47 protein-coding genes, 1 tRNA gene and 2 riboswitches (2 of these 50 cut by a window edge) are annotated in these 57,671 nt (G+C 63.6%); of the genes, 12 read left to right on the top strand and 36 right to left on the bottom strand.

Features of this window, described 5'->3' with window-relative positions; translation table 11 throughout:
• On the top strand, positions 1-137 hold the 3' end of the coding sequence (locus tag F3J17_RS22305) for a DegT/DnrJ/EryC1/StrS family aminotransferase (RefSeq protein ID WP_167063821.1). It extends 1,015 nt beyond the left edge of the window; the window shows 137 of its 1,152 coding nt (coding positions 1,016-1,152); the start codon falls outside the window, past its left edge; it ends in the stop codon at positions 135-137.
• Positions 138-231: 94 nt separating this feature from the next.
• Here F3J17_RS22305 and F3J17_RS22300 read toward each other — a convergent pair whose 3' ends face one another.
• From F3J17_RS22300 to F3J17_RS22245, 12 genes are all read right to left on the bottom strand, one after another.
• Positions 232-1,209, bottom strand: coding sequence for a transketolase C-terminal domain-containing protein (locus F3J17_RS22300; protein WP_167063818.1), 978 nt, complete (start codon positions 1,207-1,209; stop codon positions 232-234).
• A gap of 13 nt (positions 1,210-1,222) precedes the next feature.
• Positions 1,223-2,047, bottom strand: a complete 825-nt coding sequence (locus F3J17_RS22295) for a transketolase (RefSeq protein WP_240161110.1) — start codon at positions 2,045-2,047, stop codon at positions 1,223-1,225.
• A 14-nt stretch (positions 2,048-2,061) separates the two neighbouring features.
• On the bottom strand, positions 2,062-2,808 hold the full coding sequence (locus F3J17_RS22290; protein ID WP_167063815.1) for a glucose 1-dehydrogenase: 747 nt from the start codon (positions 2,806-2,808) through the stop codon (positions 2,062-2,064).
• Positions 2,809-2,843: 35 nt separating this feature from the next.
• On the bottom strand, positions 2,844-3,266 hold the full coding sequence (locus F3J17_RS22285; protein WP_167063812.1) for a gluconate 2-dehydrogenase subunit 3 family protein: 423 nt from the start codon (positions 3,264-3,266) through the stop codon (positions 2,844-2,846).
• Positions 3,263-4,876 (bottom strand): GMC family oxidoreductase, encoded by a 1,614-nt coding sequence (locus F3J17_RS22280; protein WP_167063809.1) that lies wholly within the window; start codon positions 4,874-4,876, stop codon positions 3,263-3,265. Before F3J17_RS22280 ends, F3J17_RS22285 begins: the two co-directional genes overlap by 4 nt.
• The gene (gene fabZ / locus F3J17_RS22275) at positions 4,873-5,346 is read right to left on the bottom strand and encodes a 3-hydroxyacyl-ACP dehydratase FabZ (RefSeq protein ID WP_167063806.1); all 474 of its coding nucleotides are present in this window, start codon (positions 5,344-5,346) and stop codon (positions 4,873-4,875) included. Before fabZ ends, F3J17_RS22280 begins: the two co-directional genes overlap by 4 nt.
• Before the next feature lie 23 nt (positions 5,347-5,369).
• Positions 5,370-6,596 carry an acyl-CoA reductase gene (locus tag F3J17_RS22270; RefSeq protein WP_167063803.1) on the bottom strand — a complete coding sequence of 409 codons (1,227 nt, stop codon included), beginning with the start codon at positions 6,594-6,596 and terminating at the stop codon, positions 5,370-5,372.
• The gene (locus F3J17_RS22265; RefSeq protein ID WP_167063800.1) at positions 6,577-7,659 is read right to left on the bottom strand and encodes an acyl-protein synthetase; all 1,083 of its coding nucleotides are present in this window, start codon (positions 7,657-7,659) and stop codon (positions 6,577-6,579) included. Before F3J17_RS22265 ends, F3J17_RS22270 begins: the two co-directional genes overlap by 20 nt.
• The gene (locus F3J17_RS22260; protein ID WP_167063797.1) at positions 7,638-9,056 is read right to left on the bottom strand and encodes an AMP-binding protein; all 1,419 of its coding nucleotides are present in this window, start codon (positions 9,054-9,056) and stop codon (positions 7,638-7,640) included. The genes F3J17_RS22265 and F3J17_RS22260 overlap by 22 nt, the downstream gene beginning before the upstream one ends.
• Entirely contained in the window at positions 9,053-9,292 is a 240-nt protein-coding gene (locus tag F3J17_RS22255) for an acyl carrier protein (protein ID WP_167063794.1), read from the bottom strand. The genes F3J17_RS22260 and F3J17_RS22255 overlap by 4 nt, the downstream gene beginning before the upstream one ends.
• Positions 9,293-9,306: 14 nt before the next feature.
• Positions 9,307-10,119, bottom strand: a complete 813-nt coding sequence (locus F3J17_RS22250) for an acetyltransferase (RefSeq protein WP_345891230.1) — start codon at positions 10,117-10,119, stop codon at positions 9,307-9,309.
• A 245-nt stretch (positions 10,120-10,364) separates the two neighbouring features.
• Positions 10,365-10,440 (bottom strand) — tRNA-Arg (locus F3J17_RS22245).
• A gap of 308 nt (positions 10,441-10,748) precedes the next feature.
• Between F3J17_RS22245 and F3J17_RS22240 the strand changes: the two genes are divergently transcribed.
• Entirely contained in the window at positions 10,749-11,660 is a 912-nt protein-coding gene (locus tag F3J17_RS22240; RefSeq protein WP_167063792.1) for a c-type cytochrome, read from the top strand.
• Between the two features lie 104 nt (positions 11,661-11,764).
• Here the strand turns inward: F3J17_RS22240 and F3J17_RS22235 are convergent, their stop codons facing one another.
• Positions 11,765-13,855, bottom strand: a complete 2,091-nt coding sequence (locus F3J17_RS22235; RefSeq protein ID WP_167063789.1) for a UvrD-helicase domain-containing protein — start codon at positions 13,853-13,855, stop codon at positions 11,765-11,767.
• Between the two features lie 367 nt (positions 13,856-14,222).
• Here F3J17_RS22235 and F3J17_RS22230 point away from each other — a divergent pair, with 367 nt between their 5' ends.
• From F3J17_RS22230 to F3J17_RS22195, 8 genes are all read left to right on the top strand, one after another.
• Positions 14,223-15,272 carry an oxidoreductase gene (locus F3J17_RS22230; RefSeq protein ID WP_167063786.1) on the top strand — a complete coding sequence of 350 codons (1,050 nt, stop codon included), beginning with the start codon at positions 14,223-14,225 and terminating at the stop codon, positions 15,270-15,272.
• Positions 15,273-15,442: 170 nt separating this feature from the next.
• Positions 15,443-15,811 (top strand): hypothetical protein, encoded by a 369-nt coding sequence (locus tag F3J17_RS22225; protein WP_167063783.1) that lies wholly within the window; start codon positions 15,443-15,445, stop codon positions 15,809-15,811.
• A 242-nt stretch (positions 15,812-16,053) separates the two neighbouring features.
• Positions 16,054-16,153, top strand: a riboswitch (glycine riboswitch).
• Between the two features lie 34 nt (positions 16,154-16,187).
• A riboswitch (glycine riboswitch) is annotated at positions 16,188-16,315 on the top strand.
• Positions 16,316-16,391: 76 nt separating this feature from the next.
• Positions 16,392-17,510 carry a glycine cleavage system aminomethyltransferase GcvT gene (gene gcvT / locus F3J17_RS22220; protein WP_167063780.1) on the top strand — a complete coding sequence of 373 codons (1,119 nt, stop codon included), beginning with the start codon at positions 16,392-16,394 and terminating at the stop codon, positions 17,508-17,510.
• A gap of 81 nt (positions 17,511-17,591) precedes the next feature.
• Entirely contained in the window at positions 17,592-17,972 is a 381-nt protein-coding gene (gene gcvH, locus F3J17_RS22215) for a glycine cleavage system protein GcvH (RefSeq protein WP_167063777.1), read from the top strand.
• Positions 17,973-18,041: 69 nt separating this feature from the next.
• Complete coding sequence (gcvP, locus tag F3J17_RS22210; RefSeq protein WP_167063774.1) at positions 18,042-21,011, top strand: aminomethyl-transferring glycine dehydrogenase; 2,970 nt, start codon at positions 18,042-18,044, stop codon at positions 21,009-21,011.
• Between the two features lie 182 nt (positions 21,012-21,193).
• Positions 21,194-22,354 (top strand): alginate lyase family protein, encoded by a 1,161-nt coding sequence (locus F3J17_RS22205; RefSeq protein ID WP_205194904.1) that lies wholly within the window; start codon positions 21,194-21,196, stop codon positions 22,352-22,354.
• Positions 22,355-22,458: 104 nt separating this feature from the next.
• Positions 22,459-23,847: an L-serine ammonia-lyase gene (locus F3J17_RS22200; RefSeq protein ID WP_167063769.1), complete on the top strand. Its 1,389-nt coding sequence runs from the start codon at positions 22,459-22,461 to the stop codon at positions 23,845-23,847.
• A gap of 77 nt (positions 23,848-23,924) precedes the next feature.
• Entirely contained in the window at positions 23,925-25,664 is a 1,740-nt protein-coding gene (locus F3J17_RS22195; protein WP_167063766.1) for a thiamine pyrophosphate-binding protein, read from the top strand.
• A 122-nt stretch (positions 25,665-25,786) separates the two neighbouring features.
• Here the strand turns inward: F3J17_RS22195 and F3J17_RS22190 are convergent, their stop codons facing one another.
• Together F3J17_RS22190 and putA are read right to left on the bottom strand one after the other, a co-directional pair.
• Positions 25,787-26,935, bottom strand: a complete 1,149-nt coding sequence (locus F3J17_RS22190) for a branched-chain amino acid ABC transporter substrate-binding protein (RefSeq protein ID WP_167063763.1) — start codon at positions 26,933-26,935, stop codon at positions 25,787-25,789.
• A gap of 93 nt (positions 26,936-27,028) precedes the next feature.
• Positions 27,029-30,964: a trifunctional transcriptional regulator/proline dehydrogenase/L-glutamate gamma-semialdehyde dehydrogenase gene (gene putA / locus F3J17_RS22185; RefSeq protein WP_167063760.1), complete on the bottom strand. Its 3,936-nt coding sequence runs from the start codon at positions 30,962-30,964 to the stop codon at positions 27,029-27,031.
• A 286-nt stretch (positions 30,965-31,250) separates the two neighbouring features.
• Here putA and F3J17_RS22180 point away from each other — a divergent pair, with 286 nt between their 5' ends.
• Positions 31,251-31,400: a hypothetical protein gene (locus F3J17_RS22180; RefSeq protein WP_167063743.1), complete on the top strand. Its 150-nt coding sequence runs from the start codon at positions 31,251-31,253 to the stop codon at positions 31,398-31,400.
• 122 nt (positions 31,401-31,522) lie between these two features.
• Here the strand turns inward: F3J17_RS22180 and F3J17_RS22175 are convergent, their stop codons facing one another.
• Together F3J17_RS22175 and hemE are read right to left on the bottom strand one after the other, a co-directional pair.
• Positions 31,523-33,790 (bottom strand): primosomal protein N', encoded by a 2,268-nt coding sequence (locus F3J17_RS22175; protein ID WP_167063740.1) that lies wholly within the window; start codon positions 33,788-33,790, stop codon positions 31,523-31,525.
• 438 nt (positions 33,791-34,228) lie between these two features.
• Positions 34,229-35,317: a uroporphyrinogen decarboxylase gene (gene hemE, locus F3J17_RS22170; RefSeq protein WP_167063737.1), complete on the bottom strand. Its 1,089-nt coding sequence runs from the start codon at positions 35,315-35,317 to the stop codon at positions 34,229-34,231.
• Between the two features lie 222 nt (positions 35,318-35,539).
• On the opposite strand from hemE, the gene F3J17_RS22165 reads away from it, so the two are divergent.
• Positions 35,540-36,364, top strand: a complete 825-nt coding sequence (locus F3J17_RS22165) for a transporter substrate-binding domain-containing protein (RefSeq protein WP_167063734.1) — start codon at positions 35,540-35,542, stop codon at positions 36,362-36,364.
• 802 nt (positions 36,365-37,166) lie between these two features.
• On the opposite strand, the gene F3J17_RS22160 is transcribed toward F3J17_RS22165, so the two are convergent.
• From F3J17_RS22160 to F3J17_RS22070, 19 genes are all read right to left on the bottom strand, one after another.
• Complete coding sequence (locus tag F3J17_RS22160) at positions 37,167-38,909, bottom strand: AMP-binding protein (RefSeq protein ID WP_167063731.1); 1,743 nt, start codon at positions 38,907-38,909, stop codon at positions 37,167-37,169.
• A 289-nt stretch (positions 38,910-39,198) separates the two neighbouring features.
• The gene (locus F3J17_RS22155) at positions 39,199-39,624 is read right to left on the bottom strand and encodes a F0F1 ATP synthase subunit epsilon (RefSeq protein WP_042296371.1); all 426 of its coding nucleotides are present in this window, start codon (positions 39,622-39,624) and stop codon (positions 39,199-39,201) included.
• Between the two features lie 79 nt (positions 39,625-39,703).
• Positions 39,704-41,098: a F0F1 ATP synthase subunit beta gene (gene atpD / locus F3J17_RS22150; protein ID WP_167063730.1), complete on the bottom strand. Its 1,395-nt coding sequence runs from the start codon at positions 41,096-41,098 to the stop codon at positions 39,704-39,706.
• 86 nt (positions 41,099-41,184) lie between these two features.
• The gene (atpG, locus tag F3J17_RS22145; RefSeq protein WP_167063727.1) at positions 41,185-42,069 is read right to left on the bottom strand and encodes a F0F1 ATP synthase subunit gamma; all 885 of its coding nucleotides are present in this window, start codon (positions 42,067-42,069) and stop codon (positions 41,185-41,187) included.
• 83 nt (positions 42,070-42,152) lie between these two features.
• Positions 42,153-43,694, bottom strand: a complete 1,542-nt coding sequence (gene atpA / locus F3J17_RS22140; protein ID WP_167063725.1) for a F0F1 ATP synthase subunit alpha — start codon at positions 43,692-43,694, stop codon at positions 42,153-42,155.
• A gap of 67 nt (positions 43,695-43,761) precedes the next feature.
• On the bottom strand, positions 43,762-44,301 hold the full coding sequence (locus tag F3J17_RS22135) for a F0F1 ATP synthase subunit delta (protein WP_167063722.1): 540 nt from the start codon (positions 44,299-44,301) through the stop codon (positions 43,762-43,764).
• 2 nt (positions 44,302-44,303) lie between these two features.
• The gene (locus F3J17_RS22130) at positions 44,304-44,774 is read right to left on the bottom strand and encodes a F0F1 ATP synthase subunit B (protein ID WP_167063719.1); all 471 of its coding nucleotides are present in this window, start codon (positions 44,772-44,774) and stop codon (positions 44,304-44,306) included.
• A gap of 136 nt (positions 44,775-44,910) precedes the next feature.
• A complete protein-coding gene (gene atpE / locus F3J17_RS22125) occupies positions 44,911-45,189 on the bottom strand; it encodes a F0F1 ATP synthase subunit C (protein WP_027815999.1) in 279 nt (92 codons plus the stop codon).
• Positions 45,190-45,263: 74 nt separating this feature from the next.
• Positions 45,264-46,115 (bottom strand): F0F1 ATP synthase subunit A, encoded by an 852-nt coding sequence (gene atpB, locus F3J17_RS22120; RefSeq protein ID WP_167063717.1) that lies wholly within the window; start codon positions 46,113-46,115, stop codon positions 45,264-45,266.
• Between the two features lie 198 nt (positions 46,116-46,313).
• Positions 46,314-46,853, bottom strand: coding sequence for an ATP synthase subunit I (locus F3J17_RS22115; RefSeq protein ID WP_167063714.1), 540 nt, complete (start codon positions 46,851-46,853; stop codon positions 46,314-46,316).
• Positions 46,854-47,212: 359 nt separating this feature from the next.
• On the bottom strand, positions 47,213-48,340 hold the full coding sequence (locus tag F3J17_RS22110) for an SLC13 family permease (protein WP_167063888.1): 1,128 nt from the start codon (positions 48,338-48,340) through the stop codon (positions 47,213-47,215).
• A 50-nt stretch (positions 48,341-48,390) separates the two neighbouring features.
• Positions 48,391-49,278 (bottom strand): ParB/RepB/Spo0J family partition protein, encoded by an 888-nt coding sequence (locus tag F3J17_RS22105; RefSeq protein WP_167063711.1) that lies wholly within the window; start codon positions 49,276-49,278, stop codon positions 48,391-48,393.
• A gap of 19 nt (positions 49,279-49,297) precedes the next feature.
• The gene (locus F3J17_RS22100; RefSeq protein ID WP_167063708.1) at positions 49,298-50,068 is read right to left on the bottom strand and encodes a ParA family protein; all 771 of its coding nucleotides are present in this window, start codon (positions 50,066-50,068) and stop codon (positions 49,298-49,300) included.
• A gap of 117 nt (positions 50,069-50,185) precedes the next feature.
• The gene (rsmG, locus tag F3J17_RS22095; RefSeq protein WP_167063705.1) at positions 50,186-50,884 is read right to left on the bottom strand and encodes a 16S rRNA (guanine(527)-N(7))-methyltransferase RsmG; all 699 of its coding nucleotides are present in this window, start codon (positions 50,882-50,884) and stop codon (positions 50,186-50,188) included.
• Positions 50,881-52,854: a tRNA uridine-5-carboxymethylaminomethyl(34) synthesis enzyme MnmG gene (gene mnmG / locus F3J17_RS22090; RefSeq protein ID WP_167063702.1), complete on the bottom strand. Its 1,974-nt coding sequence runs from the start codon at positions 52,852-52,854 to the stop codon at positions 50,881-50,883. Before mnmG ends, rsmG begins: the two co-directional genes overlap by 4 nt.
• A gap of 186 nt (positions 52,855-53,040) precedes the next feature.
• Entirely contained in the window at positions 53,041-53,802 is a 762-nt protein-coding gene (locus F3J17_RS22085; protein ID WP_167063699.1) for an ABC transporter ATP-binding protein, read from the bottom strand.
• Positions 53,799-55,586, bottom strand: coding sequence for a branched-chain amino acid ABC transporter ATP-binding protein/permease (locus F3J17_RS22080; protein WP_167063696.1), 1,788 nt, complete (start codon positions 55,584-55,586; stop codon positions 53,799-53,801). Before F3J17_RS22080 ends, F3J17_RS22085 begins: the two co-directional genes overlap by 4 nt.
• Before the next feature lie 4 nt (positions 55,587-55,590).
• Complete coding sequence (locus F3J17_RS22075) at positions 55,591-56,646, bottom strand: branched-chain amino acid ABC transporter permease (RefSeq protein ID WP_167063693.1); 1,056 nt, start codon at positions 56,644-56,646, stop codon at positions 55,591-55,593.
• Between the two features lie 161 nt (positions 56,647-56,807).
• Positions 56,808-57,671: the 3' portion of an ABC transporter substrate-binding protein gene (locus F3J17_RS22070; protein ID WP_240161114.1), read on the bottom strand. 300 nt of this gene lie beyond the right edge of the window; 864 of the gene's 1,164 nt are visible here — the last part of the coding sequence; its start codon lies off the right edge, out of view — the gene reads right to left on this strand; the stop codon is at positions 56,808-56,810.

Genomic DNA, 57,671 nt, shown 5'->3' with positions numbered 1-57,671 from the left:
TGCCCTCTGCGCAGCGCGCGAATTTGCCGGTCGCCGCCGAAGCTGCACGCAAGGTGCTGTGCCTGCCGATTTTTCCCGCACTGACGCTTGAACAGCAGGACCGCATCGTCGATCTCATCGCGACGCACGCGCAATAGTTGACGCCCGCAGACGCATCCGCTTTCACCCGCTTGCGGGCATAAAAAAGCCCGCTTTCGACGAAGCGGGCTTTTTCTTTTCGGACGCGAGTTCTCAGTCGCTTTCCGCCATCGCCGCACGAATGCGTCCGGCGATCTTTTCCGCCACGAGACCGTGCTTCTCCAGCAGATAGCGGTATTCGCCCGCCTTGTCGAAACGGTCGGGCAGGCCGATCAACACCTGCGGGGGCGCGTTGCGCTTCGTCGCCTTATATTCGGCAACCGCACTGCCCAGACCGCCAATGACCGAATGTTCCTCCACCGTCGCAAGCAGCTTCGAGTGCGCCATGGCGGCATCGATGGCAGCCGTGTCGATCGGCTTGAGCGTGTGCATGTTGACGACGCCCACGGAGAGCCCTTCGGCCTCCAGCAGCTTTGCGGCGCCGAGCGATTCGTAGACCATCGTGCCATTCGCGACGATGGTCACATCCGAGCCTTCGCGCAGCGTATGTGCGCGGCCGATCTGGAAATCGTAGTCTTCGGTATAGACGGGCGGATTATTGACCGCGCCGGTGAGGCGGATGTACATCGGCCCTTCGAATGTCGCAGCCGCCTCGACCACCTTGAAGATCTCGGCGCAATCCGCCGGGCACACCACAGTCATATTGGGAATGGCGCGCATGACCGCCGCGTCTTCAATGCCGTAGTGCGAGTTGCCGAGAAACGCCATCGACACGCCGCTGCCAATCGCCACGGCCTTCACGTTCATCTCCATATAGCCGAGATTCATGCGGATCTGCTCAGCCGCTCGCATGGAGATGAACGGAGCGAACGAGGTCGCGAACACGTTGTAGCCTTCCTTCGCGAGACCCGCAGCCACTCCGATCATGTTCTGTTCAGCAATGCCGACGTTCAGGAAGCGCTCCGGAAAGGCCTTCTTGAAACGGTCGAGCCCCGACGAATTGCCGAGATCAGCCGACATCACCATCAGGTCCGGATGCTGTTCGGCGATCGACAGCACAGCCTGACCGAACACGCCGCGCGAACCGAGCCGCGACCATTGGCGCGCATTGCTCGCGTTGATTTCCACCATCTTCAGATCTCCCTTACTCCACCAGCGCGCCGAGTTCGGCAAGCGCGAGCTCGTAGTTCGCGCGCGTGAGCCGGTTGTGATGCCATTCGTTGTTGTTTTCCATGAAGGAAACGCCCTTGCCCTTGACCGTATGCGCGACGACCGCGAGCGGCATGCCCGTCGCCGGAGCAGTCTCGAAGGCAGGCACGATCTGGTCGACATTGTGACCGTCCACTTCGCGCACGTCCCACCCGAAGGCGCGCAGGCGCGCAGCGAGATCGCCGAAATCGATGATCTGCGTCGAGTCGCCATCGCTTTGCAGCTTGTTGTAGTCGATGACGACGGCAAGGTTGTCGAGCCGCAGTTGCGCCGCTGCCATGAATGCCTCCCACACCGAGCCTTCGTTGCATTCGCCGTCGCCCAGCAGCACGAATGCGCGGAACGACTCGCGCTTCTTCTTCGCTGCAAGCGCAATGCCGACCGCCATCGAAAGGCCCTGGCCTAGACTGCCGTTCGACGACTCGATGCCGAGGTCGAGGTTCATCACCGGATGGGCGATCAGGTCGCTCTCGTTAGTCTTGAACGTGTTGAAGGTCGCCTCGTCAATGAGGCCGGCCGCCAGCAGCGCCGGGAAATAGCCGAGCACGCCGTGGCCTTTGCTCAGAATGAAACGGTCGCGCTGGGCCCAGTGCGGGTCGTTACGGTCGTAGCGCAGCACGCGCGCGTAGAGCGTCGCCATGATTTCGACCATCGACAGACCGCCGCCCAAATGGGCGCTCTGGTTGCAATGATGGGCGATGTCGAGAATCTTGTGGCGCATGACGAGCGCCATGCGGTCGATATCGGGGTAGGCACTCATGAGAAGTCCTTGGATCAAACGATGCCGCCGTCCACGCGCAGAATCTGCCCGGTGACGAACGATGAGAGGTCGGACGCAAGGAACAGCGCCACGTTTGCCACGTCCTGCGGTTCGGCCGCGCGCTTGAGCGCGGAAGCCGCGACGAGTTGTTCGCGCGCGGCCTCGGCCATCTGCTCGAACATTTCCGTGCGCGTGGGACCCGGCGCGATGGCATTCACGCGGATACCGCTTGCGCCCAACTCGGTCGCCATACTCTGCGTGGCGCGCGCAAACGCCGCCTTGCTGGCGCCATAGGCGAGCGTACCGGGGTCGGCGATCATTGCAGCCGTGGAAGCAAGGTTGATGATCGAGCCTGACCTGTTGCGCGCCATCAGCCGAGCAAGCCCCTGGCTCAGCAGGATCTGGCTGAAGACGTTGATCTCGAAGAGACGGCGCAGCTCGGTCATTGACGTCATCTGCATGATCGCGCCGCTCGCCACGCCCGCGTTGTTGACGAGCACATCGATGCGTGGCGACACGGCCATGATCGATTTGATCGCAGCCTTGATCGAGGCCTCGTCGGCTAGATCGAGCGCGATGGTCTGCACGCGAGCGAAGTGCTCGGCCTCAAGCGTCGCGAGCCATTGCATCACCGCCGGTGCGGCGGGGTCGCGCACGCACGCGAGCACGCGCGCGCCATTGGCGAGAAAGGTTCGCGTGATCGCTTCGCCGATTCCGCGATTTGCGCCGGTAACGACGGCCACTTTGTTATTGAGCAACATCGGAGTGTCCTGAGGGTTCATGGGGGCACCCACGCCTAAGCCGGGCCGGCCGGACGCCAGATTGGACCACGCTCGTACACTGGCTCAAGAATCGTCCAGTCGTCGGCGGGAAGCTCAGCGCCCGTGGGAAACGGTGGCACCGGGCCCGCTGAAATGGCGTGCAGCACATTGCGGTCCGTGTAATACGCGCGCATGGCGTGCGTAACGAACGCGGAGAACACCCGTACGTCAGCGAGCTTGCAGGCGTTGATCGCGGCCAGACGCCCCGTGGCGTCGAGCGCTTCGAACGGTTGCTGGTAGCGCTCAAGCGCCACACGCGCAAGCATGTCGAGAAAGGCGTCAACCTGCTGCGTCAGGCAATGACGCAGCTGATAACCCTCGAAATCGATGGCCGATGCGCCAGGCACACCGAGCACAGGGTCGCCGGGCAGCATCGCGTCCAGTACCAGTTCGATCATCGTCCGCTCTCCATCAGCGTGTGCAGGTTGCGCTGCAGGTGGTCGCATGCCATCAGCGTCAGTGCCTGCGCCGTCGCGACGGGATTCACCGCGCCAGCCGTCACGAAGATACTGCTGTCCACAACGAAAAGGTTTTTCACCGCATGCGCCTGGCCATAGCGATTCACGACGGAAGTCGCGGGATCATCGCCCATGCGCGCAGTGCCCATCAAATGCCAGCCGGTGTGGCGCACCGGCGCAAACGACGACACAACTTTTGCGCCTGCCGCAGCGAACACAGCCTTGCTCGCGTCGATACCATGTTTGAGCATGCGCTTCGTGTTCTCGCCGAGGCGATACGTGATTTTCACGCCCGGCATGCCGCTCGAATCGCAATGCGCGTAGTCGAGTTCGACGCGATTTTCCAGCTCCGGCAGATCTTCGCTGATCACCGCGATGCCGACCGTGCGGTTGTAAAGCTGCGCGAAGCGTTTGTGATGATCGGGGCCGAGCGGTACCTGCCGCATGAAGTACCCAGACACCGCCGTTTCCGCAGGCGGCGCGCCACGCAGCACCTGCATGGTGTAGCCACGCACGAAGTCACGTTCGGGCGAGGTTTCGTAGAACTGCTGGCTGAGCATGCACGCGCCATGCGGCCCGAAGCTCGATTGCAGATCGTCTTCGAACACGCCCTCCGTATAGGCGAGTGGATGCAGCATGAGATTGCGGCCCACGAGACCATTGTCGTTGAGCAGGCCGTCCGGAAACGCGCTCGACTTCGAGTTGAGCAGGAGACGCGGCGTGCCGACGCCGCTGCATGCCACCACCACCACGCGCGCGTCGAGCCGCTGCTCGGCGCCCGTCTCATCGGTGTAGAGCACGCCATTGGCGAGCCCGCGCGCATCGAGCGTGATCTCGCGCACGCGGCATTGCGTGCGCACCTCCACGCCCTGGCGCTGCGCCTCGGGCCAGTACGTGACATCCACACTCGCTTTCGCACCTTGCGCGCAGCCGGTGTTGCACGGCCCCAGATTAATGCAGGCGCCGCGATTGCCGTGTCGATGTGTGTTAATCGCCGCATACGAAGGCCACCAGTGCCAGCCAAGCGCGTTGAACGCACCTGCCATCGCACGACCTGCCGACCCAAGCGGCACAGGCGGGAGCAACGATTCGTAGTCCGGATTGGCTGGATCGCCGACCAGCCCCGCCACGCCCATCATGCGTTCGTTTTCGGCGAAGAAAGGCTGGAGTGCTTCGTAGTCGAGGGGCCAGTCGTCGCCGACGCCGTCGAGGCTGCGCGTGCGGAAGTCCGACGGATGAAAACGCGGGAAATGCGCGGAATAGAGGATCGTGCTGCCGCCGAAGCCGTTGAAGTTCGCAATCGAAATCGGCGAGGCTGTGTCGTCGATCGGATAGTCGGCTGAGTTCTGGCGCACGGCCGGATTCGAGCTGTACGCACCGGCGCGCGCGAGCTCCCAGTCGATTTTCGTCGACGGATACTCAGACGGCTGCGTGCGCGCGCCCTGCTCAAGGCAAACGATGCGCAGGCCGCGCGAGCGCGAAAGCGCCCAGGCGGCGGCGGCGCCGCTCGCGCCCGAACCGACGATCACGATGTCCGCGACATCGCTCATGCCGATGCGGCCTTCGCTGGAAGGAACTGCTCGAGGATCTCGGGAATCGTGATCAGCATGTCGGCTTCGCAGGCGATCTCGCCGTCCACGCGCGCGATGCCGCGCCCCTTGCAGATGCCGCGCCGCCACGACAGCACTTCGGTCTCGATCTCGAACTTCTTGCCCGGCAGCACCTCCTTGCGATAGCGCACCGTGTGCTGGAGCGCGTGCGTGACCTTGCCCTTGAGGCCCGGCAGCGTCGTGATCGCGACGGTCAGCATCTGCGCGAGCGCTTCAAGCTGCAACGCGCCCGGCATATTGGGGCCGCCCGGAAAGTGCACCGGGAAGTACCACTCGTTCATCGTCAGGTTCTTGTAGCCGCGCGCGTACTTGCCCGGCAGGACCTCGTCAACGTGGTCGATCATCAGGAAGGGATAGCGATTCGGCTGGTAGGCCTGAAGTTCGATGCAATTGAGGCTGAAGCTTTCCATCTGTATCTCCGGTGCAGCGCGGGTCATTGAATGTCGACCACGCGCGAGAGACTGGCGACGATGTCGTAGCCGTCCCACACGATATTCATGTCTAGTGCCCGACCCACCGGAACTACACGGTCAACACCGCGCAGACGCCGCGCGATGATGAAGTCTCGCAGCGCAGTGGGCTCAAGGCCAAAGTAAGTCAGGGTCTGGTAGCGCTCGTTGATGACCGGCGCAAGCTCATCGAGCGACGCGAGCGTCACCTCGTGGATCGTGCCGAAATAGCCGCGATAGCTGTCCTGCTCTTGCACGAGTTCCGAAAGTCCGATCCGGTAAAGCACGTTGCCGTGCTGCTCGACTGCAAGCGCCCGCTCGTTACCCATCGCATGGCGGCATGCATCGACGTACTTGTCCATCATCTGCACCGCGCTCGCCGCGTAGCGAGAGCGCGCGTATTGCGCGAACATCGGCCACAGGCGCGCCTGTGCAGTAGCGACATCTTGCGCGGCACCGATCCACGCGACGAGCTGTGGCGACGAGCACGCCGCCTGGTCCATCAGATACAGGTCGTTGTAGAGACGCCCGCACAGCGCAAGCATATCCGCATGATCTAACGCGAGCACCGCGCGCGGATCCATTGCGCAAAACGAGTAGCGATCGGGGAAGGCCACTTCCCGCGAGCGCGCCCGGCAAGGCAGGCTACGCATATGCTCGACGGTGGCGTCGCCACCCCACACCACGCGAGCATCAGCAGCGGCGAGCCAGAAGCGGTTCACATCGTCGTCGTGCTCGAAACGCGTAACGAGCAGCCCTTGAGCCAGCTCCCGATACTTTTGTTCACCGAGCAATTGCGTGAGCGCGCCTACGATTCGCCCGGTCGTTTCCGCGGGCTTCGACGACAGCCGCAGTACGCAGGTGTTGCCCGATAGCAGCCCGAACGCGAGTGAGAACGCGAAGTTCACCGGCACGTTCGACGGACAGATGTGAAACGAGAGACCGAGACCGAGCCGCACCGTATTCGGCAATTCGCCCGCGGCATACTTGTTTGCGAGTTGCGCGAGATTCGCGCGGCGGCACCAGTAGGCAAATGTGACGACGTCTGGCAGCGCGCGCGCCTGCGGATGCGCGAGCAGCACGCGCGAAAGGTCTGCGAGAAAGTCGAGCCGCAGCGGATCGAACACCGGCGCGGGCGCGCAGGACACCTGCTGCGGATCGCCGACAACGATGTCGAGCTTCGCGCGAATATCAGCGGGAATACGTATCACTGCAGCCCCTCGTTTCGGCGTTCTGGATGCGGCCATGCACCTTGAAATACGTGCCTTTACGTCCGCACGGGCAGTCGTCTACGCCTACGATCTCGCCCTCGTCCTCGCTCAGCAGCGAATGGCCCGGATAGCTGTGCGGAATAACGGAAAGCAACTGGATCAGCCCGCGTTGGCCGGCCGGCAGCACGCCAAAATCGACGGGATCGCGCACGATCACGTCCGACCACGATGAAGCATGTTGATGACCATGCTCGCATTCGACGAATATCGAGCCGGTCTGCTCGACCATGCCATAGTAGTTGTGCACACGCGTGAGTCCGGCGACTGCGCCGATGCGCTGGCGAAACGCCTCGGCACTGACCGCCTGCGACTGCAACTGCTTCCAGCCACCACCGTGGATCAGGATGCCCTGCTGGAGCGGTAGGGTTTCGCCACTGGCTTCGAGCGCCAGCACGAGATGCAACCACACCACGAAGGTGAAACCGAACATCAGGATCGGCTGGTCGGGGTATTTCGCGAGGAAGGCGCGCACGCGTTCGATGTTGAGCGACATGTCGTCGTCGAGCGCAAATTCGACATCGCGGCCGAACATCGAAAAACCCTGGATGCCCGCCGTGCGCGCGGAAAAACGATAACGGTTTGCTACCGTCGCACGGCAGTCGATCACGAGCATCGGCAGGCGTTTCGGGCCAATCAGGTCGCCAACGATGCGCGCCAGCACTTTCACCTGCAGCGCGGCGGTCTGCCTGTCGAGAAAAATCTGAGAGACGCTTTGGCCGCTTGTGCCCGACGAGGTCATGGTCTTGACGACCTCGGTTTGCGGCACGCTCAGCAGCGTTTCATGCTTGAAGAGCCGCACCGGCAGGAACGGCAGCGCAGCAAGCGATGTTGCGGCACGCGCGTGACCGAACTTGTCGAGGATCGCGCGATACCCCGCACATCCTTCGTAGTGCAGACCGGTCAGGCGGTGCAGTTCGCGCAGCAGGCTTTCATCCTTTTCCGACTTCGCCACGCCATACACTGGCCACTGCAGGACGTCGTTCAGGACAACTGGCTCAGACATGGGTAGTCCACCTTTCCTGTTGGCAGGCGCGGTAGTTCGGTCAACGTGTTCACGGCAATCGCCGACGGATGCACGCCGATGCGCTGCGCGAGATCGGCGCGCAAGGTCGGCGCGCTCCATTGCGGAGCCTGCTCGGCATGAATCACGAGCTTGTCGTCCGCACCGTGCGCCGCACACACCACGCCCATGTCAGCGACGATCCGCTCCACTGCGTCGAGCGAGACGCGCACGCCGAAAATTTTCAGAAAGCGCCGACGTCGGCCTTCGATGTAGAAGCAGTTGTCTTCGTCGGCGCGCGCGAGGTCGCCCGTGCGCAGCACTCCATGATTGACATCGCCGAGCGCGAGGTCATCGGCGCAACCGGCGTAGCCCATCGAGACATTCGGGCCCGCGTAGATCAGCTCGCCGACCTCTCCTCTTGCGTCGAGCACGCGACCTTCATCGTTTTCCAGCCACAGGCGGCCGCCGGGGATCGCGCGGCCGATACTTCCTGGCTTGCGTTCAATGTCCTCGGGCGCGAGATACGCGATGCGCGCAGTCGCCTCGGTCTGCCCGTACATCGGAAAGAAACGGATATTCCTGGCGCGGCAGATTTCGGCAACCTGAGCGAGCTTCGCCGCGTCGAGGCGCCCGCCCGCCTGCGTAAGCATGCGCACGGACGGCATCTCGATGCGCGCGAGCCGCAGTTTAAGCAGGATGTCATAGCTGAACGGCACGCCCGCGAAGCTCGTCACGCGCTGCTCGTTGACCTGACGCCAGAACGCGCCGTCCATCAGCGAGCGTCTCGACAGCACGATGGACGCACCCACACGCAGGTGACTGTTGATGACGGAGAGGCCGTATGAATAGTTCATCGGCAACGAAGTGATCGCGCGTTCATCGCAGGTAATACCGAGGTACTGCGCGATCGAGTCCGCGTTCGCCGCGAGATTGGCCATCGTCAGTCGCACGAGCCTGGGCGAGCCCGTCGAGCCGGAGGTCGCAAGCAGCAATGCGAGATCGGCATGGAGTTCAGGGCTGGGTGCAACCGTGCCCGGCAAGCGATAGAGCCCATAATCGCCTTCCTCGCGCACAAGCGCGGCGCCGTCCGGCAAGGTCGCGCTCACCGGCATGAAAACGAGCGACGGCCGATAGACGCCCATCAGCCGCGCGAGCTGCGCTTCGTGAATATTGCGAGCGAGCAGGAGCGCAACCGCTCCGCCGCACTGCGCGCCGAGATAGCAGAGCATCGTCGGCAGGTCGTTATCGCCCACGACAAACACCAACTCGCCGGCGGCCAGATCTGCCGCCCAATCTTCGATGGCCTCGTGCAGCCCGGCATAGCTCAGCGCGCGCCCGTCCTCTTCGATGAAGGCGGGGCGCTGCAGATGCTCGCGGCTGATGAGGCTCACTCTCATACTTCGACGCCGTACTTCTTGAGTTTGTCGATGCCGATGGTGTATGAGCCGAATTCAATGATGTCCTCGGTCTCCATCATGATGCCGAAAGCGTCTTCGAGCGCCGCAATCATGCCCATGTGGCCGACCGAATCCCACGCTGGCACGCACTGATAGACGAATTGATCGTTCAGTGCGTCCTGCGGGACCGCGAAGCAGTCCATAAACACCTTGTCGTACGTTGCCTTGTTAGTCATGTTGGTTACCAATTTCACTTGAAGACCTTGCGGTCGGTGTTGGGACGTGCCACGCGCGCGGGATTACCGAGCGCGATCACGTCGTCTGGAATGTCGCCGTACACGACCGAGCCCATGCCAATAATCGTATTCGAGCCGATGCGCACGCCTTCCTTGATGAGCGCGCCCATACCGATGTAACTGCCACTGCCGATCACGCTCGCGCCACCCAGATTTACCATCGACGAGATCACGGTGTATTCGCCGACCTGCACATCGTGGCCGACGATCGCCATCGTGTTCACACAGGTATGGTCACCGAGCACGGCATCGCTGGAAATCGAGCAAAACGGCGTGACGATCACGCCCTCACCGATTTGCGCGCTGTCGGCGACAATCGAGCTGGTGTCAATGACACGCCCAAGACGGGCACCATGCTCGCGCAGTTTGGCGGCCAGCTTTTCGCGCCCGGCAGGTTCGCCAACCGCGATCACGAAGTCACACTGATCCAGTTGTTCAGCGACCTCGTCAAAGCGCAGCACACTCGCGCCGTGACGCACGCGCTCCGCGCAAATATCATCGACGAAGCAGATGTCCGTCCAAGCCTTCGTGGCGGTGTTCTGTCGCCGGGCGACGTCCATGACTTCCTTGCCGAAGCCGCCAGCACCGTATATGAAAAGTTTGCGTGTCACGTTAGAAACCCGGGGAAAGGACGAGACACGCGTAACGTGTCTGGCGCCGTTAAGGCTGCGGCAAGGTGGCCGTAGGCCCAGATGGCGCAAGAATTCCGTGGGAGGATTATGCAGGCAGGCGCTTTGGATCGAATCGCAGAGATGGCGCGAAAACACCCTCCAATTTGCTGCTTGCGGCCATGCTGCCCGGGCGCAACTGCACGTCGGGCGGACGTTTGGCGGAGTACGGGGGCTTGAGCTTGCGGATACTTAGACGGCGGAAAGAAGCGCTTTCTGTCTTCTATCCCGGCAGGGGGCCATGCTCAGTCTAAAGATTGACGCAGCAATGCTGGAGCCGCATGAGCGCGCGTGGACTTTTGAGTCCGCGTCGAAAATCACTGGGGAAAAGTTGATGCAGATCTTGGCGCGCCCGGCTGGGATCGAACCAGCAACCCCTGCCTTCGGAGGGCAGTACTCTATCCATTGAGCTACGGGCGCGTTGCCATTTGAGCGCTGCGACCAAACCGAAGAATACGGGCGGACAGCAGCGTCGAAGAGACCGAGAGAATACCCGGTTTCAGTTAAACCGTCCACCGCACGGGGCCTGGCGGGAAACGCGCCGCACAAACGGGGCCGGACTGCGCATATAACCCGCTGGCTCCGGGTAAACGCCCGCTGAACACCCCACCCTCACCACAACCGGCCGCGAAACCTTGCGTCTATAATCGTCCCTGTTTGCTCAATCGCAAGGCTAATGCCGTCCTGCTGTACCGCTCACCAAAAAACCAACGGGAGACGAGACAAGCATGAGCGAAGCACCCCACGGAGCCCCGATCAAAACCCCCGGCCAGCTGATCGCCGCTGTCGTTGCCGGGTTTGCCGTCCCCATCGTCATCATCATTCTGCTCGCCTACTACGTCGACAACACGACGCGGACCGGTGCGGGCACGGACGAGCTTTCCACCCAGCAGATCACCGAACGCATCGCGCCAATCGCGCAGGTGTCGATTCGCGACGCCAACGCGCCGCGCGTCTACAAGACCGGCGAGCAGGTCTACCAGGCGGTCTGCTCGGCGTGTCACGCGAGCGGCGCGGCTGGCGCGCCGAAGTTCGGCAATGCGGGCGACTGGGCGCCGCGCATCGCCCAGGGCTACGACACGCTCTGGCACACGGCCCTGTCCGGCAAGGGCGCGATGCCCGCGCGCGGTGGCACGAGTCCCGACGATTACTCCGACTACGAAATCGGCCTCGCCGTCGCCTATATGGCGAACCACGGCGGCGCGAACTTCCAGGATCCGCCCAAGCCTGCGCCGGGCGCGGCCAATGCCGCCTCAGGTGCGGCGGCCGCAGCACCCGCCTCAGGCGCTTCGGGTGCCGATGCCAACGCAGCCCAGGCAACCGCCGCAGCAGCAGCCATCGCCGCGATCCCGCAAGCCGGCTCGGCTCCGGCTGGCGGCGCCGATCAAAGCGCGGACGCCTCGCAGGCCGGCAAGGCGCTCTACACGCAGGTCTGCCAGGCGTGCCACGCGGCGGGTGTGCTGGGCGCGCCGAAGTTCGGCAACAAGGCCGACTGGGCGCCGCGCCTGAAGGATCCGATGGACACGATCTACAACTACGCGCTCCACGGCAAGGGCCAGATGCCCGCGAAGGGCGGCTCCAATGCCTCCGACGCCGACGTCAAAGCCGCCGTCGACTACATGGTGAGCGCAGCGAAGTAGCCCGCCAGCCGTCCTGCCAAAACAAAGGGCCGCATCGATCAACCGATGCGGCCCTTCTCATTTCATACGCGAACATAGCAAGCGCACGCAGTCGAGCGTAACCCTCAACCCTTCTGCAACAGCGCCTTCAAGCTCGCGAGCCGATCTTTCGGCGACATCGGCGCTTCTTCAGGCGTGGGCGGCGGCGCTTCGTCCAACTCCATCTCAGGAATGAAGCGCGACGCCTCGCACACCACCGTCTCGCGCGCCCGCTTGCGCTTCTTGCACCAGTTCAGATGCAGGCTGCGTTGCGCGCGCGTGATCGCCACGTACATCAGGCGGCGCTCTTCCTCGATGCGCGAGTCGTCGATGACATCGTCTTCCGAGCCGCCGCGGTGCGGCATGATGCCTTCCTCGACGCCCACCAGGAACACGTGCGGATACTCCAGCCCCTTCGACGCGTGCACCGTTGAAAGCCGCACCGCATCCGGATCCTCTTCCTTGCCTTCGAGCATCGACATCAGCGCGACCGTCTGGATCAAGCCCATCAGGTTCTTGCCGGTATCGGCGAGACCGTCGGTGTTGTCGTAACCCGTGGCCTCGCTGTCTTCGCCGATTTCCTGTTCCGGCTTGGTGCCCTTGCGCTTGAGCCACTCCAGGAATTCCAGCACGTTCTGCCATTTCGACTGCGCCTGGCGCTCGTCGAAGGCGTCGTACAGATATGCCTCGTAGTGGATCGCGTCCATCAGGTCGTCGAGCACCACCGTCGCCGGTTCCTTGAGCGCGCGCTCGGCCAGACGCTGCATGAAGTCGCAGAACACGCGCATCGGCTCGACCTGGCGCGCCGAGAGCCGCGCCTCGATGCCGCCCATATACACCGCCTCGAACAGCGACACCTTGGCCTGGCCCGCGAACGAACCCAGCGCTTCGAGCGTCGTGTTACCCACGCCACGGCGCGGCGTGGTGATCGCGCGGATGAACGCGGGATCGTCGTCGTGGTTGGCGATCAGGCGCAGATACGCACAGATATCCTTAATTTCGGCTTTATCGAAGAACGACTGGCCGCCCGACAGCACATAGGGAATGCGCTCGCGGCGCAGCACCTGTTCGAAGATGCGCGCCTGGAAGTTGCCGCGATACAGAATTGCGTAGTCGCGAAACTGCGCGCGGCGCTCGAACTTGTGCGCCGACAGGCGAAACACCACCGATTCGGCTTCGTGCTCTTCGTCGTTGCAGGGCGTGACGGTGATGGTGTCGCCCATGCCGTGCTCGGACCAGAGCTTCTTCTCGAACAGCTTCGGGTTATTGGCGATCACATTGTTCGCCGCCGTCAGAATGCGCACTGTCGAGCGGTAGTTCTGCTCCAGCTTGATGACGTGCAGCTTCGGGTAGTCCTTGCCGAGCTGCGCCAGGTTCTCGATGGTCGCGCCGCGCCAGCCGTAGATCGCCTGGTCGTCGTCGCCCACCGCCGTGAACGCCGCGCGCGGGCCCGCCAGCAGCTTGAGCAGCTCGTACTGGCAGGTGTTGGTGTCCTGGTATTCGTCCACCAGCAGGTAGCGCAGCTTGTTCTGCCAGCGCTCGCGCACCTGTTCGTTCTTCGCGAACAGCTCGGCGGGCAGGCGGATCAGATCGTCGAAATCCACCGCCTGGTAGGCGTGCAGCGTCGCCATGTAGTTGCGGTAGACGATGGCGGCCTGGTGCTCGTCCTCGTTCGAGGCCGTGGCCAGCGCCTCTTCCGGCATCACCAGGCCGTTCTTCCACAGCGAAATAATCGACTGGATCTTGCGGATAAAGCCCTTGTCCGTCGATCCCACCTGCTCCTGGATCATGGAGAAGCAGTCGTCCGAATCCATAATCGAGAACTGGGGCTTGAGTCCCAGATGCTCGGCTTCCTGACGCAGGATCTGCACGCCCAGCGAGTGGAACGTACAGACCGTGAGCTGGTGCGCGGGCACCTTGCGGCCTTCCTTGCCAGGCGTTGTAAGCGTCTTGCCTTCGAGCAGCTTGCCCACGCGCTCGCGCATTTCGGCGGCGGCCTTGTTGGTGAAGGTGACGGCCGCGATATGGCGCGGCTCGAAGCCTTTCGCTTCGATCAGGTGGGCGATCTTCTGCGTGATAACGCGCGTCTTGCCGCTGCCCGCGCCTGCGAGCACGAGACAGGGACCGTCGAGATAGCGCACCGCTTCGTTTTGGGCGGGATTCAGACCTGCGGACATCGTTGCCTGGATGTGGAAAAACGGGTGATACGGCTGGGAGGCGCGAGCTTGCGTGACACGCGCTCCGAGCCGCTGGACGGCGAAGCGCGGCGAGCCGCGCGGGCGAGAGTCAGGCGCTGCCTGTAGAACATAGATGGCGCGCACGCGCCTCTCGCGCGAGAGGTGCGATGTTAACACGCTGCGCCGTCTTGCCGATGTCGCCCCGCTAACGGTCAACTCCCCACCGCGCTCACCTCGCATCTGTCCCTCGCGCCCTGCCACGCGGGGCGTCGTGCGTGCCAAAATAGCCAGTTCCCTCCCCTGCGGCGTCGCTACCCGCGCCGTCGCCGGACATGCTGCATAACCTGCTGGAAAGAGGACGCGCTTCATGACTGCACCGCTGCAAATCGGCCTGATGGGCTACGGCTTCGCCGGCCAGACCTTCCACGCACCCGTGATCGCCCACAGCGGCGCAGCCACGCTTGCCGCCATCGCCACGAGCCAGGCCGAACGCGCGCAGGCCGATTACCCCGACGCCGCGATCGTCCCCGATATCGACGCCCTGCTCGCGCTCGACGCCATCGAATGCGTCGTGATCGCCACGCCCAACGACACGCACTACGAACTCGCGCGCCGCACGCTGGAGCGCGGCAAGCACGTACTGGTCGACAAGCCGGTCACGCTCACCGCCGAGGAGGCGCGCACGCTCGCGGCCATCGCGAAGCAGCGCGGCCTGGTGTTCGCGCCCTTCCACAACCGCCGCTGGGATGGCGACTTCCTCACCGTCAAGCAACTGATCGCCGATGGTGCGCTCGGACGCGTGACGCACTACGAATCGCATTTCGACCGCTTCCGTCCGCTGGTGCGCCAGCGCTGGCGCGAGGACGCCACGCGCGGCGGCGGCCTGCTCTACGATCTCGGGCCGCATCTGATCGACCAGACGCTCGCGCTGTTCGGCGCGCCGCAATCGGTGACGGCGTTCGTGCACACGCGCCGCGACAATGCCAGCGCGCCCGATTACGCGCATATCGTGCTGCGCTACGAGGGTCTCGACGCGGTGCTGCACGCGAGCGCACTGGCCGCCTACGCGCCGCGCTTTGCGATTCACGGCACGCGCGGCAGCTATCTGAAGAACGGTCTGGATACGCAGGAAGACCAGTTGAAGGCGGGCCTGCGCCCCGGCCAGCCCGGTTTCGGCGATGGCAACGAGGCCGGTCGCCTGCACGCAGTGCTCGAAAACGGCCAGGAAGCCGAGCGCGAAGTCCTCAACGCCGCCGGCAATTACGCCGATCTCTATCGCGCGCTGGCGGCGGCGATCCGCGAGGGCCAGTCGTTCCCGGTCAGCCCGCAGGACGCCATCGACGTGATGACGATCGTCGAACTGGCGATGCAAAGCGCCGAAGAAGGCCGCACGATTCCTTTCTCGCGCGCGGCCTGATCGCCTTTAAAAGCGCGACACGTTCCTTGCATTCGCCCGACGCGGCTGAAAGGTGCATACAAACGGTTACATCTGCGAGGCGATGCGCGGTCATCGCCTCGCGAGCGCGGGACGTTTGCCGACATACAACGTCAAAAAGAGCAACAACGACCATAAAGAGGATCGCCGCAATGACCCGTTTTAACCGTGATGTCCGCCGGATTGCGCAGCTTGTCGCCGCTGGCGCGCTCGTCTCGACGCTCGCCGCCTGCGTCGTCAACCAGCCCGCTCCGCCCGCCGGCCCGAATCCGCACCAGGTGGCCGTGGACCGCCTGCATCAGATCGATGCGCGCATCGACAATCTGAGCCGCCGCATCGACGCGCGCGTGAATCAGGGCTACTACCCGCCGCCCCAAGGCGGCGCGCTGCATCACCGCCTCGACACGATCCGCGGCGAAGCGCACGACATGGCTGCCCAGCATGGCGGCGGCATTTCCGGCGACGAGCAGCACGTGCTGAATCAGGAACTCGATACGGCTGCACGCGCCATCGGCGAGTAAGCTTTTTTTCGTCGAGTGAAGAACGGGTCGCCTTGCGCGGCCCGTTTTTTTTGCTTCCGCCAAACGCATAACGGGTCATATCGCAAGATCGCGCAAGACCGATTTCGCCCAGCCGGGCGAGCCATCCGCCAGCCGCGCAAGCCTTGCCACACGGGCCTCACGCCACGGCGCGCAAGCCTCGCGCCTCGACCGGCGCCTAATTTTTCCGAATTGACATAGCCCCGAGGCGTCCCGCACAATCGCTGCGCGCGTCGGGAGAGCGTGTCGTCGATGCTTAACACATCAACGGCGCCGCCGAAGGGGCAACCCACAAACTCTCAGGCAAAAGGACCGTGCGCGCCGGACCGCTGGATCGCCGCAGGCGAGAAAGCAATCAGTCCGTAACTCTGGAGAGCGGCAGTAGAACAGCGGCGGATCGTAACGCCCGACGTTCAGGCTGCCCACCGAAGGGGCGCGCGTCTTACCGGACGCAATCTCTCAGGTATCGAGGACAGAGGGGCCATGCAGGAAACGACCACGGGCATTGTGCCGGCGGCGTTTCCTGCATGGCCTTTTTCGTTTTCGTGACGCCTGAGGCCCCATGACCGAACTCAAACGCACCCCGCTGAACGACACGCACCGCGCGCTCAATGCCCGCATGGTCGATTTCGGCGGCTGGGACATGCCCGTCAACTACGGCTCGCAGATCGACGAGCATCGCGCCGTGCGCACCGACGCCGGCATGTTCGACGTCTCGCACATGTGCGTGGTCGACTTTTCGGGCGCGAAGGCGCGCGAGTTCTTCTCCCGCGCGCTCGCCAACAACGTCGCCAAGCTGACCACGCCGGGCAAGGCGCTCTACAGCTGCATGCTCAACCCGGAAGGCGGCGTGATCGACGATCTGATCGTCTATTACTTCGCCGACGACACCTTCCGCACCGTCGTCAACGCGGGCACGGCCGAAAAAGACATCGCCTGGTTCGAGAAGCTCAACGCCGAAGGCGGCTTCGGCCTCACCATCACGCCGCGCCGCGATCTGGCGATCGTCGCCGTGCAAGGCCCGAACGCGCGCGAAAAAGTCTGGGCCGTCGCGCCCTCGTCGCGCAGCGCCACGGAAATCCTCAAGCCCTTCAACGCCGCGAAGATCGAAGCCACGCCGTTTGGCGAGCTGATGATCGCGCGCACCGGCTACACCGGCGAAGACGGTTTTGAGATCGTCGTGCCGGCCGCCGCCGTCTGCGAACTCTGGGATGCGCTCAAGCGCCAGGGTGTGACGCCCTGCGGTCTGGGCGCGCGCGATACGCTGCGCCTCGAAGCGGGCATGAATCTGTACGGCCAGGACATGGACGAAGCCGTCTCGCCGCTCGACGCGGGCCTCGCCTGGACCGTCGACATGAAAGAGCCGCGCGACTTCACTGGCCGCGCCGTGCTCGAAGCCAACGGTGCGCGCTCGACCTTTGTCGGCTTGATCCTGCAGAAGGAAAACGGCAAGGCCGGCGGCGTGCTGCGCGCCCATCAGAAAGTGCTGACTCCGCACGGCGAAGGCGAGATCACCAGCGGCACGTTCTCGCCGACGATGCAGGAATCCATCGCCTTCGCGCGCGTGCCCGTGGGCGTGCAACCGGGCGATCTGGTGCAGGTGCAAATCCGTGACAAGGCCCTTCCCGCAAGCGTGGTAAAACTGCCGTTCGTGCGCAATGGCAAGGTGCTGGTCGCCTGATTTTGCAGGCGTCCAGCGCCGTCGCGCCGCGCACGCCTCCCTCTTTTCTAGCCCTATAAGCAACCACGCACTGGAGCAACCATGAGCATCCCGGCCGATCTGAAATACACCGAATCGCACGAGTGGGTCCGCACCGAAGCCGACGGCACCCTGACCGTCGGCATCACCGACCACGCGCAACAGGCGCTGGGCGACATCGTCTTCCTGGAACTGCCGGAAGCGGGCCGCAAGGTCAACGCCGGCGACGCGATCGCCGTGATCGAATCGGTCAAGGCCGCATCGGACATCTACGCGCCGGTTTCGGGCGAGATCGTCGCGTCGAACGCCGACCTCGTCGACGCCCCGGACGAAGTCAACAGCGAGCCGTATGAATCGTGGCTCTTCAAGATCAAGCCCGCCGCCGACGCAAAGCTCGACGGGCTGATCGACGCCGCCGCCTACGAAAAGGCAATCGGCGCTTAACCCCAACCGTCACGGCGCGGCGGCGTCAGGCTCCTGGCAGCCAGACGCCGCGCGCCGGCAGGAAACTTCATGAAGCTCGAACACCCGGATCGTCTGATGAACACCTCGCCTTCGGCCATTTCGCTCGCGGCGCTCGAAGCCCACGACGCCTTCGCCGCCCGTCACATCGGCCCCGACTCGGCCGACCAGCAGGCGATGCTCGATGCGCTGGGCTTTGCCTCGCGCGCCGCGCTGATGGATGCGGTGATTCCGGCGCAGATCCGCCGCAAGGAAGCGCTGCCGCTCGGCCCCTTCGCGCAGCCGCGCTCGGAAGCCGAAGCGATCACCGCCTTGCGCGCGCTCGCAGACAAGAACCAGGTGTTCCGCTCGTACATCGGGCAGGGCTACTACGACACGCATACGCCGGCCGTCATCCTGCGCAACGTGCTCGAAAATCCGGCGTGGTACACGGCCTACACGCCGTACCAGCCGGAAATCTCGCAGGGCCGCCTCGAAGCCCTGCTCAACTATCAGCAGATGATCGTCGACCTCACGGGCCTGGCGATCTCGAATGCCTCGCTGCTCGACGAAGCCACCGCCGCCGCCGAAGCCATGACGCTGGTGCAGCGCGTGGGCAAGTCGAAGTCGAACGTGTTCTTCGTCGCCGACGACGTGCTGCCGCAGACCATCGAAGTCGTGAAGACGCGCGCCACGCCGATCGGCATCGAAGTGAAGGTCGGGCCGGCCGCTGAGGCCGCTCAAGCAGGCGCGTTCGGCGTGCTGCTGCAATATCCGGGCGCCAACGGCGACGTGCGCGATTACCGCGAACTCGCTCAGGCCGTCCATGCCGCTGGCGGCGCGGTGATCGCCGCCGCCGACCTGCTCGCGCTCACCCTGCTCACGCCTCCGGGCGAATGGGGCGCGGACGTGGCCGTGGGCAACTCGCAGCGATTTGGCGTGCCGATGGGCTTTGGCGGCCCGCACGCCGCTTACCTCGCGGTGAAGGACGAATTCAAGCGCCAGATGCCGGGCCGCCTCGTGGGCGTGACCGTCGATGCGAACGGCAACCCGGCGCTGCGCCTCGCGCTGCAAACGCGCGAGCAGCATATCCGCCGCGAGAAGGCCACCTCGAACGTCTGCACCGCACAAGCGCTGCTCGCCATCATGGCCAGCATGTACGCGGTCTATCACGGCCCGCAAGGCCTCAAGCGCATTGCGCTGCGCGTGAACCGCGTCGCGTCGATCCTCGCAGCCGGCGCGCAAAAGCTTGGCTACACGCTCGTCAACGAATCGTTCTTCGACACGCTCACGTTCGAAGCCGGCGCGCGCACCCAGGCGCTGCACGACGCCGCGCTCGCTCGCGGCATGAACCTGCGCCGCGTGAGCGAAACGCAGGTGGGCGTCTCCGTTGACGAAACCACCACGCGTGGCGATCTGGCCGACCTGCTCGCCGTGTTCGCGCAAGCCGCGTTTGCGGGCGAAACGCCGTCGGTCGATGCGCTCGACGCGGAACTCGCCGCTGCAGCCGCCGCCACGTATCCGGCAGCGCTCGCACGCGAAAGCGCCTACCTCACGCATCCGGTCTTCAACCGTCACCATTCCGAAACCGAAATGTTGCGCTATCTGCGCAGCCTGTCGGACAAGGATCTCGCGCTCGACCGCTCGATGATTCCGCTCGGCTCGTGCACGATGAAGCTCAACGCGACGTCCGAAATGCTGCCGGTCACGTGGCCCGAATTCGGCCAGATCCACCCGTTCGCACCGGCTGAGCAGACCGTCGGCTATCGCGAAATGGTCGACCAGCTCGAACAGATGCTGGTGGCCGCCACGGGCTACGCCGCCGTTTCGCTGCAACCGAACGCCGGTTCGCAGGGCGAATACGCCGGCCTGCTCATCATTCAGGCGTACCATGCCTCGCGCGGCGAAGCCGATCGCAACGTCTGCCTGATTCCCGCTTCGGCGCACGGCACCAACCCGGCGTCGGCGCAGATGGCCGGCATGCAGGTCGTGGTGGTCGCCTGCGACGCACAAGGCAACGTCGATCTCGCCGACCTCAAGGCCAAGGCCGATCAGCACGCCGCGAAGCTGGCGGCGATCATGATCACGTATCCGTCGACGCACGGCGTGTTCGAACAGAACGTGCGCGAAGTCTGCGAAATCGTCCACGCACACGGCGGTCAGGTGTACGTCGACGGCGCGAACATGAACGCGATGGTGGGTCTCGCAGCGCCCGGCCAGTTCGGCGGCGACGTTTCGCACCTGAACCTGCACAAGACTTTCTGCATTCCGCACGGCGGTGGCGGCCCGGGCGTCGGTCCGGTCGCGGTGGGTGCGCATCTGGCGCAATTCCTGCCGAACCAGCTGTCGAGCGGCTACAAGCGCTCGACCGACAAGGGTCACGGCATCGGCGCAGTGAGCGCGGCGCCTTACGGCTCGGCCTCGATCCTGCCGATCTCGTGGATGTACATCGCCATGATGGGCGCGGAAAACCTCACCGCCGCCACCGAAACCGCGATCCTCAACGCCAACTACGTCGCCAACAAGCTCGCGCCGCACTATCCGGTGCTGTACAGCGGCCCCGGCGGTCTGGTCGCGCACGAGTGCATTCTCGATCTGCGCCCGATCAAGGATGCAAGCGGCATCACCGTTGACGACGTCGCCAAGCGCCTGATGGACTACGGCTTCCACGCGCCGACCATGAGCTTCCCGGTGCCGGGCACGCTGATGGTCGAGCCGACCGAATCGGAATCGAAGGAAGAACTCGACCGCTTCATCGACGCGATGGTTGCAATCCGTGAAGAAATCCGCGCCGTCGAGGAAGGCCGCGCGGACAAGGAGGACAACCCGCTGCGTCACGCGCCGCACACGGCGGCCGTGGTGGTCGCCAACGAGTGGAAGCATGCTTACTCGCGCGAGCAGGCGGCCTATCCGGTCGCGTCGCTCGCCGCGCGCAAGTACTGGCCGCCGGTTGGCCGCGCCGATAACGCTTACGGCGACCGCAACCTGTTCTGCTCGTGCGTGCCGGTCGGCGAATACGCCGACGAAACCGCGGGCGAATAACCCGCGAAACCCGGCGCAAACCCTCATGCGGCCCCTGTGCGGGGTGTTCGAGCCGTCGCGCGCTTCTGCTGCTGACCCAGCAGAAGCCGCGACGGCTTTTGCGCAACGTACATTTGCCGCCGCAAACGTCCGCCAAACCGTTAACATCACACACCTGTCAGCCTTGAATCAGGGAGTCGCGCATGGCGCGGAAGGTGGAAACGGCCTTGGCCGGGCATGCTCAATCGCTTACGCAGATTGTCCGGGCGCGTATGTCACATACGTCGCGCGCACATCTGGCGGCCGGCCTCGTGAGCCTGGGCCTCGCGGCCCTGAGCGCGGCGCCGTCGGCGCAAGCGGCAATGAACTTCTGCGCGGCGCCCGCCTTGCAGACGAGCGAGCGCACCAATGCCGATCCGGGCGTGAAAGCGCTGGTGGCCGAAGTGCAGTCGCACGTGAACGACACGCCGCATCCGCTTGCGAATCTGCATACGGAAGGCACGTTGCCGCACGAGGGCATTTACGACCAGAGCGTGGAGGCCGAAAAGGAACTCGACCTGATGCGCAATGCGGCGCTCGCGTGGCGCGCGACCAGCGACGACCGCTATCTGAAACTCGTCGACCGCTTTCTGTTTGCCTGGGTCACGACTTACCAGCCGAGCTTCAACCCCATCGACGAAACGCATTTCGAAGGGCTGATCCTCGCGTACGACATGACCGCCAGCGCGCTGCCCGTGAAGACGCGCAACGCGACGATGGTGTTCCTGAACAAGTTCGCCAACGGCTACATCCAGCAGGTGGATTCGCAGCCGCGCCCGCTCAAGGGCACGTTCGCGAACAACTGGCAAAGCCATCGCGTGAAGCTGATTTCGATGATCGCGTTCACGCTGGACAACCGCAAGATGATTGCGACGGCGCAGCGCATGTTCATCGAGCATATCGGCGACAACGTTGCGCCCGATGGCTCGACGCTCGACTTCTCCGAGCGCGACGCGCTGCACTACGTCACCTACGATCTGCAGCCGCTCGTGACGGCCGCGCTCGCCGCGCGCCGCCACAACCGCAACTGGTTGCCGGAGCGCGCCGCCAACGGCGCGACGCTGGCGGGCGCGCTGGACTGGCTGACGCCCTACGCGACGGGCGACAAGACGCACGAGGAATTCGTGCATTCGAGCGTGGCGTTCGACGCCAAACGCCGCGAAGCCGGGTTGCCCGGCTACACCGGCGCATGGGATCCGAAGAACGCCGCCGAGCTGTATCACCTTGCAGCGCGACTGGACGGCCGTTATGCGCCGGTCGCGCTCAAGCTGGCGCCCACGCCACCCGCGTGGCTCGCCGTTTGCCTGCCGTTGCCGGCGCGCTAACCCGCGCGCGAGGGGTTGCAGCGGTGGCGCATTGAATACGATGCCGCACACCGCACCGTGCGGCATCCCCTGAAAACCGACACGATCAAGCAGGAGCAGTACCCATGGCAGTAAGCGTTTTCGATCTATTCAAGATCGGCATCGGGCCGTCGAGCTCGCACACCGTCGGCCCGATGCGCGCCGCCCTGATGTTCGCCGAAGGGCTGGAGCGCGACGGTCTGCTCGCGTCCACCGCATCGGTGAAAGTCGAGCTGTACGGCTCGCTCGGCGCCACCGGCAAGGGCCACGGCACCGACCGCGGCGTCATGCTCGGCCTGATGGGCGATGCGCCCGACACCGTCGATCCCGACACCATCAACGACCGCCTCGAAGCCGTGCGCACGTCGCGCCTGCTCGCGCTGCTCGGCCATCACACGATTCCCTTCGTGATGAAGGAGCACATTGCGTTCTATCGCCAGGCGCTGCCCGAGCATCCGAACGGCATGAAGCTGCGCGCGCTCGACGCCAATGGCGAAACGCTGCGCGAGAGCACGTATCTGTCGGTGGGCGGCGGCTTCGTCGTCACGGCAGGCGCGCCGAATACCAAGGTGCTGTCCGCCGCGCAGCAGATGCCGCATCCGTTCCGCTCGGGCGCGGAACTGCTCGCGCTGTGCGCATCGACGGGAAAAAGCATTGCGCAGCTGATGCTCGAGAACGAGCGCGTCTGGCATAGCGACGAGGAAATCCGCACCGGCCTGCTGCGCATCTGGGACGTGATGCAATCGTGCGTGACGCGCGGCTGCGGCATCAACAATCCCGACGCCGAGGGCACGCTGCCCGGCCCGTTCCAGGTCAAGCGCCGCGCGCCGCAGCTCTATCGCGCACTCACCGCGCATCCGGAACGCGCGCTGCAGGATCCGCTGTCGATGATCGACTGGATCAATCTCTACGCGATTGCCGTCAACGAAGAAAACGCCGCGGGCGGCCGCGTTGTCACCGCGCCGACCAACGGCGCCGCCGGCATCATCCCCGCCGTGCTGCACTACTACGTGCGCTTCACGCCCGGCGCGAACGAGCAAGGCGTGATCGACTTCCTGCTCACCGCCGCCGCCATCGGCATTCTGTACAAGCTCAACGCATCGATTTCGGGCGCGGAAGTCGGCTGTCAGGGCGAAGTGGGCGTGGCCTGCTCGATGGCCGCGGGCGCGCTCGCCGCCGTGCTGGGCGGCACGCCGCTGCAAGTGGAAAACGCCGCTGAAATCGGCATGGAACACAACCTTGGCCTGACCTGCGATCCGGTTGGCGGCATGGTGCAGATTCCGTGTATCGAGCGCAATGCGATGGCGTCGGTGAAGGCCGTGAACGCCGCACGCATGGCGCTGCGCGGCGATGGCGCGCATTACGTCTCGCTCGACTCCGTCATCAAGACGATGCGCGAAACCGGCGCGGACATGAAGACGAAATACAAGGAGACGTCGCGCGGCGGCCTGGCGGTGAATATCGTCGAGTGCTGAGGCCCGCGTCTGCTGCAAGACCATATCGAAGCAGGATCGTTTAACCCGATTCAGGACTGAGAGGAGACAGCAACACCATGCAGCAGCAGTCGAACCAAACCGCTTCACCTGCCACTTCACCTACCGCATCGGAAACCGTCACGGGCGCGCGTCTCGTGGTGGATGCGCTCGTCGCCAATGGCGTCGAGCGCGTGTTCTGCGTGCCCGGCGAGAGCTATCTCGCCGTGCTCGATTCGCTCGCCGACGAAACCGCGCGCATCGAAACGATTGTGTGCCGCCACGAAGCAGCCGCCGCCAATATGGCCGAAGCGATCGGCAAGCTCACCGGCAAGCCGGGCGTGGCGCTCGTGACGCGCGGTCCGGGCGCGACGCACGCGTCCATCGGCGTGCATACGGCCTTCCAGGATTCCACGCCGATGATCCTGCTGATCGGCCAGGTCGCGCGCGAACAGATGGACCGCGAAGCCTTCCAGGAAATCGACTACCGGCGCATGTTCGGGGAGATGGCGAAGTGGGTCGCGCAGATCGACGACGCGCGCCGCGTGCCCGAATACCTGAGTCACGCGTTTCATGTGGCCACGTCGGGCCGGCCTGGCCCGGTCGTGCTTGCGCTGCCCGAGGATATGTTGAGCGGCGCGATTCCCGCCGCCGAAGCGCAGCGCACGCCGCCTGCCGCGCAACGCGTGCAGGCCTCGCCCTCGGCGGCGCAGATGACGCGTCTGCGCGATCTGCTGGCGGGCGCGAAGAAACCCTTCGTGATCGCGGGCGGCCACGGCTGGACGCCCGAAGCCTGTGCCGATCTGCAGCGCTTCGTCGAAAACTGGCAACTGCCCATCGGCCTTGCGTTCCGTTTCCAGGACACGCTCAGCAACGATCATCCGAACTACGCGGGCGATGTCGGTCTCGGCATCAATCCGGCGCTGTCGGCGCGCATCCGCGAAGCCGACGTATTGCTCGCGCTCGGCCCGCGTCTGGGCGAGTCCACCACGGGCGGCTATGCGCTGCTCGACATCCCGAAGACGAAGCAAACGCTCATCCACGTCCATCAGGGTGCGGAAGAGCTGGGCCGCGTCTATTCCGCGGATTTGCCGATCGTTTCCGGTCTCGCCGAAATCGCCGCGCTGCTGGCGGCGCTGCCCGCGCCCGACATGCCCGCCTGGACCGGCGCAGCCACCGAAGCGCACGAAGCGTATCTGGCATGGCGCACACCGCGCCCGATGCCCGGCGACGTGCAACTCGGCGAAGTGATGCAACAGTTGCGCGCACAACTTCCCGACGACGCCATCGTCACGAACGGCGCGGGCAATTACGCGACGTGGCTGCATCGGCATTTTGCGTACCGGCATTTCCGCTCGCAGCTTGCGCCCACCAGCGGCGCGATGGGTTATGGCGTGCCCGCGGCAATCGCGGCGAAGTCGCTCTATCCCGAACGCGCCGTGGTGGCGCTGGCGGGCGACGGCTGCTTCATGATGGCCGCGCCCGAACTGGCGACGGCGATGCAGTACGGGCTGAACGTGGTGTTCATCGTCGTGAACAACAGCCACTACGGCACCATCCGCATGCATCAGGAGCGCAATTATCCGGACCGCGTTCACGGCACGCAGCTCACCAATCCGGATTTCGCCCTGTTTGCGCAGTCGTTCGGCGCACATGGCGAGGTGGTCACGAGCACGGATCAGTTCGCGCCCGCGCTCGAACGTGCGCTCACGGCTGGCAAACCCGCGCTGATCGAGATCCGCGTGACGAAGGAAGCGAGCACGCCCGCCGCCACCCTTGAGCAAGTACGCGAAGCGGGCAGAAAGTCACGCGGAGAATGACTGAAAAGGAATCCTGAATAAGCTCACCTTTGGCGGTTTTCAAGGCGAGCGCGCAAAACAAAAGCCCCGCAGGCTGATCACCTGCGGGGCTTTTTTACTGCGATGAAGCTAGAGCGAGCCGCTTACTTGCCGCCCACGCTTTGCAGCGTCGTCCACTTGCCGTCGACAACCTTGTACAGCGTGATGCCGCCGTTCTTCAGGTCGCCCTTGGTGTCATAGGCGAGATCCTTCGCCGTCACGGCCGGCATGCTGGTCTTCGCGAGGAACGGCAGGTACTTGGCCGGATCCGTCGAGTTGGCCTTCTTCATGGCGTCGAACATGGCCATTGCGCCGTCGTAAGCGTACGGCGAGTACGTTTGAACGTCTTCACCGAAGCGCTTCTTGTACTTCGCAACGTAGTCCTTGCCGCCCGGCATTTCTTCCAGCGGCAGACCCGCCAGCGATGCCACCGTGCCGTTCGCCGCATCACCCGCGATCTGCAGGAAGGTCGGCGTGTGGACCATTTCGCCGCCCATCAGCGGAGCCTTGATACCCAGCGACTTCATCTGCTTGACCATCGGCGCGGCCTGCGAATCGGCGCCACCGTAATAGATCATGTCCGGGTTCTGCGCCTTCACCTTCGTCAGGATCGACTTGAAGTCGACAGCCTTGTCGTTGGTGTATTCGCGGTCGATGATGTTGCCGCCCGAAGCCTTCGCTGCCTTCGCGAATTCGTCGGCAAGACCCTGGCCGTATGCCGTGCGGTCATCGATCACAACGATCTTCTTCATGCCGAGCGTCTTGACCGCGAACGTGCCGGCCACCGAGCCTTGCTGCGTGTCCGACGTCATCATGCGGAACGTCGTCTTGAAGCCTTGCTGGGTGTATTCCGGCGCCGTAGCCATGGCGATTTCGGGGATGCCTGCGTTCGCGTAGATGCGCGAAGCCGGGATCGTCGTGCCCGAGTTGAAGTGGCCGAGCATACCCTTGATACCGTCGTCGACGAGCTTCTGCGCGACCGTCGTGCCCGTGCGCGGGTCAGCCTGATCGTCTGCGGAATCCAGCACGAAGTGCACCGGCTTGCCGCCGATCACCGGCTTGGTCGCGTTCATGTCTTCGACCGCGAGCGTGATGCCGTTCTGGAAGTCCTTGCCGTAGTGCGCCTGCGCACCCGTCATCGGACCTGCGAAACCGATCTTGACGTCTTCGGCCGACTGCGCGTGTGCGGTCCCCGCCAGCGACAGGGCCGCAACCAGCGTTGCGCCTGCCAGCTGCTTCATCGTGTGTTGCATAGCTTCTCCTTGGTACCAGGTATCAAATGAGCGGCTTCGGCGTAAAGCTTTGCCGCTTCCTTGTCTTGAGACGATCGACAGTATGGACTGTGCTTAACCGATCGTCATCAGATTTGCATTGCCGCCAGCCGCAGCGGTATTCACGCTCACCGAGCGCTCCGTGAGCAGGCGTTCGAGCGCGTAATCCTCATCGCCGTTGGCGAGCGCATGCGCCGCCACGCCTTGCACCGACACGATCGGGCCGGAGCGTTTGGCCACATCCTTCACGAGGCCGAGCAGCTCGTCGCTATCGCCTTCGAACAGCACAGCGTCGAAGTCGGCGTCGGCCGTCTTCTTGATCGCGGCGTGTGCCTTGAGCGATGCGGGCAGCGCGTTCACCAGCGCTTCACCGGCCGCGCCCTGGAACAGCGCGCGGTTGCCCGTGGCCAGCACGACGGCGAGTTGGGCGCGCGCGCCGGTCGGCGTCGAGGCCACGCACAGCACCGTGCCGCGAGCCGACAGCGTGTAGGTGTTGCGCTCGCCGGTCGGGCCCGAGAGCACCGCCGTGGCGCCTGCCAGCACGTATTGCAGGTAGCCGTCGCAACGCGCCGCGAGTGCGGGTTCGCGCTCGGCGATGAGCCAGTCGCGCAGCGTCGTGAGGTTCGCGTGTGCGGAATTGCCCGAGCCTTCGCCTTGCGGCTGATCGACGATCAGCGAATCCGACAGCGACTTCGGCAAACCGGCCGGACGCTTGGACAGCAGACGCGACAGATACAGCGCGCCACCCGCCTTCGGACCCGTGCCCGACAGACCTTCGCCGCCGAAAGGCTGCACGCCGACGACTGCGCCAATCACGTTACGGTTCACGTAGATGTTGCCGACATGCGCGCGGCCAACCACGTGCGCGATGGTTTCATCGATACGCGTATGGATGCCGAGCGTCAGGCCGTAACCCGTTGCGCGGATCTGTTCGAGCAGCTTGTCGAGCTGGCTGCGGCGATAGCGGATCACGTGCAGCACCGGGCCGAACACTTCGCGCTTGAGCTCGTCGAGGTTGTCGATTTCGATCAGCGTCGGCGGCACGAAGGTGCCCTTCGTGCAATCGTCGCCCATCGCCATCTGCAGGACCTTGCGGCCCTTTTCGCGCATACCGGCCACGTGAGCGTCGATACCGCGTTTGGCTTCGGCGTCGATCACCGGGCCAACGTCAGCCGAGAGGCGATCCGGGTTGCCAACCGCGAGTTCCTGCATCGCGCCCGTCAGCATTTCGAGCGTGCGATCGGCCACGTCGTCCTGCAGACACAGCACGCGCAGCGCCGAACAACGCTGGCCCGCCGAGTCGAACGCGCTTTGCAGCACATCCGCGACGACCTGTTCCGCGAGCGCCGACGAATCGACGATCATCGCGTTCTGGCCGCCCGTTTCGGCGATCAGCGGGATCGGACGGCCGTCCGAATCCAGGCGCTGCGACAGCGTCTTGTTGATGAGGCGCGCGACTTCGGTCGAGCCGGTGAACATCACGGCGCGCGTGCGGGCATCGGCGACCAGCGCCGCGCCCACGGTTTCGCCGTCGCCCGGCAGCAGTTGCACGGCGCCTGCGGGCACGCCCGCTTCGCGCAGGATGCGCACCGCTTGGGCGGCGATCAGCGGCGTTTGCTCTGCGGGCTTCGCGAGCACGGTGTTGCCTGCGGCAAGCGCGGCGGCCACCTGGCCCATGAAGATCGCCAGCGGGAAGTTCCACGGGCTGATACACACGACCGGACCGAGCGGACGATGCGTGTCGTTCGAGAATTCTTCGCGGATCTGCGTCGAGTAATAGCGCAGGAAGTCGATCGCTTCGCGGATTTCGGCGATGGCGTTCGGCAGCGACTTGCCCGCTTCGCGCACGATCAGGCCCATCAGTGTGTGCATCTGCGCTTCGAGCAGATCGGCGGCGCGCGACAGGCAATCGGCACGCGCTTCGACCGGCGTGGCTTGCCAGATCGGCGCGGTGGCGACGGCGTGCGAGAGCGCGGCGCTCACGTGTTCGCTGGTCGCTTCCACGACCGTGCCCACCAGATCGCGATGATCGGACGGGTTACGCACGTCACGTGCGACGCCTTCGGCCAGATCGATATCGGCGAGCATCGGCGCGGCGCGCCACGGATGATGCGCGCTTGCCAGCAACGCCGACGACAGCGACGCCAGGCGATGCTCGTTCGACAGATCGAGGCCCATCGAATTGAGGCGCTCGCTGCCATACAGTTCGCGCGGCAGCGGAATCTTCGTGTGCGGCGCACCCAGCGGCACGACCTTCGCGGCGTCGTCGACGGGGTTCGTCACGAGTTCGGCGACCGGCACGGTTTCATCGGCGATGCGGTTCACGAACGAGGTGTTCGCACCGTTTTCCAGCAGACGACGCACGAGGTACGCGAGCAGCGTTTCGTGCGTGCCGACCGGCGCGTAGACGCGGCACGGACGGTTCAGCTTGCCCTGTGCGAGCGGGCCGGTGACTTCTTCGTACAGCGGCTCGCCCATGCCGTGCAGGCACTGGAATTCGTACTGGCCAGGATAGTAATTGTTGCCCGCGAGGTGATAGATCGCGGCCAGCGTGTACGCGTTGTGCGTGGCGAACTGCGGATACACGGCATCCGGCGCGCCCAGCAGCTTCTTCGCGCAGGCGAGGTACGAGACGTCCGTGTAGATCTTGCGCGTGTAGACCGGATAGCCTTCCAGGCCATCGACCTGCGCACGCTTGATTTCCGTATCCCAGTACGCGCCCTTCACCAGACGCACCATGATGCGGTGACGGCTGCGACGCGCCAGATCGACGATGTAGTCGATCACGAACGGGCAGCGCTTCTGGTAGGCCTGCACCACGAAACCGATGCCGTTCCAGCCCGCCAGTTCCTGATCGAAACACAGCGCTTCGAGCAGATCGAGCGAGAGTTCGAGGCGGTCGGCTTCTTCAGCGTCAATGTTCAGGCCGATGTCGTAACGGCGCGCGAGAACCGCGAGCGCACGCACGCGCGGCAGCAGTTCGTTCATCGTGCGTTCCTGCTGCGCACGCGAGTAACGTGGATGCAGCGCGGAAAGCTTGATCGAGATGCCCGGACCTTCGTAGATGCCACGGCCGCCCGCCGCCTTGCCGATTGCGTGGATCGCCTGCTCGTAGGCGGCGTAGTAGCGCTGCGCATCGGCTTCGGTGGTGGCCGCTTCGCCGAGCATGTCGTACGAGTAGCGGAAGCCGCGTGCTTCGAACTTGCGGCTGTTCGCCAGCGCTTCGGAAATGTTTTCGCCGGTGACGAACTGCTCGCCCATCAGGCGCATCGCCATATCGACGCCCTTGCGGATCAGCGGCTCGCCGCCCTTGCCGATCATGCGCGTCAGCGCCGAGGACAGACCCGTTTCGCTATTCGTCGTCACCAGCTTGCCGGTGATCATGAGGCCCCACGTGGCGGCGTTCACGAACAGCGACGGCGCGTGGCCGACGTGCGATTTCCAGTCGCCCTTGCTGATCTTGTCGCGGATCAGCGCGTCGCGCGTCGCGCGGTCGGGAATACGCAGCAGCGCTTCGGCCAGGCACATCAGCGCCACGCCTTCCTGGCTGGACAGCGAAAACTCGTGGATCAGGCCTTCGACGCCGCCGCCCGTGCGCTTGGCGCGGAGCGTTTCGACCAGCTTGGTGGCCAGCTTGGTGACGTCGCCGGTCAGGTTGGCGGGCAGACGCGCCTCGCCGATCAGGAACGGCACGCACTCCGGTTCCGGACGGCGGTACGCAGCCGTAATGGCCGCGCGCAGCACCGATTGCGGCTGCACGTTTTGCGCGAATTCGAGGAACGGGTGCGACGCGTATTCGTCCGGGCCGTCGGTTGCGCCCTCGCCGAGATCGGCGGCGCTCACGTGGCCGTTCAGTTCGGGCGGCAGTTGCCCATGCTCGATCTTTTCGAGGTACGCGAAGATGGCTTGCTTGATGAGCCAGTGCGGAGTGCGCTCGAGGCGCGTAGCGGCATCTTTGAGCCGCGAGCGGAGGAGGTCATCGACCTTGACGCCAAGGGTGGTGCTAGCCATGTTTCCTTCGTATGCCGGCTGACCCGCACCGGCCAAAGACTAAAAAGTTGGCGAATCGTACCCCTCCCAAAAAAAAGGTGCAACCAATTTCGCGCGACGGTTGCACCCCACCGAAAGCCCCGTGCAGCCTGGGTTTGCGGCCGGTTGCGGGGTTCGGGGCGACGGCGGGTTGCGCTCGGTACTTTCCCTGGGCATGAAAGTTTTTTGTCACCCTGTTCAAAACGCATCGTTTGCCGATATACAGGCATAACGGGGAGCCGGTCTATGTCGGCGCGAGGACCAGAAAATGGAAAAATGGATGGTGGTGGCAGGTGTGTGGAGCATGTGCGCGCTGTGCGCCGTGCTGTTTATCCGGGGCGCGGCGGCAACGACGTCCCGGCGCGTCCGTGCGGCGCAACCTGAGAGCGGCGACGCGGCCCACGCGGTCCAGCGCTGATACGCCGGAAGAACGGTTGAGTCCGGCGCATCGGCCATCGGGAAGGCCATCGCGCTGTCTGCCTGTCTTGCGCGGCTTGAAGGACGCATTGCGCGCCCCTCGCTCATGCTTCAGTTCGCCGCTTAGATATCGAGCGGATCGACTTCGAGATTCCATCGCAGCACGCCGCGCAGACCGCGCAGCGTGGGCAGCCACGCCCGCAAGGTGGCCTGGAGCGCCGCCCGCGAACTGCTCTCCACGAGCAGCTGGGCGCGATGGACATTCATCACTTTCACGATCGTGAGCGGCACGGCATCGTAGGCCATCACGCGCGACGCCGTGGGCATCGCCGCGAGCGCCTGCGCGGCTTCGGCGAGAAAGGCCAGCGCCGCTTCGAGCGTGCGCCCTTCGGCGCGCAGCAGAGCCTGGTAGACGAAAGGCGGCAGGTGCGCGTCGCGTCGCTCGGCGATCTGCGCATTGGCGAAACCCACGTAATCGTGGCGCGCCAGCGCGTGATAGATCGCGTGACGCGGATAGCGCGTCTGCACCATCACTTCGCCCGGCAAGCCGGCGCGGCCCGCGCGGCCGCTCACCTGCATCAGTTGCGCGAACAGGCGCTCGCTCGCGCGGAAATCGTGCGAGAACAGCGCGTTGTCGGCATTCATGACGCCGACCAGCGAGACGCGCTGGAAGTCGTGCCCCTTGGCGACCATCTGCGTGCCGACCAGGATGTCGACGTCGCCCGCGTGCACGTCCGAAAACAGCGCCTGCGCGCTGCCCTTGCGGCGCGTGCTGTCGGCGTCGATGCGCAGCACCCGCGCCCCCGGCACCGCGCTCGCGAGCGCTTCCTCGATACGCTGGGTGCCACGCCCCATCGGCGCGATATCGACGTTGCCGCAGTCCGGGCACGAATGCGGAATGCGCGATTCCCAGCCGCAGTGATGGCAGCGCAGCGCGCGCTCGGGCTTGTGTAGCACGACGTAGGCGCTGCAGCGCGGGCAGCCCGCCACCCAGCCGCAGGCGTCGCACGACAGCACCGGCGCATAGCCGCGCCGGTTCAGGAAAATGAGGCTTTGTTCGCCGCGTTCGAGCCGCGCCTTCATCGCTGCGACCAGCGGGCCGGACAAGCCTTCGAACGACGCGCGCCCACGGCGGCGCTCCTCCTCCAGATCGATCAGCTTGACCGTGGGCAGCACGGCGGCTGCAACGGCGCGGCGTGACAGCGTGAGGCGCGTGTAGCGGCCCTGTTCGGCCTGCCACCAGCTTTCCAGCGAGGGCGTCGCCGAACCCAGCACGACCGGCACCTCAAGCTGTTTCGCCCGCCACACGGCCAGATCGCGCGCCGAGTAGCGCAGCCCTTCCTGCTGCTTGTAGGCGGGGTCGTGTTCCTCGTCGACCACCAGCATCGCCAGGTGCGGCAGCGACGCCATGACGGCGAGTCGCGTGCCCAGCACGATGCGCGCGCGGCCCGTATGCGCGGCGAGCCAGTGGCGCGCGCGCTCGCCTTCGGCCAGGCCGCTGTGCAGCGTGACGATGGCGTCATCGGGCAGGACGCCCGCGAAGCGCGTGCGGAACGCGGCTTCGAACTGCGGCGTGAGATTGATTTCGGGAACAAGGACGAGCGCCTGGGCGTCGGGCTGCCGTTCGAGCAGGCCCGCGAGCGCGCGTAGATAAACCTCGGTTTTGCCGCTGCCCGTGACGCCATGCAGCAAAAACGGCGCGAAGCCGCGCGATTCGAGGATTGCCTCTACAGCTTCGGTTTGCTCGTCGCTGAGTTGATGAAGCGGCGCTCGTTCGGACGCAGATGCGGTATTTTTTGCGACCCCATTTGTGGATGGCGCCGTGCCGAACTCTACGCATTCGTATTCGACCCAGCCCGCCTCGCGCCACGCTTCGAGCGTGGCAGCGGCCTTGGGATGCAGCGCGCGAGCATCGGCCAGATCCAGCTCGCTGGCGGCCAGCAATGCCTCGGCCAGTCGGCGCAACGCCTGTGCGCGCGCGGGCAGCGCGTCGGGCAAAGCTTCGCGCCCGGCGGCCAGCACGCGATAGCGCTCTTCAGGTGCCATCAGGCGCGCCCAGCGCGACGGGTCGCGCAGCGCCTGGGGTAATGCCGGCAAGGCGACTTCGCCTAGTCCGCGCTGGTAGTAATCGGCGGCGAAACCCACCAGCGCAAGCCACTGCTCCGACAACGGCGGGCACGATGCGCACACCGCGTCCACATCGCGCAGCTTGTTCGCGGGCACGTCGCTGTGAGTGCTCACTTCGAATACAAGCCCCACCGCTTCGCGGCGTCCGAACGGCACACGCACCAGCATGCCGGGCTGCGCCGGCGGTGCGTCAGGCGGATAGCGATAGTCGTAAAGCGCGGTCAGCGGATGATCGAGCGCCACACGCACGAAGCACGGCGTCATGCCCCACCCCGCTGCCAACCACAGACCGAGAGTGCGCTGGCGCACAGACGCACGGACTTAAAGTGGAACGTCACTTCTCGCGCTAAGTTTTGGATTCCGCTGAACAATCGCGCCCCGCGCCGTCGCGCCTGTGGATAACTTTGTTAAGAACTTCGCTTGAGCGCCCGGCTGGCCTGCTCGCGAGGCCATTATGTGGGACACCGCACAAATGGCCGTGGAGCGGCGAAAGCCTTATCTGTCAAGGGTCTGATTGATTGTTCACAGGCCTTGTTATCGCCCTGCGGCAATTTTTCCCTCTTGCGCGCCGCAACGAGACAAGTGTGTATAAGTCAAGTCTTGACAGCGGCGCGATGGCGTCTGGATGGCCTGTTGAGCCGCACGCGTCCCTGATGCCGAGAGCCCAGCACGCTGCGGCGCAACAAAAAATTCACACTGAATTCAGCCTGCCGCGTGCAGTGCGCGGCTATGACGATGCACCTCGTCGACCAGTTCCGAGACGCTCTCAGGCGGCGTGAATTGCGAGATGCCGTGGCCCAGATTGAAGACGTGACCGGGGTGCGCGCCGAAGCTGTCGAGCACCGCACGGGCCTGTTCGCGGATCGCCGCGGGCGAAGCGAACAGCACGTTCGGATCGAGGTTGCCCTGCAACGCCACGCGGTTGCCCACGCGCTCGCGCGCACGGCCGAGGTTGACGGTCCAGTCCAGGCCGACCGCGTCGACGCCGGTTTCAGCGATCTCGTCGAGCCACAGGCCGCCGCCCTTCGTGAAGGTGATGACCGGCACGCGTTCGCCGTCGTGCTCGCGCTTGAGCTGCGACACCACGCGGCGAATGTATTCGAGCGAGAAGCGCTGATAGATACCGTCGGCGAGCGCCCCGCCCCACGTATCGAAAATCATGACGGCCTGCGCGCCGGCTTCGATCTGCGCGTTCAGGTAAGCGGCCACCGCCTGTGCGTTGACTTCGAGAATGCGCGTCATCAGGTCGGGGCGCGCATACAGCATCGACTTCACGGTGCGGAAGTCGTCCGAGCCGCCGCCTTCGACCATGTAGCACGCCAGCGTCCACGGGCTGCCCGAGAAGCCGATCAGCGGCACGCGCTGACGGCCCTGGCCGTCGGTGAGCGCGCGGCGGATTTCGCGCACGGCGTCGGTCACATAGCCGAGCGTTTCGCCGATATCCGGCACCGCGAGCTTCGCGACGTCTTCTTCGGTACGCACCGGATGCGCGAACTTCGGACCCTCGCCCTGCTGGAACGACAGGCCCAGACCCATTGCATCGGGAATCGTGAGGATGTCCGAGAACAGGATCGCCGCATCGAGCGGATAGCGCTCCAGCGGCTGCAGCGTCACTTCGGTCGCATAGTCGGGATTCTTCGCAAGGCCGAGGAAACTGCCCGCGCGGCTGCGCGTGGCGTTGTACTCCGGCAGGTAGCGGCCCGCCTGGCGCATCAGCCAGATCGGCGTGTACTCGGTCGGCTGGCGCAGCAAGGCGCGCAGGAAGGTGTCGTTCAGAAGAGTGTGGGCCACGTGCGGAGGGCGCTTGCGCGCGAGAATCGGAAGCAGTCGGTCATTTTACCGGAGCTATCGATGCCGCATGGCGCTGATGGCCGGGATAAACGAACCGGGCTCATGGGAGCGCGCCAATCGGGGGAGTCCATGGTTATCGCGTATGCGGGGGCAGACTAAGATCGGCGAGCAGTGCGCCTTTAAAACTTCGATATCAACCTCGCGCACGTGGAGACAGCCAATATGAAAAAGAACAGGATCGCCGCAGCGTGCTCGCTGGTGTGTGCATGCATCGCCGCGCTGGCCGTTGCGCCGGCTGCTTTTGCGCAGAGCGCGGCGCCCTCGTCGTCGCCCTCGCTGTCACCCGCGTCGCGGCTCGACGAAGTGATCGCGCGCGGCACGCTGCGTGCCTGCACGACCGGCGACTACAAACCGTATTCGTTCTACAAACAGGACGGCACGTTCGAAGGCATCGACATCGACATGACCGAGTCGCTGGCAAAGTCGTTGGGCGTGAAGGCCGAGTTCGTGAAGACGAGCTGGTCGAACCTGATGAACGACTTCCTCGCGAAATGCGATGTTGCGGTGGGCGGCGTATCGACTTCGCTTGAGCGCCAGAAACGCGCGTTCTTCACCGAGCCGTATCAAGTCGACGGCAAAACGCCGATCGTGCGTTGCGACGACGTCAACAAGTATCAGAGCATCGCGCAGATCGATCAGCCGACCACGCGCGTGATCGTGAATCCCGGCGGCACCAACGAGCGTTTCGCAAAACAGTTTTTCCCGCACGCGAATCTCACGGTGTATCCGGACAACGTGACGATCTTCAAACAGATCCTCGCAGGCAAAGCGGACGTGATGGTGACCGACGCTTCTGAAACATTGCTGCAGCAAAAGCTCAATCCGGGCCTGTGTTCGGTGCATCCCGACAAGCCGTTCCAGTACGGCGAGAAAGCATGGATGGTGCCGCGCGGCGACGTCGTGTTCCAGCAATACGTCGATCAATGGCTGCATCTCTTGCGTGCGAGCGGCGAGTATCAAACGATCTCGGACAAGTGGCTCAAGTGATTCGCATCGAAGGAGGCCCGCAGCGCGACATCATTCGTTAAACCATATGACGAGTTGCAACCACTCGTTGCAATCGGATATGACGAATCATTGCATGGCACACATGAATGCGAACGTGAATGCCCGCTGCATGTGCGATGCCGTGAAGGGTTTTCATGTGACGTATACCGCGTTTCGCCCACACAGCGGGGCTTCCTTCATGCACGGGGAATGTCGCATTGCAATGCGCATTTTTGTGGCAGTGCAGCGCACTAAAATGCAGGTAAAAATGACTTTCGCAAAACGATCAGGATGGCAAAAAATCCCGCGGAGCCTTATACGACGGGCGTTACAACCTGAAACACTTTGTTACCGCCAAGGTTCATTAATTCGCCCACAATGCCTTCAACGGTTTCAACACGGATGTGGCTCGGTGCAAAGTGTGAGCGGACACGATCACCGGCCGGTCGGCTATGCCGAAGCCCTTGCTTAAGGGGCATCCTTGCTGGAGCCGTGACCGGCGTTTCATACGTTTCTAGCCGGCTCCTCCTTTGGTCTCCTCGCGCTAACCCCGTAGCGTGTGGTTTTTAGCGGGCTCCAGGCCCGCTTTTTTTTCGTCCGCAGTTTTTAGATCCCTTCGCGTTTTCCTTCGCGTCTTCGTTCGTTTTCCCCTTGTTTTTCCCTTATTTGCCGATGCATTTTGCTGCATCAGCGAAGATCGACTTGCGCCCATTCACTCACGCTTTGACCTGAATGGGCTGACATTATCGCCAGCCCATTCGTTCGTCATCCCGATTAATTTTTGTGGTGCGCGGCGCAAGGTTCAGGCTGTCTTCTGCTCGCTGATCTTGAGCTCGTCGATCATGCGCGCACGCATCACGAACTTCTGCACCTTACCCGTCACCGTCATCGGCAACTCATCGACGAAACGGATGTACTTCGGGATCTTGTAGTGCGCAATCTGCCCCTGGCAAAACGCCTGGATTTCCTCGACGGTTGCGCCCTCGCCCGGACGCAAAACGATCCACGCGCACACTTCTTCGCCGTACTTCGCATCGGGTATGCCGAACACCTGCACCGTTTGCACCTTCGGATGGCGGAACAGAAACTCCTCGATTTCGCGCGGATAGATGTTTTCGCCACCGCGAATCAGCATGTCCTTGAGGCGCCCGACGATGTTGCAATAACCTTCGGCGTCGAGCGTCGCCAGATCGCCCGTATGCATCCAGCCATCGACGATCGATTCGGCCGTTTTGGCGTCGTCGCCCCAATAGCCGCGCATCACCGAATAGCCCTTCGTGCATAGCTCGCCGGTCTCGCCCACGGGCACGATGTTGCCCAACGGGTCGACGATCTTCACTTCCAGATGCGGCTGGATGCGCCCCACCGTGGTCGTGCGCTTGTCGAGCGGGTCGGTCGTCGCGCTCTGGAACGACACCGGACTGGTCTCCGTCATGCCGTACGCGATGGTGATTTCCGCGAGATGCATCTTTGAGACCACACGCTTCATCGTTTCGATCGGACACGGCGAGCCCGCCATGATGCCGGTGCGCAAACGCGAGAGATCGAAGCTGGCGAAATCGGGATGATCGAGTTCGGCGATAAACATCGTCGGCACGCCGTGCAGCGCGGTGCAGCCCTCATCCGATACCGCTTGCAGCGTCGCGCGCGGATCAAATGCCTCGCCCGGGAACACCATGTTCGCGCCCACCGACACGCAGGCCAGCACCGCGAGCACCATGCCAAAGCAGTGATAAAGCGGCACGGGAATGCAGAGCGAATCCGCTTCGCTGAGCCGCATCGCCATGGCGATAAAGCGCCCGTTGTTGAGCACATTGCGATGTGTGAGCGTCGCGCCCTTCGGGTTGCCCGTCGTGCCGCTGGTGAACTGGATGTTGATCGGATCGTCGGGGCTGAGTGTGGCGCCGATGGTGTCTAGCTCGGCCTTGCCGTTCTGCTCGATGCGCACGCGGCCTTGCTCGACCACGTCGCTGAAATTGAGCATGCCGGGCGTGTCGGTATCGCACATGCGGATCACCGCGCGCAGTTCCGGCAGCTTCGCCGCGTGCAGTTCGCCAGGCGTCGCGTTCGCGAGTTCGGGCGCGAGCGTCTGCAGCATCTCCAGATACTTCGAGGTCTTGAAGCTCTCAGCCGCGACGATGGCCTTGCAGCCCACCTTGTTCAGCGCGTATTCGAGTTCGGCGAGACGGTACGCCGGGTTGATATTGACCAGCACCGCGCCAATGCGCGCGGTCGCGAACTGCGTGAGCAGCCATTCCACGCGATTAGGCGACCAGATGCCCACTCGGTCACCCGGTGCGATGCCGAGCGCGAGAAAACCGGCGGCCAGCACGTCCACTTCGTCGGCGAACTCGCGCCAGCTCCAGCGGATGCCCTGCTCGCGAAACACCACCGCCGGACGCTCCGGAAAGCGCTGCGCGGTGTCGAGCACGAACGCGCCGATGGTCGCGTCGCTCAGCGGCACGGCGGTACTGCCGCGCACGTAGGAAAGCCCGTCTTTCGGCGCGATGAGCGCTTCGCGCGCACCTGTTGCGTCGATTGCCATGGTGGCTGTCTCCCCGGGAGTCTCTCTCCCGTTTGAAATGGATTTGAAAACGATTGTGCCACCGCCTCGATGGGCAACAGCATCAAGTTTTACCCGCAGCGCATCGACTTGCCGGATGGTCTGCGAAGGCATGATTTCGCATTACCTTTACGTAAACGTCAAGTGATTTTCTGATGTCGCCAGCAAACGCCTGAATCGCGCACACTGCACGGACGAAAAAAAACGGGCTCCCGACTGGGAGCCCGTTTCAGAGCGACAGGCGCGCCGGTAAAGGCGCGCGTTCGCGTATTTAGTGCTGATTCATCTTGCGCAGGCGCTGGATCGCCGCGAGTTGCGCCACTGCGTAGGCCAGTTCGGCCTGTGCGGTTGCGTACTCGAGGTTCGAGCCGGCGTTCTGCAGCGCCTCTTCGGCGCGCTTGCGCGCTTCAGCGGCCTTCGCTTCGTCGAGATCCTTACCGCGGATCGCGGTGTCGGCGAGCACCGTCACGGCGCCCGGCTGCACTTCGAGAATGCCGCCTGCGACGAACACGAACTCTTCATCGCCGTTTTCGGCCACGATGCGCACGGCACCCGGACGAATACGCGTGATGAGCGGCGTGTGGCCCGGCAGAATGCCCAGCTCGCCGGCTTCGCCCGGAAGCGCGATGAACTTCGCCTGGCCGTTGAAGATGCTTTCTTCGGCGCTGACGACGTCTACCTTGATGGTTGCTGCCATATGTGTCGACTCCTGAGGGGTAAGTGGCTGCGGTGGCGAACAAGCCCGCTGGACTTGTCCGCACTTAGGCAACTAACCCTTACTGGATCTTCTTGGCCTTTTCGAAGGCTTCGTCGATCGTGCCGACCATGTAGAACGCTTGCTCCGGCAGGTGATCGCATTCGCCATCGACGATCATCTTGAAGCCGCGGATGGTTTCCTTCAGCGGCACGTACTTGCCCGGCGAGCCCGTGAAGACTTCCGCGACGTGGAACGGCTGCGACAGGAAACGCTGGATCTTACGTGCGCGGGCGACCGACAGCTTGTCTTCCGGCGACAGTTCGTCCATGCCCAGAATCGCGATAATGTCGCGCAGTTCCTTGTAGCGCTGGAGCGTCTGCTGCACGCGGCGCGTGATCGAGTAGTGCTCTTCGCCAATGACGTTCGGGTCGATCTGACGCGAGGTCGAGTCGAGCGGATCGACTGCCGGGTAGATACCCAGCGAAGCGATGTCACGCGACAGAACGACGGTTGCGTCAAGGTGGCCGAAGGTCGTAGCCGGCGACGGGTCGGTCAAGTCGTCCGCAGGGACGTACACGGCCTGAACCGACGTAATCGAGCCCTTCTTGGTCGACGTGATGCGCTCTTGCAGCTTGCCCATTTCTTCAGCCAGCGTCGGCTGATAGCCCACTGCCGACGGCATACGGCCGAGCAGTGCCGACACTTCCGTGCCAGCCAGCGTGAAACGGTAGATGTTGTCGACGAAGAACAGAACGTCGAGGCCTTCGTCACGGAAGTGCTCAGCCATCGTCAGACCGGTCAGCGCGACGCGCAGACGGTTGCCCGGCGGCTCGTTCATCTGGCCGTAGACCAGCGCAACCTTGTCCAGGACGTTCGAGTCCTTCATTTCGTGATAGAAGTCGTTCCCTTCGCGGGTACGCTCACCCACACCGGCGAACACGGAGTAACCGCCGTGTTCCTTCGCGATGTTGTTGATGAGTTCCATCATGTTCACGGTCTTGCCCACGCCGGCGCCGCCGAACAGGCCAACCTTACCGCCCTTTGCGAACGGGCAAACCAGGTCGATAACCTTGATGCCGGTTTCGAGCAGTTCAGCCGAAGGGGACAGATCTTCGAACGCCGGAGCCTTCTGGTGGATCGCGCGCGTCGTTTCGCTGACGATCGGACCGGCTTCGTCGATCGGACGGCCGAGCACGTCCATGATACGGCCGAGCGTCGGCTTGCCGACCGGCACGCTGATGGGCTTGCCCGTGTTCTTGACCACGGTGCCGCGGCGCAGGCCGTCGGACGCACCCAGACAGATCGTACGGACAACGCCGTCGCCGAGCTGCTGCTGCACTTCCAGGGTCAGTTCCGACCCATCGAGAACCAGCGCGTCGTAGATCTTCGGCATGTGTTCACGCGGGAATTCCACGTCGATCACCGCGCCGATGCACTGTACGATCTTGCCTTCTACCAAAGCAGTTGTACTCATCGATTTTCCTTTAGATACCTGAATTCTTCACTCGCCCACCGGAATTCACCGGCGCGGTTGCGCGTACGCTTCGCGTTCCCAGACGATCAGACGGCTGCTGCGCCGCTGACGATTTCCGAAAGTTCTTTCGTAATCGCAGCCTGGCGGCTCTTGTTGTACGAGAGCTGCAGTTCGTTGATGACCGTCTTCGCGTTGTCCGACGCCGCCTTCATCGCGACCATACGGGCCGACTGCTCCGACGCCATGTTTTCAGCCACGGCCTGATAGACCAGTGCTTCGACATAGCGGACCAGCAGTTCGTCCACGACGGTTTGCGCGTCCGGCTCGTAGATGTAGTCCCATTGCGACTTCGGCGTCGCACCGTCGTCCTCGCCACCGTTCAGGCGCTCGTTCGACAGCGGCAGCAGCTGCTCGATCACCGGCTCCTGCTTCATCGTGTTGACGAAGCGGGTGTACGCCAGGTAGACCGCGGAGATCTTGCCTTCCGAGTACTGGTCGAGCTGCACCTTGATGGCGCCGATCAGTTTCTCGAGGTGAGGCGTGTCGCCGAGCTGCACGACGTTCGAGACGACCTTCGCGCGCAGACGGTTCAGGAAACCGAGGCCCTTCGTGCCGATCGCAGTTGCTTCGATCGACTTGCCGGACGCTTCCAGATCCTTGAACTTCTGCAGCGTCGCGCGCAGCACGTTGGTGTTCATCCCGCCGCACAGACCCTTGTCGGTCGTGACGAGAATCACGCCGGCGACCTTCGCATCGTTGTTTTCCACCATGAACGGGTGGCGATACTCGGGGTTCGCACGGCTCATGTGCGCAGCGATGTCGCGGACCTTATCGGCATACGGGCGAGCAGCGCGCATGCGCTCCTGGGCACGGCGCATCTTCGATGCCGCGACCATTTCCATCGCCTTGGTGATCTTGCGCGTGTTTTGCACGCTCTTGATCTTGCCGCGAATTTCCTTCATTCCAGCCATTGCTTGCTCCTTTGTCGACCCGGGTCAGTGCGCTGCACCCACCCGGGTCCCAGTCCGTTTATCTAAGTTGATTCCCGGACGGATCAGTATGCGCCGGACTTCTTGAAGTCCTTGAGAGCCGCGTGGAGCGCGTTCTCGTCGTCCTTCGAAAGGTCCTTCTTGTCCTCGATGCGCGCGACGAGGTCGGCGTGCTTCGACTTCAGGTATTCGCGCAGGCCCTTTTCGAACGGCAGCACTTGAGCGACGTCGATGTCATCGAGGTAGCCGTTGTTCGCCGAGAACAGCGCCACAGCCAGTTCCCAGACTTGCAGCGGCTGGTACTGGGGCTGCTTGAGCAGTTCGGTGACGCGGCGGCCGCGCTCGAGCTGCTTGCGGGTCGCTTCGTCGAGGTCCGATGCGAACTGGGCGAATGCCGCCAGTTCACGGTACTGCGCGAGGTCGGTACGGATACCGCCCGACAGCTTCTTCACGACCTTCGTTTGAGCCGCACCGCCAACACGCGACACCGACACGCCGGCGTTGATTGCCGGGCGGATGCCTGCGTTGAACAGGTCGGTTTCCAGGAAGATCTGGCCGTCGGTAATCGAGATCACGTTCGTCGGAACGAATGCGGTCACGTCGCCAGCTTGCGTTTCGATGATCGGCAGTGCCGTCAGCGAACCCGTCTTGCCCTTGACTTCACCGTTCGTGAACTTCTCGACGTAGTCAGCCGACACGCGCGCAGCGCGCTCGAGCAGACGCGAGTGGAGATAGAACACGTCGCCGGGGTAAGCTTCGCGGCCCGGCGGGCGGCGCAGCAGCAGCGAGATCTGACGGTATGCCCAGGCTTGCTTGGTCAAATCGTCATAAATGATCAGGGCGTCTTGACCGCGATCGCGGAAGTATTCGCCCATCGTGCAGCCGGCGTACGGTGCGAGGTACTGCAGCGCAGCCGATTCCGAAGCCGAAGCGGCGACCACGATCGTGTACTCGATCGCGCCCGTTTCTTCGAGCTTGCGCAGCACGTTCTGGATCGACGAAGCCTTCTGACCGATGGCGACGTAGATACAGATCAGATCCTTGCCCTTCTGGTTGATGATCGTGTCGACGGCCACTGCGGTCTTGCCGCACTGACGGTCGCCGATGATCAGCTCACGCTGGCCACGGCCAATCGGCACCATTGCGTCGATCGACTTCAGACCGGTTTGCACCGGCTGCGAGACGCCTTCACGCCAGATCACGCCCGGAGCGATCTTTTCGATCGCGTCGGTCAGCTTGGCGTTGACGGGACCCTTGCCGTCGATCGGGTTGCCGAGCGGATCGACCACGCGGCCGATCAGTTCCGGACCAACCGGGACTTCCAGAATGCGGCCCGTCGTCTTGACGATGTCGCCTTCCGAAATGTGTTCGTATTCACCGAGAATCACGGCGCCGACCGAGTCACGCTCGAGGTTCAGCGCGAGACCGAAGGTGTTGCCCGGGAATTCGAGCATTTCGCCTTGCATCACGTCCGACAGGCCGTGGATGCGCACGATGCCGTCGGTCACGGAGATCACGGTGCCCTGGTTGCGAACGTCCGCGCTCGCTTCAAGGCCCTGGATCCGGCTCTTGATCAGCTCGCTGATCTCAGAGGGATTGAGTTGCATTATTCGCTCCTGATGTTCAATTCTGTTGCGTGCCAGCCGCCACGCCCGATCGTATGGATCGAGGCGTTCAGGCGGTCAGAGCCGCCTGCATGCTGGCGAGCCGCGCGCGGACCGAGGTATCGAGCACTTCGTCGCCGACCGTGACGCGCACGCCGCCGATGAGCGACTTGTCGATCTCGACGGTCGGCTTCAGCTTGCATTTGAACTTGCGTTCGAGGCTGGCGACGAGTTCGTCCAGTTGCGGGCCTTCGAGCGGGAACGCGCTGACGATCAGCGCGTCAGCTGCACCGGCCTTGGCGTTCTTGAGCGCTTCGAACTGCGTGTGGATTTCCGGCAGCAGTTCCAGACGGTGATTCGCGACCAGCATCTGCACGAGGTTCTTCGCCTCGGCCGAATCCTTGAGCGGGGACTTCACCGCCGCGAGCAGCAGCTCGACGACCTGGGTAGGGCTGACTTTCGGGCTCGACGCGACCGACAGCACCTCGGGCACGGCCGCAACCTGTGCCAGCTCCGTAACGAGCGTGGACCAGGCGGCGAGGTCGCCAGCTTCGGCCACGCCAAAGAGGGCTTCTGCGTACGGGCGGGCGATGGTTGCAAGTTCGGCCATGATCAGAGCTCGGCTTTCAGTTGATTCAGCAGTTCGGCATGGGCCGACTGATCGACTTCGCGCTTCAGGATCTGTTCAGCGCCTTGCACGGCGAGGGCGGCGACTTCAGCGCGCAGTGCTTCGCGTGCCTTGACCACCTGCTGCTCTGCGTCCGCCTTCGCCGTAGCGACGATGCGGGCCGCTTCGGCTTGTGCCTGGGCCTTGATTTCTTCTGCGACAGCGAGCGCACGCTTTTCAGCGTCGGCGATACGGCTCTGGCCCTCGTTACGGGCCGAGGCGAGTTCTTCGCCCACGCGCTTGTGTGCCGCTTCGAGTTCCTGCTTACCCTTTTCAGCAGCCGCGAGGCCGTCAGCGATCTTCTTCGAGCGCTCGTCGAGGGCGTTGATCAACGGCGGCCACACGAACTTCATCGTGAACCACGCGAGGATCAGGAACACGACCATTTGCGCAAACAGGGTTGCGTTGAGATTCACGGTGTTTCCTTAATCAGCTATTCCGGGGAATTGAAACGGCAAGGCGCTCATCGGTTGTGAAACTCGATCAGCGCCTCGTCACCCGTTCCGCTCTGCGCCCATTCCGTTATAGATCAGGCGCAACCTTCCAGGGAACTTAGCCCGCGACCGCGGCGAGCTTCGACAGCAGCGGGTTCGCGAACGCGAACAGCATTGCAACACCAACACCGATCAGGAACGCTGCATCGATCAGACCAGCCAGCAGGAACATCTTCGTCTGCAGCGGGTTCATCAGTTCAGGCTGACGTGCGCAGGCTTCGATGTACTTGCCGCCCATCAGGCCGATACCGATACAGGCGCCGATTGCACCCAGGCCGATGATGATGCCGATACCGATGGCCGTGAAACCCTGGATGTTGGCGATGAAAGCTTGCATGATCACTCCTTTGTGAGATTTTCTGGAACTGGGGATTTAAAACTTAAAACTGCAATTCTGGGTACGACCGCCGCTTAGTGGCTGTCGTGTGCCTGGCCGATGTACACCAGCGTCAGCATCATGAAAATGAACGCCTGCAGCAGAACGATCAGGATGTGGAAGATCGCCCACACGCTGCCCGCAATCACATGGCCGATGAAGCCAAGCACCGTCGTGTCCGCACCGAAGGTCCAGAGACTGCCCAGCAGGGCGATCAGCAGGAACAGCAGTTCGCCTGCATACATGTTGCCGAACAACCGCAGGGCGAGCGAAACCGTCTTGGCGACGAACTCGATGATGTTGAGTGCAAGGTTCGGGATCCACAGCAGCGGATGCGAACCGAACGGAGCCGACAGCAGCTCGTGCGCGAAGCCGCCGGGACCCTTGATCTTGAGGTTGTAATAGATCATCAGCACGAACACGCCGAGCGCGATGCCGAACGTGCCGTTAAGGTCGGCGGTCGGGACGATACGCTGGTGCGGCAGTGCTTCGGACAGACCCAGCCAGCCGATCACGCGGCCCGGCAGGTCAACAGGGATGAAGTCGAGACAGTTCATCAGCGCGACCCAGACGAACACGGTCAGGGCCAGCGGCGCGATGAACTTGCGATTGCCATGGATGATGGACTTCGACTGGTCTTCGACCATTTCGACCAGCATTTCGACGGCGCACTGGAAGCGGCCCGGAACACCGGGAGTCGCCGAGCGCGCTGCGAGACGCAGCAGGAAAATGGTCACGAGGCCACACAGAATCGACCAGAACAGCGTGTCGATGTTCCAGACGTGGAAATCGACGATCGACGTCTGATGCGAGGTGGAAAAGTTCTGCAAGTGGTGCGCAATGTACTCTGACGGATCCAGAGCGCGCGTGCCTTCGCTAGCTGCCATATCGTTAAAAGCCACCCAAATTGTCGAAAATCGGTTCCGGCCGTTCCCGCGCAATGCTGTATTGCGGGAACACGCCGCTGCAGAGTGAGTCTTATCTCCGCATATGTCGCCTACGCGCAGTCCAACCGTGCACCGCTTCGATCGCCTCGACGCCCTCTACGTTGGCTACGTAGCAGGCGGCGCGATGTCGGCAGTGGGTCAGCGCAACGCGAGCGCGATCCAGTATGTCTTCAGTGCGATCAGGTACGTGACCAGCAGCGGAATCCACTGCACGTCGTGATACCCGAACGCGATGGCGACGAACATCGCTATCGTCGCCCCCATCTTGAATGCTTCACCGAGCACCCAGTTGAACACGGTGGCTGCACGGCTCAACTGCTTGAGGCGCGCCGCGAACAGCGCACCAGGGATCCAGCAGATCGCTCCGCCCAGGAATGCCGATAGTGCTACGGCATCCGGCGCGGTCACGCCCGGCGGCTTATAAAACAGCCACCAGAGCAGCGTAGCAACCAGGGACAAAACTACTTGCGCCGCCACGACACGAAAAGGTGTGACGCGGGAGGGGCGACTCACCTGTGCGCCGAAGATCTGTTCGGCTTCGGCCCGGGTGAGCGGAACGATGTCGTTGTTATCTTGCTGATCGGCGTCCCACTCTGCGTTGTGGTCAGTGGCCACATGCACAGCGGGCTTTGCTGCATCCGGTTTCACATCCTGCCCCCGGCGGGATGCTTCGTTCATGTCGTGCGGACCTTCGGGCCCACCATGCGCCTGCGGCGCTTCGTCTGGCCTCTGACCCACCATCGTTTGATTCCGGATATTTGCCTTGCGCGTGCTTTCTTGCAACGTGCTTACAGCATCGCCAACCAAATAAATCCGGGCGATTGTAAGCGATAGTTGCAGCCAATTCAAGACTTTAGCCCGCTCAATAACACCTGTGGAATGCTACTTCATGATGCGGAAAACACGCCATTACTCCCGGGGTAACGGGAACTGTAAGGCAGTGTCCTGCGCGCATCCTGCACTCAGGAGAGCCAGGCAAAACGGGGCGCGATTTTACCGTGGAACGGCGCTTATGTCGCCGCCTTGTCGCATTTCCGTCAGAAAAAATACAACAAAGTTGCGCCACCCAATACCGCAATTAACCAGAACGGTATGGAGACGAGATGAAACGGCAGCCACACGCCGCGCTCGCCCGACAGGCGCACGGCAATCAGGTTCGCCAGTGAGCCGATCGCCACGCCAAAGCCCCCCACACTCACGCCGAATGCGAGCGCGCGCCAGTCGTGCGTAAAGCCCGCGAGCACGATTGCGGCCGGTACATTACTGATGGCTTGCGAGAGCACCGCCCCTGCGACATAAGCGCGCATGGACGTCTGCAACGCGAGATCGGCGAGCGCGTGATGGATCCAGGGCAGCGCGGCGGCACTCCGTAAAACGACGAACATCAGAACGAAGATCAACAAAAGCAGCCAGTCGATCTTCAAAACGATGCGCGCGCGCCACAGCAAAGATCCCGCCCCTACTCCGGCCAATGCGATGCCGGCGCGATGCGCATCGGCGAGCAGCACGAAACCGATGAACAACACGGCGGCGACGCCGGCCAGCGCGCGATCGACGTCATGTTCCTCAGCATCTTTGCTGAGGTCGAGTTGCTGCGGCTTGAACATGAACGCGGCCAGCACGAACAGCATCGCCATCAGCAATGCGCACAGCGGCGCGAGCGCAGCGATGAAGCGGCCAAACGATGCGCCGCTCAATTGCCAGAGAAACAGGTTCTGCGGATTGCCGAGCGGCGTGAGGACCGAGCCGGCATTCACGGCCAGCGCGATCATGATGATGAGCCGCTTGAGCGGCAGCGGCGTGAGTTTGTGCAACGAGAGCACCAGCGGCACCACGACGAAAAGCGCGACGTCGTTGGTCAAGATCGTCGAGAGCGCGGCGGCGAGCGCAATCAGCAGGAAAGCCAGCGCGCGTTCCGAGTGAATCCGGTGAACCAGCCGGTGTGCCGTCCAGGTGAGGAATCCTGAATATTCGAGCGCCTTGGTGAGAATCAGCAAACCGGCGAGCGTCATCACCGTTTGCCAGTCGACCAGGGCGGGCAGCTTCGACCACGGCTGCGGCGCGAAGATCTGCAGCAACCCCAGTGCGACGATGAGAATCGTCAGCACCGGTTCACCACGCATGAACGCGCCGACCCGCTGCAGCAGGTTCGGCGTTACGTTCATGGCGCCGCGCTTCGCGGCATCGGGTTCTCGCATCGGGCGCGCGTAGCGCGTCAGACAGCGGTTTCGCCGCGCAGACGCAGCAAGATACCTTCGAGCGAATCGAGGTCGCCGAAATCGACGGTCAACTGCCCTCGCCCACGGCGCCCCACCTTGATCTTGACCGTGGCGGCCAGGAGGTCAGACAACTCTTCTTCGAGACGACGCGTGTCGCGGCCGCCATCCTGCGCAGCCTTGGCCTTGACCGCGGGTACGGCCTTGGTTGTGGCCGCAACGAGTTTTTCCGTTTCACGCACCGACAGGCGACGATTGACCACCTGATGCGCGAGCTGGATCTGCGTGGCGGCATCCACGGCGAGCAGCGCGCGCGCGTGGCCCATATCGAGATCGCCCGCGAGCAACATCGTCTGCACCGGCATTGCCAGGTTCAGCAGGCGCAGCAGGTTCGACACCGCGCTGCGCGAGCGCCCCACCGACTCCGCTGCCTGTTCGTGCGTGAAATTGAATTCGTCGAGCAGACGCTGGATACCCTGCGCCTCTTCGAGCGGATTCAGATCTTCGCGCTGAATGTTCTCGATCAGCGCCATCGCGGCGGCGGCCTGATCGGGCACATCCTTCACGAGCACCGGCACTTCCGTCAGGCCCGCGATATTCGCGGCGCGGAAACGTCGTTCACCAGCAATGATCTCGTAACGCTCCGGACCAATCGGACGCACGAGGATCGGCTGCATCAGGCCCTGCGCGCGGATGCTCGCGGCCAGTTCCTGAAGCGCGCCTTCGTCCATGCGCGTACGCGGCTGGTACTTGCCTGCCTGCATCTGCGTGAGCGGGAGCGTGTTGGGTGCGCCTTCGATCTTCACCGCTTCGGTGATGTCCGCGCTGCCGCCGAGCAATGCCTCGAGTCCTCGGCCCAATCCTTTTTTACGTGCTACTGCGTTCATCGTGCTTCCCCAGTCTGAGTCAGATCGAACGCACGCGCTCGATCATTTCCGCGCCGAACTGCACGTAGGCCTGCGCACCGCGCGATGCACGATCGAACACCACGCCCGGCAAGCCGTAGCTGGGTGCCTCCGCGAGACGCACATTGCGCGGGATCACCGCGTCGAACACCTTGTCGCCGAAGTGTTCCTTGAGTTGCTCCGACACCTGCTGTTGCAGCGTGATGCGCGGATCAAACATCACGCGCAGCAGACCGATAACCTTCAGGTCGCGATTCATGTTCGCGTGCACCTGCTTGATCGTGTTGACGAGGTCCGACAGACCTTCGAGCGCGAAGTACTCGCACTGCATCGGAATCACCACGCCATGCGCCGCGCACAAGCCGTTAAGCGTGAGCAGCGACAGTGCGGGCGGACAGTCGATCAGGACGAAGTCGTACTGATCGTCCACCTGGGCCAGCGCATTCTTCAAACGACGTTCGCGCTGATCGACCGACACCAGCTCCACTTCGGCGCCGGCCAGTTCGCGATTGGCGGGCAACACGTCGTAACCGACATGCTCCGGGCTCGTGCGCGCATCGGGCACCGAGATGCCATCGACGAGCACTTCATACACGGTGTACTCGCAGGCGGCCTTGTCGATGCCGCTGCCCATCGTGGCATTGCCCTGCGGGTCGAGATCGATGAGAAGGACACGCTGTCCCTGCGATGCGAGGCTCGCGGCGAGATTGACCGTTGTCGTCGTCTTGCCGACGCCGCCCTTCTGGTTCGCAACGCAGAAGATTTTTGCCATCTTGTGTGTGTCCCTTTTACTGCCTTGAAAGTTTGCTTACGTTAGCGCGACCAGACCGGTCGCGCTATTCGGCCTTTCGGCCAATGTTGCTGTGCTGCCGTTTTGGCGCTGCCGCAATCAGGCTTGCGGCAGCGGTTCGACCAATACTTCGCTGAGGTGGCGCTCTGCATCGAGCATCGGCACCGCGAGACGAATCGTTTTGACCGCACGCGCCCCCTCGGGCAGACGCTCGATTTCGCCATCCGGGCGTACGCCCTTCATGGCCCAGATCGCGCCATCGTCCGCGACGAGATGACGGGCCAGTGTAACGAAATCGGTGAGTTCCGCGAATGCCCGCGAGACGATCAAGTCGAATTTTTTCGGCACTTCGACGCCCGGGCGCAGCGATTCCACCCGGCCCGTCACCACCGCCAGATTCGTGAGCCCCAGTTCGGCCTTGGCCTGCGACTGGAACGCCGACTTCTTCTGCACGATGTCGTTCAGCGTCACATGCCAGTCCGGACGCGCAATCGCCAGCACGATGCCGGGCAAGCCGCCACCCGATCCCACATCCAGCACCGTCGCGTTTTCACGTGAAGGCAGATGCGGCAGGATCGAAAGCGAATCGAGGATGTGCTGGATCAGCATCTGGCGCGGATCGCGAATCGCCGTCAGGTTATAGACAGCGTTCCATTTCACCAGCAGCGCAACGTAGTCCAGCAGTTGTTGGTGTTGACGCTCATTCAGGTCGAGAGAGAGCGCATCGGCGCCCTCCGTCAACATCTGCGCGAGCGCGTCTCGGTCAGCGATACCGGGTTGCCGTGAGCGCGCCGTCATTGAGCCACCGGTTTGTTGTCTGCTGCTGCGGCATTCGCAGCGGCGTCGGCCGGGTTCTGACGGCGACGGCCAAGACCGCGCTTCAGGTGCACCATCAGCAGCGAGATCGCCGCGGGCGTGATGCCCGAGATACGCGACGCCTGACCGATCGTTTCCGGGCGATGCTGAGTCAGCTTCTGGCAAGCCTCGAACGACAGGCCACGCACTTCCTTGTAGTCGATCCCTTCCGGCAGACGCGTATTTTCATGCGCGCCGTTGCGCTCGATCTCATCGGCCTGACGGTCGATATAGCCCTGATATTTGATGCCGATCTCGATCTGCTCCTTGATCTGGTCGAGCAAAACTTGATCGTCGGCGAGCGGGGCTTCAGGTGCGCATGCGCCTTCGCGCAGACCCACCACACCGTCGTAGCTCACGCCCGGACGACGCAGCAGATCCGCAAGGTTGTATTCGCGGTCGATCGGCTTGCCCAGCAGGGCCGTCGCTTCTTCTGCGCCCAGCGTCTTCGGGTTCACCCACGTCGACTTCAAGCGTTCGGTTTCACGTGAAACAGCGTCGCGTTTGCGGCTGAAAGCGTCCCAGCGCTCATCATCCACAACACCGAGTTCGCGCCCGATTTCCGTCAGACGCATATCGGCATTGTCTTCGCGCAGGCTCAGGCGATACTCGGCACGGCTCGTGAACATGCGATACGGCTCGGACACACCACGCGTTACGAGATCGTCGACCAGCACGCCAAGGTATGCCTGGTCGCGGCGCGGGCACCATGCATCCTTACCCTGCACTTGCAGACCGGCATTGATACCGGCGAGCAGACCTTGCGCAGCAGCCTCTTCGTAACCCGTCGTGCCGTTGATCTGGCCCGCAAAAAACAGGCCATTGATGACCTTGGTTTCCAGCGATGCCTTCAGGCCGCGCGGATCGAAGTAGTCGTACTCGATTGCATAGCCAGGACGCAGGATGTGAGCGTGCTCAAGACCGCGCATCGAATGCACGAGCTCCAGTTGCACGTCGAACGGCAGACTCGTCGAGATCCCGTTCGGGTAAAACTCGTTGGTCGTCAGGCCTTCCGGCTCCAGAAAAATCTGATGCGATTCCTTCGACGCGAAGCGATGAATCTTGTCTTCAATCGACGGGCAGTAGCGCGGCCCTACCCCTTCGATCACGCCCGTGTACATCGGCGAACGATCCAGACCGCCGCGGATGATGTCGTGCGTGCGCTCGTTGGTGTGCGTAACCCAGCACGGAATCTGTTGCGGATGCTGCTCGGCACGACCCAGGAACGAGAACACCGGCACCGGATCGAGATCGCCCGGCTGCTCTTCGAGCACCGAGAAGTCGATCGTGCGGCCGTCGATACGCGGCGGCGTGCCGGTCTTGAGGCGGCCTTGCGGCAGCTTCAGTTCCTTCAGACGTGCGGACAGCGTGACAGCCGCCGGATCGCCCGCACGACCGCCCGTGTAGTTGTTCAGGCCCACGTGGATCTTGCCGTCGAGGAAAGTCCCCGCCGTCAGCACCACGGCGCGCGCGCGGAAGCGCAGACCAACCTGCGTCACCGCGCCAACCACGCGATCGCCTTCGACCATCAGGTCTTCGACGGCCTGCTGGAACAGCCAGAGGTTCGGCTGGTTTTCGAGACGGCGACGGATCGCAGCCTTGTAGAGAATCCGGTCAGCCTGGGCACGCGTCGCGCGCACCGCCGGGCCTTTGGACGAATTGAGAATGCGGAACTGGATGCCGCCCTCGTCCGTCGCTGCGGCCATTGCGCCGCCGAGCGCATCGACTTCCTTGACCAGATGGCCTTTGCCAATGCCGCCGATGGACGGATTGCAGCTCATCTGACCGAGCGTTTCGATGTTGTGCGTGAGCAGGAGCGTCTTCACGCCCATACGGGCCGCGGCTAGCGCGGCCTCGGTGCCGGCGTGACCGCCGCCGACGACGATTACGTCAAACTCTGTGGGAAAAAGCATGGCCGGAACCTCACGCACGGACGAATAGACCGCGTGAGCCTTCTCTGAAAAAAGTGGAATGGTCGAATTATAACGGTTTCGGGTTTTGGACCGATCAGGCCCGTTGAAGGTTTAATCGCACCAGAAAGAAAAAGCGGCGTGTTTCACGTGAAACACGCCGCCGATTTCTGGAGAGCCTGACGAGAACTAGACCGGCTTCTTCGCCAATCCGAGGTAGGTCTCAATGACGCGCGGGTTCTGCGCCAGTTCAGCCGCCGGACCTTCCAGCGCCAGATCGCCCGTCTCCAGCACGTAACCGTAATCGGAAATCTGCAGCGCCGCGCGCGCGTTCTGCTCGATCAAGAGCGTCGCCACGCCCGTTTGCCGAAGCGCGCTGATGATGTGAAAAATCTCTTTCACGATCAGCGGTGCCAGGCCAAGGCTAGGCTCATCGAGCATCAGCAGATCGGGCTTACCCATGAGCGCTCGCCCAACTGCGAGCATCTGGCGCTCGCCACCTGAGAGCGTGCCCGCCGCCTGGGCGCGCCGCTCTTTGAGACGGGGGAAAAGCGCGAACACGTGATCGAGTTGATCGAGAAAGCTGCGCTCCCCTGCCCGCTTGCGCCGGTACGCACCAAGCACGAGATTGTCTTCGACCGTCATGGAGGCAAACAGCTCGCGCTTCTCCGGTACCAGACACATGCCGCGCGCCACCCGACGCTCGATCGGCAAGGCGCCCACTTCGTCGCCAAGATAAGCGATGCGCCCGCTCGCGTGCCCCGTCACAGGCAGCGCACCCATGATGGCGTTGAGCAACGTGGACTTGCCCGCTCCGTTCGGCCCGATCACGGAGACGATCTGCCCCGCCCCTACCTTGATCGACGCCTTATGCAGCGCCTCGATCTTGCCGTAGCGCACCGCGAGGCCGGAAACTTCGAGAATGGGCGCTTTGACCATTTCGCTCATCATTCCACCCCGCCCAGATACGCTTCCAGCACAGCCGGGTCTTGCTGCACCTCCTGCGGCAGACCTTCGGCAATGCGCGTGCCGAACTCCATCACGACCAGGCGATCGGTGAGATTCATCACGAAGTCCATATCGTGTTCGACCAGCAGCACACTCATCCCCTCTTCTCTTAGCTTGCGCAGCAAAGCGGCCAGTTGTTGCTTCTCCTGATATCGCAGCCCCGCCGCCGGTTCGTCCAGCAGCAGCAGGGTCGGATCGCAACACAGCGCGCGGGCGATTTCCAGAATCCGCTGCTGCCCCAGCGCCAGGCTGCCCGCTTCCTCATACATATGCTGCTCAAGGCCAACGCGCCGAAGTTGCCTCGCCGCCTCGCTCATCAGCCTGCCCTCTTCCGCCGTGTTGAGCTTGACGACGCTGCGCAGCACGCCCGAATGCCCGCGCAGATGCGCGCCGATCGCTACGTTCTCCAGCACCGTCATCGTCGGCAGCAGCTTGACGTGCTGGAACGTGCGACCGATGCCGCGCGCGACGATTTCACGTGAAGTGAGCTTGTCGATGCGCGCGCCACGGAAGGTAATCGCACCGCTAGTCGGCTGGAGCACGCCGGTCACCAGGTTAAACGTCGTCGACTTGCCCGCGCCGTTCGGCCCGATCAGGCCGATGATCTGCCCGGCCTTCACCTCGAAGCTCACGTCGTTGACGGCGACCAGACCGCCAAACGTCTTGCGCGCCTTGTCGACGCTCAGCAGCAACTCGCCCGCCACCGGCTTGCTGCGTTGCGGCAAAGGCTCCGCATGCTCGGGCACATGCGCCTGCGGACCACGAGGGAAGAAGCGCGCGACGAACGGCCAGACACCGCGGCGCGCGTACTGGAGCAGCAGCACCATCAGAATGCCGAAGACGATGATTTCGAAGTTGCCGTTTTCGCCCAGCAGCTTGGGCAGCAGCGTCTGCAGCCAGTCCTGCAGCACCGTGAGGATCGCCGCGCCCAGCACCGCGCCCCAGACGTGCGCAACGCCGCCCACCACAGCCATGAACAGATACTCGATGCCGTGATTCAGGCCGAACGGCGTCGGATTCACCGCGCGCTGCAAGTGCGCGTAGAGAAAGCCCGAGACCGCCGCCAGGACCGCCGCGTAGACGAAGATCACCACGCGCATCCAGGCCGTGTTGACGCCCATCGCTTCGGCCATCAAGCCGCCACCGCGCAGTGCGCGAATCGCGCGGCCCGTGCGGCTGTTGAGCAGGTTCTGTACGGAGATCACCGACGCCAGCACCACCACCCAGATCAGGTAATAAATGTGCCGCCCGGACTCCAGCTCGACGCCCAGCACGTTGAGCACCGGAATGCCGTTGATGCCGTCGTACTTGCCGAGCATGTCCAGATTGCCGAACAGGAAGAACAGTGCGAGCCCCCAGGCGATCGTGCCGAGCGGCAGAAAGTGGCCGGAAAGCCGCATCGTCACCAGCCCCAGCACGAGGGCAACCAGCGCCGTAATCACCACGCCGACGATCAGCGCAAGCCACGGCGAGACGCCATACTGCGTCGTCAGATACGCCGTCGCGTAGGCGCCCAGACCGACGAAGGCGGCCTGCCCGAAGCTCGTCATCCCACCGATACCCGTGAGCAGCACGAGGCCGATGGCGACGATCGAATAGAGTCCGATGTAGTTGAGCAGCGTGATCCAGTACTCGGGCACGCGCACGACGCCGGGCAACACCGGCAGCGCGAACATCACCACGAGGAACAGCCAGAAGAACCGGTTATGCAGGACGAGTCGTTTCATCGCATCACTCCTCTTCCTCTTCGGCGTGCGGCGTGGACAGACTGCGCCACAGCAGCACGGGAATGATCAGCGTGAACACGATCACTTCCTTGTATGAACTCGCCCAGAACGACGAGTACGACTCCAGCAGCCCCACCAGCACGGAGCCCGCCGCAGCCAGCGGATAGCTCACCAGGCCGCCGATGATCGCGCCCACGAAGCCCTTCAGGCCGATCAGGAAACCCGAGTCGTAGTAGATGGTTGTGAGCGGCGCGACCAGCACGCCGCACAGCGCACCCAGCCCCGCCGCGAGCGTGAACGCCAGCCGCCCGGCCTGCGTCGTGCCGATGCCGACGAGCCGCGCGCCCAGCCGGTTCACCGAAGTCGCGCGCAACGCCTTGCCGGAAATCGTGCGATCAAAGTAGAAGTACAGCGCGACGATCAACACCACCGCCGTGCCGATCACCCAGAGACTTTGCCCCGAGATCGACAGCGCGCCGATAGTGAACGTGGCATCCGAGAACGCATTGGTGCGAGAGCCTTCCGCGCCGAACATCACGAGCCCCAGGCCCACCATCGCGAAGTGCACCGCCACCGCCACGATCAGCAACAGCAGCGTGGTGGCCTCGGCGATCGGCTCGTAGGCCAGCCGATAGATGAACGGCCCCATCGGCACGACGATGGCGAGCGTGAGCGCGATCTGCGCGAGCATCGGCAACGGCTGCCCGGCCACGCCACGCGTGAGCGCATAGAGCGCGATGGGAAACAGCAGGTATTTGCCCGCGAGCGTGACGAGCGTGCGCGCCGCATGACGGCGGCGCTCGGCGTGACGCACGAGGCCGGCCGTCTCGACGATAAAGCACGCCGCGCCCAGCGCCACGAGCAGCCAGCAGGTGGCGGGAAACTTCTGCGATTGCAGCGCGGCGAGCGTCAAAGCGCCATACGAGACGAATTCGCCCTGCGGAATGAAGATCACGCGCGTGACGGAAAACACCAGCACCAGCGCGAGCGCAAGCAGCGCGTAAATCGCTCCGGTGGTGATGCCGTCCTGCGCGAGGATCGCGGCGATCGATAAATCCATAACCCCTCTTTACTGAGACACGTGAAACCAGCCACGTCAGAACGACGTTGGGAGCGATGCGGGACGATGCAACGACTTGCGGGAAAGCGCGCGGCGCAGCCAGGCAGGCCGCGCCGCTAAAGAGACATGAGACAAGACGACCGATGGGAACGCAGCGCGGCTCAGTCGCCCTGCAGCTTCCACTTGCCGTTGACGACTTCCACGATCACGCGCGCGCGGTCATCCAGACCGTTGTGATCGGTCGGCGACGTGTTCATGATGCCGTGCGACACCGGCAGATCCTTGATGTTTTCGAGCGCGTCGCGCAGTGCCACGCGGAACGCTTCGGTGCCCGGTTGCGCGGTCTTGAGCGCAGCCGGAATTGCGCGCTGGAGCATCTGGCCGGCGTCCCAGGCATGGCCGCCAAAGGTCGCCACCGTGCCCGCGCCGTACGCTTTCTCGTAGGCCGCCTTATAGGCGAGCGCCGACTTCTTCACCGGGTTCGAATCGGGTAATTGATCGGCGACGAGAATCGGGCCGGCGGGCAGCAGTTCGCCCTCGCAGTCCTTGCCGCACACGCGCAGGAAATCGTTGTTGGCGACGCCGTGCGTCTGATAGATCTTGCCCTTGTAGCCGCGATCCTTGAGCGTGGTCGCGGGCAGCGCCGACGGCGTGCCGGAGCCCGCGATCAGCACCGCATCCGGATTCGCCGACATCAGCTTGAGCGCCTGCCCCGTCACCGAAGAATCGGTGCGGTTATAGCGCTCGTTCGCGACGATCTTGAGGTTGTGCTTCGCGGCCGCCGCCGTGAACTCGCGCAGCCAGCTGTCGCCGTAGGCATCCGTGAAACCGATGAAACCCACCGTTTTCACGCCGTGCTTTTCCATATAGCCCGCGATTGCGTCGGCCATCAGGCTGTCGTTTTGCGGCGGCTTGAACGCCCATTTGCGCTTGTCGTCGACCGGCTGCACGATGGCCGCCGACGCCGCGAGCGAGATCATCGGCGTCTTGCCCTGCGCGACCACGTCGAGCATCGCCAGCGAGTT

It is taken from the genome of Burkholderia sp. Ax-1719 (assembly GCF_011753055.1).
Taxonomy (GTDB): Bacteria; Pseudomonadota; Gammaproteobacteria; order Burkholderiales; family Burkholderiaceae; genus Paraburkholderia.
This window is presented reverse-complemented; position numbering and strand designations above follow the sequence as displayed.

Bases quoted from the DNA above. Each gene is read 5' to 3' on its own strand.
- mnmG (WP_167063702.1), bottom strand. From the start codon at position 52,854: ATGCTTTTTCCCACAGAGTTTGACGTAATCGTCGTCGGCGGCGGTCAC.
- F3J17_RS22240 (WP_167063792.1), top strand. From the start codon at position 10,749: ATGAGCGAAGCACCCCACGGAGCCCCGATCAAAACCCCCGGCCAGCTG.
- F3J17_RS22135 (WP_167063722.1), bottom strand. From the start codon at position 44,301: ATGGCCGAACTTGCAACCATCGCCCGCCCGTACGCAGAAGCCCTCTTT.
- F3J17_RS22155 (WP_042296371.1), bottom strand. From the start codon at position 39,624: ATGGCAGCAACCATCAAGGTAGACGTCGTCAGCGCCGAAGAAAGCATC.
- F3J17_RS22075 (WP_167063693.1), bottom strand. From the start codon at position 56,646: ATGGATTTATCGATCGCCGCGATCCTCGCGCAGGACGGCATCACCACC.
- putA (WP_167063760.1), bottom strand. From the start codon at position 30,964: ATGGCTAGCACCACCCTTGGCGTCAAGGTCGATGACCTCCTCCGCTCG.
- F3J17_RS22260 (WP_167063797.1), bottom strand. From the start codon at position 9,056: ATGAGAGTGAGCCTCATCAGCCGCGAGCATCTGCAGCGCCCCGCCTTC.
- F3J17_RS22105 (WP_167063711.1), bottom strand. From the start codon at position 49,278: ATGAACGCAGTAGCACGTAAAAAAGGATTGGGCCGAGGACTCGAGGCA.
- F3J17_RS22080 (WP_167063696.1), bottom strand. From the start codon at position 55,586: ATGAAACGACTCGTCCTGCATAACCGGTTCTTCTGGCTGTTCCTCGTG.
- F3J17_RS22165 (WP_167063734.1), top strand. From the start codon at position 35,540: ATGAAAAAGAACAGGATCGCCGCAGCGTGCTCGCTGGTGTGTGCATGC.
- F3J17_RS22230 (WP_167063786.1), top strand. From the start codon at position 14,223: ATGACTGCACCGCTGCAAATCGGCCTGATGGGCTACGGCTTCGCCGGC.
- gcvP (WP_167063774.1), top strand. From the start codon at position 18,042: ATGAAGCTCGAACACCCGGATCGTCTGATGAACACCTCGCCTTCGGCC.
- F3J17_RS22225 (WP_167063783.1), top strand. From the start codon at position 15,443: ATGACCCGTTTTAACCGTGATGTCCGCCGGATTGCGCAGCTTGTCGCC.
- F3J17_RS22290 (WP_167063815.1), bottom strand. From the start codon at position 2,808: ATGTTGCTCAATAACAAAGTGGCCGTCGTTACCGGCGCAAATCGCGGA.
- F3J17_RS22085 (WP_167063699.1), bottom strand. From the start codon at position 53,802: ATGATGAGCGAAATGGTCAAAGCGCCCATTCTCGAAGTTTCCGGCCTC.
- F3J17_RS22280 (WP_167063809.1), bottom strand. From the start codon at position 4,876: ATGAGCGATGTCGCGGACATCGTGATCGTCGGTTCGGGCGCGAGCGGC.
- rsmG (WP_167063705.1), bottom strand. From the start codon at position 50,884: ATGACGGCGCGCTCACGGCAACCCGGTATCGCTGACCGAGACGCGCTC.
- F3J17_RS22295 (WP_240161110.1), bottom strand. From the start codon at position 2,047: ATGAGTGCCTACCCCGATATCGACCGCATGGCGCTCGTCATGCGCCAC.
- F3J17_RS22300 (WP_167063818.1), bottom strand. From the start codon at position 1,209: ATGGTGGAAATCAACGCGAGCAATGCGCGCCAATGGTCGCGGCTCGGT.
- F3J17_RS22100 (WP_167063708.1), bottom strand. From the start codon at position 50,068: ATGGCAAAAATCTTCTGCGTTGCGAACCAGAAGGGCGGCGTCGGCAAG.
- fabZ (WP_167063806.1), bottom strand. From the start codon at position 5,346: ATGGAAAGCTTCAGCCTCAATTGCATCGAACTTCAGGCCTACCAGCCG.
- F3J17_RS22200 (WP_167063769.1), top strand. From the start codon at position 22,459: ATGGCAGTAAGCGTTTTCGATCTATTCAAGATCGGCATCGGGCCGTCG.
- F3J17_RS22160 (WP_167063731.1), bottom strand. From the start codon at position 38,909: ATGGCAATCGACGCAACAGGTGCGCGCGAAGCGCTCATCGCGCCGAAA.
- gcvT (WP_167063780.1), top strand. From the start codon at position 16,392: ATGACCGAACTCAAACGCACCCCGCTGAACGACACGCACCGCGCGCTC.
- F3J17_RS22285 (WP_167063812.1), bottom strand. From the start codon at position 3,266: ATGATCGAACTGGTACTGGACGCGATGCTGCCCGGCGACCCTGTGCTC.
- atpB (WP_167063717.1), bottom strand. From the start codon at position 46,115: ATGGCAGCTAGCGAAGGCACGCGCGCTCTGGATCCGTCAGAGTACATT.
- F3J17_RS22195 (WP_167063766.1), top strand. From the start codon at position 23,925: ATGCAGCAGCAGTCGAACCAAACCGCTTCACCTGCCACTTCACCTACC.
- F3J17_RS22175 (WP_167063740.1), bottom strand. From the start codon at position 33,790: ATGACGCCGTGCTTCGTGCGTGTGGCGCTCGATCATCCGCTGACCGCG.
- F3J17_RS22255 (WP_167063794.1), bottom strand. From the start codon at position 9,292: ATGACTAACAAGGCAACGTACGACAAGGTGTTTATGGACTGCTTCGCG.
- gcvH (WP_167063777.1), top strand. From the start codon at position 17,592: ATGAGCATCCCGGCCGATCTGAAATACACCGAATCGCACGAGTGGGTC.
- atpA (WP_167063725.1), bottom strand. From the start codon at position 43,694: ATGCAACTCAATCCCTCTGAGATCAGCGAGCTGATCAAGAGCCGGATC.
- F3J17_RS22235 (WP_167063789.1), bottom strand. From the start codon at position 13,855: ATGTCCGCAGGTCTGAATCCCGCCCAAAACGAAGCGGTGCGCTATCTC.
- F3J17_RS22265 (WP_167063800.1), bottom strand. From the start codon at position 7,659: ATGTCTGAGCCAGTTGTCCTGAACGACGTCCTGCAGTGGCCAGTGTAT.
- F3J17_RS22205 (WP_205194904.1), top strand. From the start codon at position 21,194: ATGGCGCGGAAGGTGGAAACGGCCTTGGCCGGGCATGCTCAATCGCTT.
- atpE (WP_027815999.1), bottom strand. From the start codon at position 45,189: ATGCAAGCTTTCATCGCCAACATCCAGGGTTTCACGGCCATCGGTATC.
- F3J17_RS22110 (WP_167063888.1), bottom strand. From the start codon at position 48,340: ATGAACGTAACGCCGAACCTGCTGCAGCGGGTCGGCGCGTTCATGCGT.
- atpG (WP_167063727.1), bottom strand. From the start codon at position 42,069: ATGGCTGGAATGAAGGAAATTCGCGGCAAGATCAAGAGCGTGCAAAAC.
- F3J17_RS22115 (WP_167063714.1), bottom strand. From the start codon at position 46,853: ATGAACGAAGCATCCCGCCGGGGGCAGGATGTGAAACCGGATGCAGCA.
- F3J17_RS22180 (WP_167063743.1), top strand. From the start codon at position 31,251: ATGGAAAAATGGATGGTGGTGGCAGGTGTGTGGAGCATGTGCGCGCTG.
- F3J17_RS22190 (WP_167063763.1), bottom strand. From the start codon at position 26,935: ATGCAACACACGATGAAGCAGCTGGCAGGCGCAACGCTGGTTGCGGCC.
- atpD (WP_167063730.1), bottom strand. From the start codon at position 41,098: ATGAGTACAACTGCTTTGGTAGAAGGCAAGATCGTACAGTGCATCGGC.